Below are 52,819 nucleotides of genomic sequence, written 5' to 3'. Positions count from 1 at the left end.
TTTCACCGTCGAGCCCAAACCCAACAGAACCCAGAACAGCATCCGCACCTCATTGGTGTACACCGGACGTCCCATCGCAACCATCCCTCAATGATCAGGCACGTTGCGATGACTGCTTGAGACCGCCGTATAGCCCGCTATACATTTCTACGCACGGGGGGCGCAGCCGCCCGCAACTCCAGGGCGATGTCGATCAGCTGATCTTCCTGCCCGCCGACCAACTTTCGCTCTCCGGCGCGCACGAGCAGCTCGGCCGCCGACACCTCGTACCTCTCGGCTTGACGTTCGGCGTGACGTAGGAAGCTCGAATAGACCCCGGCGTAGCCCATCATCAGCGCCTGCCTGTCGAGCAGGCACTCCGCGGGCATCACCGGGCGCACGACGTCCTCGGCCGCATCGCAGATCGCGAAGAAATCGATACCCGTTTCGATTCCGAGTTTGTCGCACACACCGACGAACGCCTCGACGGGCGTATTACCCGCTCCCGCACCGAACCTCCTGGCGCTGCCGTCGATCTGCTTCGCTCCCGCCCGCACCGCACAGATCGAATTGGCCACTGCCAGATCGAGATTCTCGTGCCCGTGGAATCCGACCTGAGCGTCGTCACCCAATTCCGCGACCAGCGCGGCGACACGATCGGTCACCTGCTCGAGCACGAGAGCCCCCGCTGAATCGACGACGTAGACGCATTGACAGCCCGCATCGGCCATGATGCGCGCCTGCTTCGCCAGCACTTCGGGTGGCTGTGAATGCGCCATCATCAGGAATCCGACGGTCTCGAGTCCGCGGTCACGCGCGAGACCGAAGTGCTGGACGGCGACGTCGGCCTCCGTGCAATGCGTTGCGACGCGGCAGATCGAGGCACCGTTACCCTGGGCGGCGACGATGTCGTCCTTGACGCCCAGGCCCGGCAGCATGAGGAACGCAATCTTGGCGTTCTCGGCCGTGGCCGCGGCGACCGAAATGAGTTCCTGCTCGGGTGTTTTCGAAAACCCGTAGTTGAACGACGACCCACCGAGCCCGTCGCCGTGCGTCACCTCGATGACGGGAACGCCCGCGCCGTCGAGTGCCGCGACGATGGCGCGCGCATCGTCAGCAGTGAACATGTGCCGCTTGTGGTGAGACCCGTCGCGCAGGGAGGTGTCGGTCACTCGGATCACGAAATCTTCTCCTTCACGACGTTCTTGGCCACTTCTTCGCCGACGCGCGTCGCCGCTGCCGTCATGATGTCGAGGTTGCCCGCGTACGGGGGCAGGAAGTCGCCCGCACCCTCGACCTCGACGAAGATCGTCACTTTCGCGTACCCACCCGAGATGTCCGACGCGTCGTCGAACTGCGGCTCGTTGAGCAGTCGGTACCCGGGCACGTACTCGGCGATGTCGTCGGCCATCCGGTGGATCGATGCGGCGATCGCGTCGGTGTCCGCGTCACCCGGAACGGCGCAGAAGATCGTGTCCCGCATGATCATCGGCGGATCTGCGGGGTTCAGGATGATGATCGCCTTCCCACGCCCGGCCCCGCCGATCAGTTCGATGCCTCGGCTCGTGGTCTTGGTGAACTCGTCGATGTTCGCCCGTGTCCCCGGCCCCGCGGACAGCGACGCCACCGACGCGACGATCTCGGCATACGGCACCTCCACCACCCGCGACACCGCATGCACCATCGGGATCGTCGCCTGCCCACCGCACGTGATCATGTTGACGTTGGGTGCATCGAGATGTTCGTGCAGGTTGACCAGCGGTACCACCGCGGGTCCGACGGCTGCCGGCGTCAGATCGATCGCACGGATGCCCGCCTCGGCGTAGCGCGGCGCAGCATCGCGATGGACGTACGCCGACGTCGCCTCGAACACCAGATCGGGCTTCTCGTCCTGGGCCAACAACCAGTCGATGCCGTCGGAGCTGGTCTCGAGACCCAGGTCGGCGGCGCGTTTCACTCCTTCACTGGACGGATCGATCCCGATCATCCACCGCGGTTCGACGAATTCCGAACGCTGCAGCTTGTACAGCAAGTCCGTACCGATGTTGCCCGAACCGACGATGGCCGCTGTTGCTGTGGGCACGACGAAACCTCCTACCGATCAATCGAATTCGAGTACGACGGCGCCGAGCCCGGCGAAGTTCGCGCGGAATCGATCGCCCGCCCGCACATCGACGGCCCGCGTGCACGATCCGGGCAGCACGATGTCGCCCTTCTTCAGCCGCACACCGAACCTGTCGACCTTGCGGGCCAACCACGACACCGCGGTCACCGGATTGCCCAGCACCGCGTCGCTCCGCCCCTCCGCGACGCGAAGGTCGTTGCGCAGCAGCACCGCATCGATCGCGGTCAGATCGATGTCCGACGGCGCCACCCGCTGCTCGCCGAGCACGAACCCGGCGGACGACGCGTTGTCGGCAATCGTGTCGGGGAGCCCGATCTTCCAGTCCTTGATCCGACTGTCGATCAGCTCCATCGACGGAGCCACGAACTCGGTCGCCTCCAGCACGTCGTCCGTGGTGCACGACGCACCCGGCAGGTCGGCACCCAGCACGAACGCGACTTCCACTTCGACGCGGGGGTAGCAGTACCGCGCGGAATCGACCGGACTGTGCTCGAACACTTCCATGTCCGCGAGCAGGTGGCCGTAGTCGGGCTCGTCGACGCCCATCATCTGCTGCATCGCACGCGACGACAGACCGACCTTGTGCCCCACCACCGCAGCCCCGTCGGCGACGCGTCGTCGAATGTTGATCAGTTGGATCTCGTATGCGTCGACGACGTCGATGTCCGGCTCGTCGCGCGCGATCGGACCGATCGGTGTCCGGTTCGTCTCGGCGGCAGCCAATCTGGCTGCGAGTTCAGTGCGCGTCTGCGTCGACAGCATGCCGCTCCCCCATCGCAACATTGATTCCGGCCCGCCGACCGGAGAAGATGCAGTCCGCGAGCGACAGTCCGCTCACGTACGAGTTCGAACACAGCCCGACGGCCGTGCGGCCCGCGGCGTAGAGACCTGGAATCGCGTCACCCGCGTCGTCTTTCACGACGCCTGTGTCCTCGTCGACGACGAGACCGCCGAGCGTGATCATCGGACACGGATTCATCATTCTGCTCAGAGCTCCGCCCGCCGGGATGCCCGCGTCGTACACCGTGAACGGCGGTGACGCGATGGGCCGTCGAAAATCGTCGTGCTTACCGAACGGATCCGGGGTTTCCGACGCGATCGCCGCATTGTGTCGATCCACCGTCTCGCGCAACCCCTTCGGGTCGATGCCTGCACGACGTGCAACCTGCTCGACGGTACGGCCGCGCACTGCCGTGCTGCGCAATCCCGCGTTCTGGACTCGCTGGAACCACATCGCCTGCCGTGGCAGCCGCTTCGCGGCGTCCTTCGCCAGCTCCGCGTCGACGAGCACCCACCCGCGCCCGCGCCCAGTCGTGACGATCGCATGCCCGAGCGCCGCGCCGTACCGTGACTCGTCGACCACGCGTCGACCTGCGCCGTCGACCAGCAACGAACCGAGGAACGGATCGGGTGGCACGATGAACCTCCACGCCGAGACGTTACCCAATTTCGCAGTGGCCGCACCGATCTCGGTTCCCAATGCGATACCGCTGCCGTCGTCGCCCGCGGTCCCGAGAGCGAGACCGCCGGTGTAGTCCGGCGCGTGCGCTTTCATCATCACGCGATCGGCGACGAACCCGCCGGCACTGAGTACGACGCCGCGGCGCGCCTCGATGCGGACGGTCTCGCTGTACTTCTTCTCGATGTGCGCCAGACGCCGCTCGAGCAGGTAACGAAACTGGGGCACGTAGATTCCAGGCTTCGCGGACAGTGTTCCGAGGATTCGATGCACCCGCCGGATGTACTCCGGCGCGTCGATCAGCGTGCGGCACTCGACACCGCGAACTCGGCCGTCCTCGACGACGAGGTCACACACGCGAGTCTGTGGAAGTAACTGCACGCCCGCATCTTTCGCACTGCGCGCAAGCGGGCCGAACAACATCTTGCCCGACGTCCCCTTGCCCTTCGCACGATGACCACGCGGCGCGGGCGTCGCGACGGCACGAAATCGGCCCGCCGCTTCGCTGCCCGAGTAGTACAGATAGTGGCGATTGCTCGGATAGGACGTCTTGTACGGACACAGCGTCGGTGAGAACGGCACCCCGCGCGCCGACAGCCAGTCGATCGTTGCGGCGCTTCCGTCGCAGAACCGTCGAAGGGTCTCCGGCGTCACCGCGTCACCGATCTCCTCGGCGAGGTATGCGTACATGTCGTCGACTGAATCCTCGACGCCCGCCTCTCGCTGCACGGCGGTGCCGCCGCCCGCGTAGACGACCCCGCCCGAGATGGCGCTCGCACCGCCGCCCGCATACCGATCGACGGCGACGACGTCGGCACCGGCTTCGGCGGCCTCGAGGGCGGCCGCCACACCGGCGGCGCCGTACCCGATGATCACGACGTCGGCGTGCAGATTCCAGGCCACCGACTCACCTCCCGATAATTGGGTCATTCCTGCAGGCTCCACTCCCGGCCTCTGGGTCATTCCTGCAGGCTTGAACTGTAACGTGTTTTCGTTACCACGCCGAGAAGCACGGATTCTTCCTGGCAGAAAGCATGGACTGGCGCGTGTTCGATTCTATAACGTGTTCTACATGATCACCGAGGATTACGACATCGTCGTCGTCGGCAGCGGCGCCGGAGGTATGACGGCCGCACTGACCGCGGCGCACCGCGGACTGAGCGTCGTCGTCGTGGAGAAGGCGTCGCACTTCGGCGGCTCGACGGCTCGTTCCGGCGGAGGCGTGTGGATCCCGGGCAACGAGGCGCTGGAGGCGGACGGCGTCGACGACACTCCGGAAGCCGCGCGGGAGTACCTGCACTCCATCATCGGCGACGTCGTATCCAAGGAACGGATCGACACCTACCTGGAACGCGGGCCGGAGATGCTGAGCTTCGTCCTGAAACATTCCCCACTGAGAATGCAGTGGGTGCCCGGCTATTCGGACTACTACCCGGAGGCGCCGGGCGGCCGGGTCGGCGGGCGTTCGGTCGAACCCACCCCGTTCGACGCGTCGCGCCTGGGCCCGATGATCGAGCAGCTCGAGCCCGACTACGGCAAGGCGCCTCTCAATGTCGTGCTCACCCAGGCCGATTACCGAACGATCAACCTTCTGCGACGCCATCCCAGCGGCATCGCGCGGGTGGGCCGCGTCGGAATGCGGTGGCTTCGAGCCAAACTCACCGGACAGCATCTGCTCGGGCGCGGCCAGGCGTTGGCCGCGGCTCTGCGAGCAGGTCTGCTCGACGCCGGCGTGCCCGTTCTGCTGGACACCGCGATGACCGATCTCGTCGTCGAGGACGGACGGGTGCGCGGAACAGTCTGCGGCGAGCGGACTTTCAAGGCTCGGAAAGGCGTCGTCCTCGCGTCGGGAGGATTCGAACACAACGAGGAGATGCGCACGAAGTACCAGCGTCAACCCATCGGAACCGACTGGACCGTGGGCGCGAAAGCCAACACCGGCGACGGTATCCGTGCAGGGCAAGAACTCGGAGCGGCAACCGATCTGATGGACGACGCATGGTGGGGCCCGTCGATACCCCTCACCGGCGGACCGTGGTTCTGCATCGCCGAACGCACGCTACCGGGCGGCATCATGGTGAACGCATCGGGACGCCGGTTCCTCAACGAGGCCGCCCCGTACGTCGAGGCAGTGCATCGGATGTACGGCGGCGAGTACGGCGTCGGCGACGGGCCGGGCGAGAACATTCCGACGTGGATGATCATCGACCAGCGCTACCGCGACCGCTACATATTCGCCGGACTGCAACCGAAGAAGCGTTTTCCGTCCCGCTGGCTGGAAGCCGGGGTGGTGGTCGAGGGGTCCACCATCACCGAACTCGCGGAGAAAACGGGTCTTCCAGCCGAGAACCTGAACGCAACGATCCAGCGCTTCAACGGTTTCGCGCGCATCGGCGTCGACGAGGACTTCGGACGCGGCGACAGCGGCTACGACAAGTACTACGGGGACCCGACCAACACACCGAACCCGAGCCTCGGCGCGCTCGACAAACCACCGTTCTACGCGGTGAAGATGGTGCCCGGCGATCTCGGCACCAAGGGCGGACTCGTCACCGATGCGGACGCCCGCGTTCTTCGGGACGACGGTAGCGTCATCGACGGGCTGTATGCCGTCGGCAACGCCAGCGCACCGGTCATGGGTCATACCTACGCCGGGCCCGGCGCGACGATCGGGCCTGCGATGACGTTCGCGTACCTCGCGGTCCTCGACATGGCGGGACGGGACATGGCAGGAAGGGATCACCGGTGATCGATCCGTCGGTCGCGATCGGCGCCGAGCTGCCGGCGCAGCACTTCTCGTGGACTGCGCGCGATGTGCAGACCTATCACCTCGCACTCGGTGCGGGCAGTCGACCGACCGACGCCGACGAACTGCACTACCTCGACGACGCCGGGCCGCAGGTGCTTCCGACGTTCGCCACCGTCGCGGCGACCTTCCAGGCGACGGATGCGCCGCGCGTGCAGTTTCCTGGCATCGACATCGACCTGGCGAAGGTGGTGCACGGAACACAGGAGATCACCACGCTCGGCGCGATACCGCCTGCAGGAGAGGCGTGTTCGACCACCCGTATCGCCGAGGTATGGGACAAGGGCAAGGCGGCGGTGATCGTGCAGGAAACAACCACGACCACTCTCGACGGAACCGCTCTGTGGCGTGCACGGTCGTCGATTTTCGCCCGAGGAGAAGGCGGCTTCGGCGGCGAGCGAGGACCGTCGCCGTCGGTTGCCGTGCCGAATCGCGAACCGGATGTCGTGCTCGACGTGCCGACCCTCCCCCAGCAGGCATTGATGTACCGCATGTGCGGGGACCGCAATCCGCTGCACTCCGACCCCGAGTTCGCGCTGGCCGCAGGGTTTCCCGCGCCGATACTGCACGGCCTGTGCACTTATGGCATGGTCTGCAAGGCCGTCACCGACGGCGTACTCGGTGGCGACGCCGGAGCCGTCGAACATTTCGGGGCCAAGTTCGCCGGCGTCGTCTACCCCGGCGAGACGCTGGCGTGCCGTATCTGGGACGACGACGGTCGCTACCTGGCCCGTGTGACCGTCCGTGACCGCGAGGACGCACCCGCCCTGACCGATGTCGTGACGACCACCCGCTGACACCTACCGATCGGACGCCACACCATGCCCGAGCTCACCCGTCGCCAATTCATCGCCGCAGGTGCAGGCGCCGTCGCCCTCACGTCCGTGATGCGCGCGGTACCCGTCGACGCCGCCCCGTCCGGTAGCTCCGACGCGACCCTTCCTGCGCCACCGAACTTTCCTCCCGGCATTCCGCTGTACCAACAGCGGTACCAGAACTGGTCCAAGGAGATCGTGCGCGACGCCGTGTGGACGTGCTCACCGACGACACCGGACGACGTTGTGGCACTCGCCAACTGGGCGCATGCCAACGGGTACCGAATTCGGCCGCGAGGCGCGATGCACGGCTGGACCCCGTTGACGATCGTGAACGGAGAGAACCTCGACCGCATCGTCCTCGTGGACACGACGGTTCATCTGAACGGCGTCACCGTCGACCCGTCGGCCTCGACGGTCACCGCGGGGGCGGGCGCGACGATCGAGGCGATGCTTCAGCAGCTCGAGGACAACGGACTGGGGTGGGTCAGCGTCCCTGCGCCTGGCGTGTTGACCGTCGCAGGAGCGCTGGCCGTCGACGCGCACGGTGCCGCAGTCCCTGCCGACGGTGAAACACATACTCCCGGAACGACGTACGGGTCGCTGAGCAATCTCGTCACCTCGCTGACGGCGGTCGTGTGGGACGGAACCGCGTACGCGCTGCGGACGTTCGACCGGTCGGATCCCGAGATCACACCCCTGCTCACCCATCTCGGGCGCGCCTTCCTGACGTCGGTGACGATGCAGGCCGGAGCCAACACCCGTCTGCGATGCCAGAGCTACACCGACATTCCGTGGCGTGAGATGTTCTCTGCGCCAGCGGCTTCGGGGCGCACCTTCGAAAGCTATCTGAATCGAACCGGACGCGTCGAAGCGATCTGGTACCCGTTCACCGAGAACCCGTGGCTCAAGGTGTGGTCCGTCAGCCCGACGAAGCCGCCCGAGTCGCGAGAAGTGAACGGTCCGTACAACTACCCGTTCTCCGACAACCTGCCGGAGGCTGCATCCGATCTCATTGTGCAGCTGACTGCCGGAAACACCTTCATAGCACCGGCTTTCGGTCAGGTCTACTACGGAACGACGGTGGCGGGCTTGGCCGCAACGGGGTCGTCGGACATGTGGGGCTGGGCGAAAGACCTCCAGTTCTACATCAAACCGAGCACGCTGCTGCTCACCGAGGGTGGCGGCGCCGTCATCACGAGCCGCGGACGCGTCGCACAGGTGATTCACGACTTCGCCGAGTGGTTCCACGAACGCGTCACGTACTACCAATCCATCGGGCAGTACCCGATCAACGGACCCGTCGAGATCCGGTGCTGCGGTATGGACGACCCGGCCGATGTCGTCGTCGACTCTGCGGGCCCGCCGACCATCTCCGCGATGCGTCCGCGTCCGGATCACCCCGAGTGGGACACCGCGGTGTGGCTCAACGTCCTGGGCGTCCCTGGCACGCCGGGTATGTTCGCGTTCTACCGAGAGATGGAACAGTGGATGCGCGCGTACTACACCGGGTGGGCCACCTTCCGCCCCGAGTGGTCCAAGGGATGGGCATTCAGTGCGGAACTGCCGTATCAGGATCGAACCGTTATCGGCACCACCCTGCCGAACACCTACCGCGAGGGCGTCCCGACGTCGGAGAACTGGGATACCGCCCGCGCCACCTTCGACTCGCTCGATCCGCACCGGATCTACAGCAACACCTTCATCGACCAGTTGTTGCCGTAGTGCGTGTGGCAAGGGTGGGCACTTCCCCACCCTTAGGTCTCTTCCGAACTCGGCCGCAGAAGGTGAAATGTCGGACGTGCACCACCAGACCACCTCACGAAGGACTGTTTCCCATGCGCTCCACCATCGCCGCGGTCGTGATCGTCGCGAGTTCGCTCGCTGTCGGGTCGGGCATCGCAGGCGCGACAGAATTCCACTCGACGTCGACGCAGGACGGCAACGCCGTCTACATCACCACCGGCCCGTCCGACCGCTGTCAGTCGTTCGCCGACGACGCCAACCGCGCCCTGTCGTCCGGTGACAGCGCGGGCGCCCGGCAGATCGCCGACTCCGCGCAGGCACAGGACTGCACGCTGATGCTCGTCGTCCCCTAGCACTGCCCCATCCAACACTCGACCGACCGCCACGGCCGGTCGACGGCTACCGCGCGCCGTCGATGCCGGTATCTCCCCGTCGCGACTCCCGATAGGGAAGGATGCACCGGGTGAGATGGTGGTGGTACCCGGCGCTGGGGGCGAGTGCGTGCGTCGGATGCGTCGTTCTCCCCTCCGGCGGCGTATCCGCCAGGCTCTACCTCGCGATCGCCGTGTCCTCCGTGATCGCGACGATCGTCGGCATCCGAGTCAATCGACCGACGTCGGTCAGGGCGTGGTCATCGATCGCGGTCGGGATCGGACTGTGGGCACTCGGTGACGCCACCTACCTCTGGATCTCCGAGACCTCGGGAACGGTTCCTCTGCCGTCGGCGGCGGATCCCGTGTATCTCCTCGGGTACGCGTTCCTCGCGGCCGGACTGTTCTGCCTGGTCCACACGGGATGGAAACGCGGCGAACTGAGCCACGTCGCGAACAGCAGCATCGTCATGATCGCCTTCGGGCTTCTGATGTGGGTCTTCGTCGTCGATTACGACGCCGTCGACGTCTCCACAGCCGCCGGGATCGTCGGGGTCGTCTACCCGGCGATGAGCGTGTTCCTGCTGGGGCTGCTCGTGCATTTCATCGGTGGCATCCAGTGGCGCAGTGCATCGTTCCGATTGTTGACCGCGGCGATCCTCGCGACCATGCTCGGCGATATCGCGTCGAGCGTCGGATCGGTGGCCGGTTCCCGCAACGCAAGCGCGTGGGCCGGAGCCGGATACCTGGCCTTCTACGTTCTCGCGGGCACCGCCGCGCTGCATCCGTCGATGCGCAGTCTCGTCCCGTACGCGCGAACCGCGGGTTCGTCGACGCGTCTCGCCGCGTCCTTCAACGCGCCCGCCGTCGCCGTGTTGACGTTGGCCGCGTTCGTACCGCCGGTCGCCATGGCGCTTCTGCTGTACCGCGGCACACCCATCGTCGAATGGGGTTGGGGCATCGTGCTGTGCGCCTCCCTGCTGGTCTGCCTCGTGTTCGTTCGCGTGGTCGACCTGCTTCGGTTGCTGCACCAACAGACCCAGTCGCTTCGGTCGGTCGCGGAGACCGACACACTGACCGGACTGCTCAATCGCCGTGGCCTGCAGGTATGGATGGACACTCCACGACACACGACGAAGCGTCTCGCGCTGCTGCTTCTCGACATCGATCGGTTCCAGGAAATCAACGACACGTTCGGACCGGAGATCAGCGACGAGGTCCTGTGCGTCGTCGCCGACCGCCTCGTGGGCGCCGTCGGGAGCCGAGGAGCGATCGGACGCGTCGGCGCCGACGAATTCGCCCTTGCCCTGCGCGCCGACGAACGTGAAGCCATGGCGATCGCGGAGTCGATGATCCGATCGCTGACGGAGTCCGTCGCCGTCCGACACACCACGCTGCTCGTCGAAGCGAGTGTCGGAGTCGCGTTCGCACACGACGACCCCAGCAGCGGCGACGCAGGCTCCGACGGGTTGATACAGCGCGCACGTCTCGCAGTGCATTCGGCCAAGACGGTCCAGCCGCGCATCGCCCGGTACGACCCCTCGATGGATCGAGACAACAGCACGCAGCTGCTCTTGCTCAGCGACCTGACCGCTGCGCTCGACGCAGGACACCTCGAGCTGTACTACCAGCCGCAGGTCGACCTGCAGACCATGGTCACGACGGGCGTCGAGGCGCTCCTCCGGTGGAACGACCCCGACCGCGGCGTCATGGAACCTCACCGGTTCCTCCCGATGGCCGAACGCACCGGCCTGATTCGACCGCTCGCCGAATTCGTTCTCACCGAGGCACTTTCGCAGCGGCAGCAGTGGAGCCGGAGCGGTCTCGACGTCACGGTGTCGATCAACCTGTCCACCCGAAATCTGCTCGACGCAGAGCTGATCGACCAGGTCCGTCGAGCTTTGTCCGTCACAGACAGTCGCGGCGAGAACCTGACGATCGAGATCACCGAGACCGTTGCGATGGCAGATCCGCCCGTCGCGATCGAGGCGATGCACGGTCTTCGGGAACTGGGCGTCACCCTCGCGATCGACGACTACGGCACCGGATACAGCTCGCTCGCCTATCTTCAGCGCCTACCGGTACAGCAGTTGAAGATCGACAAGACCTTCGTCCGGGACATCGATTCGACTCTCGCGCATCGCGTCATCGTGCAGTCGACGATCGACCTCGCCCGCACCCTCGGGCTCAGCGTGACGGCGGAGGGCGTCGAGAACCGTGAGACGCTACTCGAACTACGCTCGATGCAGTGCACCACCGCACAGGGATATCACCTGGGACATCCGGTTCCCGGTAACGAGATCCCGGCACGCGTGGCCGCATTGCACGGTGAACTGAAGGAACTGGCGACACGACCATGACCGACTTGTCTTCCCCGTCCCCGATGTCTCTGTACTCGGCCATCGCCTCGCGCCGCGACGTGCGAGCCGAATTCAGCGGAGATCGCATCGACGACGGCGTCCTCCGCCGCATTCTGTCGGCGGCGCATCAGGCTCCCAGTGTCGGCAACACGCAACCATGGGACTTCGTCGTCGTCCGCTCATCCGACACGTTGTCGACGTTCGCGACACACGTGCAGGAACAGAGGTGCGCATTCGCCGACTCGCTCCCTCCGGATCGACGCGCGACGTTCGACCCGATCCGAATCGAAGGCATCGAGACGAGTGGCACCGGCATCGTCGTCACCTACGATCCGTCGCGCGGTGGTCGACATGTACTCGGGCGCGCCACCGTCGACGACACCGGATTGTTCTCGGCGGTGCTCGCCATCGAGAATCTGTGGCTCGCAGCCGTTGCCGAGTCCATCGGCGTCGGCTGGGTGTCGTTCTACGACGAGGCGTTCCTGACCGAGCTGCTCGACATCCCCGATCCCGTGAGGCCGATCGCGTGGTTGTGCGTCGGACCGGTCACCGAGCTTCAGCGCGTCCCCGATCTCGAGCGATTCGGGTGGCGACGCGGTCGGCCGCTCGACGACGCCATACATCACGAGAAGTACCGCGGCGAGGCGCACTGAGTCGGATCGGCGCAGCGTCGCACCGGGTAGTCACCTCCGTCACGGGGCCTCGACCGGGTACAGGTCGTCGACCCGCTGCTCGTCGAGAATCCAGCGGTCGACGTCCTCCAGCGGCTCGGCAGTGAGCTCGGCAGCGAGCTCGGCAGGAGCCGCATGGGTGCGCATGATGGGTTCGGTGCGCGCGGCGGGTTCGGTGCGCGCGGCGGGTTCGGGACGCGCGATCGGTGCCGTGACTCGATCGGCGTCCGGCCGTTGCGAGACAGCAGGTTTCACGGGAAACTGCTCGAATTCGTTCCACGACAACGGTTCCGCCGACTGTTCTACGTCCGTTTCCGGTGTTCGCGACGGAATTCGCACCAGTATTCCGAGCCCGTGCGTCGCCGCCAGCAGACTCACGGGCGCAACGGTCGCGATGGCTGCGGACAGCGCCGGATGCAGGACACCCGCGTGAGAGATGAACGCATGCAGCGCATTTGCGCCGATACTGACCAGCGCCGCGATGACCAGGACCCACCAGAAGAAGCGTCGACCACTGCGTTGCTCCTCGAACTGCGCCAGCGTGATGACCGAGATGGTCGCCTGCAGGATGGTGCCGTCGACCATGACGGGCCACAGCCAGGACAGACTACGCGGCACACCCGCCATGGTGGCCAGATCCCACAGCGCAGCGAAACTCAGGACGAACGACGCGATGCCGATGACCGTGGTGATGACGACCGCACTGACGAGCGTTGCACGTAGGACCTTGTTCATGGGTCGACATCTTGCAGGACCCCACCGACAAGGTCAGGAGTGGAGCCCGCGGAATGACCCGACATACCGGTCGAGGCTCAGGCCGGCGTCGATTCCGTGCGGTAGTAGTCGGCGCGGTCGTGAGCAGACATTCCGCCCCACACGCCGTAGGGTTCGTTGGCCGACAACGCGTGCGACCTGCATTGTGCGAGAACGGGACAGCGTCCGCAGACAGCCTTGGCCTTTTTCTCACGCAGCGCTCGCGCTCGTCCGCGTTCGCCTTCCGGATGGAAGAAGACCGAGGAATCGTAGCCGCGGCACAAGCCGTGAAGTTGCCAATCCCATACGTCGGCACACGGAACCGGAAGTTCGACCGGCCGAGAGGGTGCACCTCTCACCATGGATGTCTCCTCATCACTCGAGCGCCGACTCGAATTCGTGATCAGCCTGCTGCACGGCCAGTGCCGTGAACCAGTTCACTATCTCCGATTCGACATACTTTTCGCAAGACAATCATTCATTTGTAATACGTAAAAACCAGCGCCGCTGCTTCATTCAGCACCGGCCTTGTCGCCGAACCGACTGTCCACTTCGGCGATGATCGTGGCCGCGACATCGGCCGGAGGCGGACCGACGTCGATGACGATTGCCTGCTCGTCGGGCTCGATCGGCTCCAGCGTCGACAATTGCGTGTCGAGAAGCGAACTCGGCATGAAGTGGTCCATGCGCGCATTGAGTCGCCCGCTGATTCGGTCCCGCGATCCGGCAAGGTGCACGAACACCACATTCCCGTTCGAGCCATTTCTCAACACATCTCGGTAACTGCGTTTCAGAGCCGAACACGTGACGATTCCCGGTTCACCCGCGGCGGTGTGCGCCCTGATCCAGTCGGCGATCTTCTCGAGCCACGGCCATCGATCCTCGTCGGTCAATGGAACGCCCGACGCCATCTTCTCGACGTTCGACGCCGGATGCAGATCGTCGCCTTCTTCGAGATCCCACTTCAGAGCGCCCGCGAGAATGCCTGCGACAGTGGACTTTCCCGAGCCGGAGACGCCCATCAGAACCAGAACGGGGTATTCGGAGCTCACGTCAGATCACCACGCTCGACGCCGGCACGCCGCCAGGCCTGCCACCGAGTTCACGCATTCCACCACGCTCCATGTCTTCGGGTTCTGCTCGACGGTTGTACCCAGAAATTTTCGGGCCAACCAGAACTCGCCGTCGTTCGTCTGCCACGAATGCGCCGAGGCCGACGGCGACGATTTTCGCGGTCGGCGAGACGGGCAGGTGAAGTGTCGGCAGGGCGGCGAGCGCGACGCCCCCGAGACGAACGGCTGACGCGGCGGGGTCGCCCGCAGCCTGGGCAGGTGCTGTGAACATGTTCGCTTCCGTATCGAGAGGTGGTGTAGCCCGTGCCTGCACGGTGATGCGGCTCACTATGCCTAATCATATGTCGATTGGCAAGAGCTAGCTCGATTCGTAGTACGAATGCGGCGGATGGGTGGTCCGTGGCACGATCGTCCGGTGGCAACCGAAACGGGGTCGGAGTTTCTGCAGTTGCACGATTCCGTCCTGGAAAAGCTAGGACTGGACATCGTGGGCGGCACCGTGCCCGCGGGCACGAGAATTTCGGCCGACGACGTCGCCGCACGTTTCGAGGTGTCACGCACCGTCGTGCGTGAGGTGGTCCGGGTACTGCAATCCCTCGGCCTGTTGACCGTGCGCCGACGCGTCGGAATCACGGTCCAGAGCTCCGACCATTGGAACTCGCTCGATCCGCTCGTGATCCGCTGGCAGCTCGCCGGGCCCAATCGAGGCGAGCAGTTGTCGATTCTCAGCGAGGTGCGATCGGGCATCGAGCCGCTGGCGGCACGACTGGCCGCCGAGCGAGCGACCCCCGAACAGTGCGGACAGCTGACGGCCGCGGTCATAGGAATGTCGGCCACATCGCGAGCCGCGGATTCCGACGCGTACCTCGCGCACGATTCCGACTTCCACCGCACGTTGCTGGCCGCGTCGGGAAATCCGATGCTGCGGTCGATGTCCGACATCATCGTCGAAGTGCTCGCCGGCCGGACCCGTCACGATCTGATGCCGCATCGAGCCGATCCGGAGGCCGTTCGCTTGCACGGCCTCGTCGCGTCGTCGATTCAGGCGGGCGACGCCGCGGCGGCCGAGGCAGCGATGTTCGAGATCGTGACCGAATCGTCGACCGCGATGCTGGCTAACGATGCTGGGACAGAACAAGACCCGACGTAGGTACACCAGTTCCCGCGGTCACGAGCACGTGGTCGACGTCCGATACCTGATTGACCGACGTGCCGCGAATCTGACGTACTGCCTCCGCGATTCCGTTCATTCCGTGGATGTAGGCCTCGCCCAGCTGCCCGCCGTGCGTGTTGAGCGGCAGTCGCCCGCCGAGTTCGATGGTCCCGTCGGCGACGAAGTCCTTCGCTTCGCCGCGGCCACAGAACCCCAACTCCTCCAACTGCATCAGCACGTAGGGCGTGAAGTGGTCGTAGAGAACCGCGGTCTGAATGTCCGACGGCCCGAGCCCGGACTGCGCCCACAATTGATCTCCGACGAGCCCCATCTCGGGTAGACCTGTCATCGCATCCCGGTAGTAACTGGTCATGATGTACTGATCCGCGCCGCTCCCCTGCGCCGCGGCGGTGACGACCGCTGCCGGATGTGGCAGGTCCCGCGCGCGTTCGACCGACGTCACGACGAGGGCGACACCGCCGTCGGATTCCTGGCAGCAGTCGAGCAGGTGCAACGGTTCGGCGATCCATCGCGAGTTCTGATGGTCGTCCAACGTGATCGGCTTGCCATGGAAGAAAGCAGCAGGGTTGTTCGCTGCGTGTGCGCGGTCGGCAACCGCGACGCGTCCGAAGTCCTCGCTCGTCGCGCCGTAGACGTGCATGTAGCGACGCGCGATCATCGCCACCATCGACGCGGGCGTGCCGAGCCCGTGCGGATACGACCACCCGGCATCGACCCCCGACGACGTCGGGGCCTGCGCGAGATGCGCTGCAACCTGGCCGAAGCGAGCGCCCGACCGTTCGTTGAACGCGCGATACGCGACGACGACGTCCGCGACACCCGTCGCGACGGCCATCGCGGCCTGCTGGATCGTTGCGCACGCGGCACCGCCGCCGTAGTGAATGCGGCTGAAGAACGTCAGATTCGGGATGCCGACGGCCCTCGCGACGGCCGTCTCCGTGTTGGTGTCCATCGTGAACGTCGTCAGGCCGTCGACGTCGTCCGGACTCAATCCCGCGTCGTCCAACGCCGCGGTCACGGCCTCTGCAGCCAGTCGAAGTTCGCTGCGCCCGGAGTTCTTGGAGAAGTCGGTCGCACCGACCCCGACGATCGCGGCTGTGCCGGACAACGCGTTCATGCCAGCCTCACCGTCGCGACGATGTGGTCCCCGAGGGAGTCCTTCCCGACGACGTCGACGGTGACCTCACCGTCCTCGACCTTCGTGACACTCCCGGACAACGTCAGCGTGTCGTACGCATACCAGGGCACACCGAGTTTCAGAGCGATCGAACGCAGCACGACCGACGGACCGGCCCACTCGGTGACGAACCGCTGAACGAGTCCCGTATCGGTGAGGATGTTGACGAAGATGTCCTTCGATCCGCGCGCGACGGCTTTGTCGCGGTCGTGGTGAACGTCCTGAAAGTCCCTCGTGGCCAACGCCGTCGACACGACGAACGTGGGATCCGCCGTGATCTGCAGTTCCGGCAGCACGTCGCCGACCGACGCGATCATCCGACTGCCCGCCAGACCGGTAGCGTGAGATCGTCGTCGATCCGAACGTATTCGACCTGTACTGCCGAACCGATTGCGACATCGGACGGTTCTACTCCCCGCAACTCTCCGAGCATTCGCACCCCTTCCTCGAGTTCGACGAGCGCGACGACGAACGGCAGTGTCCGGCCCGGCACCGCGGGCGCATGATGAACGACGTAGCTGAACACCGTCCCCTTACCGCTCGCAACGACGTAGTCGACGGGTTTGCTCTTGTCCTGCCAGATCGCTGGAATCGGCGGGTGCCGGAGCGAGCCGTCCTGCACCCGTTGTATTCTCAGTTCACCGACCTTCGTTCCCTCCCAGAAGAATTCGGTCTCCTGCGAGGCGACCGGTCGTATTCGATCGACGGGGACCGCCGGCGCGTCGGGAGATGTCGGCGCGAACTTGAGGACCCGAAACACCATGTCCGCGACAGGTTCTTCCCCGACGTACCACGTGTTCAGTACCGTCACGAACCACCCGAGTCCGAGGCCGGTCTTCTTCGGTCCGACGACGGTGTCGAGTCGAGACCGCAGTGAAACCTTCTCTCCCAAGCGGAGATAGCGATGGTAGGTCTGCTCGCAGTTCGTCGCGACGATCGAGGTGAAGCCCGCGTCGTCGAGAATGTCCATGATCCGGCCGAGCGGGTCGTCGCCCGATCGCGGTCGGTGCAACCCGCCCATCGTCCACACCTGCGCCATCGCGGGCGGAGCGACGACGCCGTCGTGACCGACGGCGCGGGCGGCGTCGGCGTCGACGTAGATGGGGTTGGTGTCGCCGATCGCCTCGACCCAGTTCTTGATCATCGGCTGATTGATCGGGTCGCGTCCGTGACGTGGTGACGACTCACCTTCGGCAGCAATCTTTTTCGCGGCCTCCAGAATCTCCTCGCTCATCGGATCACCCGGGGCAATCCGAGGCCCGCGGTCGCGATCAGCTCGCGCATCACTTCGTTGACGCCACCGCCGAACGTGATGACGAGGTTGCGCTTGATCTGTTTGTCCAACCACGTCATGAGGTGCGCGGTGTCGGCGTCCGTCGGATCGCCGTACCGTCCGACCATCTCCGTCGCGAGCCTGCCTACTCGCTGGACACGTTCCGTGGCGAACACCTTCGTGGCCGACGCGTCGGCTATGTCGACGGCGTCGCCGCCGCTGGACGCGACCTGCCAGTTCAGCAGTTCGTTGATGCGAGACGTGGCGTGGATGTCGCCCAGCGCTCGTCGCACGTCGGGTTCGCCCAGCAGATCGTGCGCGTGCGCCCACTCGCGCACCCGTTCGTACAGACCTGCGATGCGACCGGCCGGTCCGAGCATGACCCGTTCGTGGTTCAGCTGCGTCGTGATCAGTCGCCAGCCCTCGTTCTCCTCGCCCACCCTCATGTTCACCGGCACACGAACATTCGAGTAGTACGTGGCGTTGACGTGATGGGCGCCGTCGCACGTGATGATGGGTGTCCACGAATAGCCGGGGTCGGTCGTGTCGACGATCAGCATCGAAATTCCGCGGTGCCGCGAATCCGCAGGCCCGGTGCGCACCGCGAGCCAGATGTAGTCGGCGTCGTGGCCACCGGTGGTGAAGATCTTCTGGCCGTTCACGATGTACTCGTCACCGTTGCGCACCGCCGTCGTGCGCAGCGATGCGAGGTCGGTGCCCGCGTCCGGTTCGGTGTACCCGATCGCGAAGTGCACGTCGCCCGCGAGAATCGCCGTCAGGAACTTGTCCTTCTGGGCGTCGGTTCCGTACTTCTGCAGCGTGGGCCCGACGGTCTGCAGCGTGACCGCGGGTAACGGAACGTCTGCTCGCGCAGCCTCGTTCACGAAGATCGACTGTTCGACCTCACCGAAACCGCGGCCACCGAACTCCTTCGGCCATCCGACTCCGAGCCAGCCGTCGGAACCAAGTTGCTTGACGATGCGGCGGTAGGTCGGACCATGTCGTTCGGTCATCATGGTCTCGGCGTCGGCCTCGCTGACGAGATCGGCGAAGTAGTGCCGCAACTCGGCCTGCAGTTCGGTCTGCTCTTCGGTCAGTTCGACGAACATGCCGCCCCCACGAGGTCGAGTCGATACGACGCTCCGCCGACGAGGCGAGCGAGATCCTGTGCAGCCGAGAAGTATCGGTGCATCGGGTACGTGGCGTCGACGCCTACCCCGCCGTGCAGGTGATGGCACATCTGCATGGCCGTCGGTAGTTCGTTCGCGATCCAGTACGCGAGCACGTCGCTGTCGTCGCCGGGGCTGTTCGTCGACGCCTGCCATGCGACCGACGTCGCCGCGACGTGCAGCGTTCGGGCGGTGACGTAGACATCGGCGATCTCGCCTGCGACCGCTTGGAACGTCGCCAACGGTTTGCCGAACTGACGACGATGCGCGAGGTGGCGCGCGGTGAGGTCCACTGCGCCTGCCGCGAGACCGTCGGCCACGGCGCCGATCGCCGCGAGTGCGCACCGATGCAGCCCCGCAAGATCGTTCGTGACGAATTCACCTGCAGCCCCGTCGAATTCGACAGCGTACTCGGGATCGTCGCCGGACGCGGGAGTGCGCGTCAGCTGGACGCCGTCCGCGGCCGGGTCGACCAGTACGACGCCCGACGACGTCGGGACCAGCATGCGGCTCGCGTGCTCCGCGTACGGAACGGCGATCTTCGTTCCGGTGATGCGGAGGCCGTCGCCGTCGTGTTCGGCTTTCGTCGAGGGCCGCGTCGGGAACGCACTGCCCGGTTCCATCAGTGCGGCTGTCAGGATGCAGCCCGGCGTCACGGTGCGTTCGACGAGACTCGGATCGGCCAGCGTGACGAGCGGAACGATGCCGAATCCGATCGTCGCGAGCTCCGGGCCGACTGCCGCCGCCGCGGCGAGTTCGGTGAGCACGGCCGCCGCGTCGAGCACCCCGAGACCGTCGCCGCCCAGCGATTCCGGGAGCAGCATCGAGAACAGGCCCGCGTCCGCCATCGCGTCGTGGAGATCAGGCTCGCCGCGCGCGAGCAGCGCAGTGACCATCTCGGCCACGGTCGTCTGGGTCTCTTCTCTCGCGAAATCCACGTTCGAGTACCTACCTACCGCCGAAGGAAACTAGTAGAACGTGTTCTATTTTTAACATCGATCGGTGCGGCTGCGCCACCCGTGAAGCGGCACTACCGCGGCAGGCCGAGAATCCGCTCGGCCGCGACGGTCTTCAGAATCTGCGTCGTACCACCCGCGATCGACAGGCAGCGCGTCAGCAACATCTCCTTCGCGAGCGGTCCTTCGACCGCGCCTGCGCGTCCGGCGGCCTCCAGGGCGAACTCGGCCAGGTCCTGCCGGTGCACGACGCCGACGAGTTTGGCGACGCTCGATTCCGGACCCGGGTCCTGACCGCCGAGGCGTCGTAACGCGGTGCGAAGTTCGAGGACCGAGCCGACCTGACCCTCCGCGATGAGGCCGCCCAGCCGGTCGTCGAGCACCGCGTCGTCGGCGTCGTTCGTCGCGGTGATCGCGTCCTCCAGCGCCGAACCGAGGGCAGATCCGCTGCTCATCGCGACCCGCTCGTTGGCGAGCGTCGTCCGAGCGAACCGCCAACCGTCACCCGGCCGCCCGACGAGGCAGTCGTCGGGAACGACGACGTCGTCGAGGAACACCTCGTTGAAGACGGCGTCGCCGGTGATCTCCCGCAACGGCTCGATGCGAATACCGGGCGTGCGCATGTCGACGAGGAAATAGCTGATCCCCTTGTGCTTGGGTGCATCGCGATCGGTGCGGGCCAGGCAGATCGCCCAGTCCGCGTCGCGCGCGAGCGAGGTCCAGATCTTGTGCCCGCGCAACCGCCAGCCGCCGTCGACCTGCGTGGCGGTCGTGCGCAGCGACGCGAGGTCCGATCCCGCCTCCGGTTCGCTGAACAGCTGGCACCACGTGATGTCACCGCGCAACGTCGGCCGCGCGAATCGGTCGATCTGCTCGGCGGTTCCGTGCTCGAGGATCGCCGGCACGGCCCACCACCCGATGACCAGGTCCGGAGCCGACAGACCGGCCGACGCCAGTTCCTCGGCGACGAGCAGCTGCTCGGCTGCTCCCGCATCCCGGCCGTAGGGGCTCGGCCAGTGCGGGGCCGCCAAGCCGGATTCGGCCAGCGCGACGCGTGGATCGTCGGCACGGGAGATCGCGTCGACCTCGGCTCTGATCGCGTCGCGTACCTCGGCCGTGTCGCCGAGATCGACCGCGAGCTGACGTCGCACGCCGGCACGCGACAGCTCGGTCACCCGTCGGTGCCACCACGACGCGCCTCCCAGCAGCTGCCGCAGCGACAGTGCCCGACGCAGGTAGAAGTGCGCGTCGTGCTCCCACGTGAAACCGATTCCGCCCAACACCTGAATGCAATCCTCGGCCGTCGCGACGGCCGCGTCGACACAGACCGCGGCGGCGACGGCGGCAGCAAGAGCGAATTCGGCCCTGTCCGTGTCGGCGGCAACGGCGGCATCCCACGCTGCAGCCCGTGCCTGCTCGACGCGGCACAACATGTCGGCGCACAGATGCTTGATCGCCTGGAAGCTGCCGATCGGGGCGCCGAACTGCTCGCGCGTCTTCGCGTGGTCGACGGCGGTTCGCAGACACCAGCCCGCGACGCCTGCGGCCTCGGCCGCGTACAGCGTCACAGCGAGATCGCGGACGTGATCGACATCGACGTCGCGCACCACCCGAGCCGGCGCCGCGGTGAGCGTCAACCTACCGACCGGCGTGCTGCGGTCGACGCCAACCATCACCTCGATTTTCACGCCGGGGGCGTCCGCGGCGACGAGACACCACCGCTCCCCGGCGTCGGTCGAAGCAAGAACCAGAACGTCGACGCCGTCCGCGAGGCCGGACACGACGTCGAACTGCCCGTCCAGCACGAGCACGCCGTCGTGATCCCGGCTCGTGGCCCTCTCGGGCGGCAGCACGAGCGCACACGGGCCGTCACCCGCTCCGACGATCGCCGACACGGCCGTCGCCACGACGGGTCCCCCGACGAGGCCCGCGCCGATCTCCTCGACCATCGCGGCCAGGTCGACGACGGTACCGCCCGCCCCGCCTGCATCATCGGGCACCGCGACCGAGAACACGCCGAGCTCCTCCAGCCCGCGCCACGAGGTGCGCCACGCTGCCGTTTCGTCGGCGCGTAAAGTAACTGTCGGTGTTGTCCGGGACACCCACGATCGCACCGATTTCTGGGCATCACGCTGGTCCTCGGTCGTGGCAATCGTCACAGTGAAACCCCAGCTCTCGAGATGACTTGGACTGCTAGAACGTGTTCTAATACGCTAGCTGGTCAAGCTCGAGGTACGAAGGAAAACCAAAGATGACCTCATCATCTCGGCCGGGCGTCTCCGAGCCCGCCGACAAGAACGGAGCCCCGGCGTCGACACCGACGCCGCTGCGTTCCGTCGGCGTTCTCAGCGACGACGACCTGAGCTCCGCCGCACAGCGCGAGCGTCGCAAGCGCATTCTCGACGCCACCCTCGCCCTTGCGTCCAAAGGCGGCTACGAGGCCGTCCAGATGCGCGCTGTCGCGGAACGGGCCGACGTCGCCGTCGGAACTCTATATCGCTATTTCCCGTCGAAGGTGCACCTGTTGGTGTCCGCGCTCGCACGGGAATTCGAGAAGATCGACTCCCGTCGCAAACTCCCGCCCGGTCAGACCCCGCAGGAGCGCATGCACCTGATCCTGGGGCAGATCACACGGGCGATGCAGCGTGATCCGCTCCTCACCGAGGCGATGACGCGAGCCTTCATGTTCGCCGACGCGTCCGCCGCCGCCGAGGTCGATCAGGTCGGTCGCCTGATGGACCGGCTGTTCGCGAAGGCGATGAGCGACGGCGAGCCAACGGACTTGCAGCTCAGCATCGCTCGCGTCATCAGCGACGTGTGGCTGTCGAATCTGGTGGCGTGGTTGACGCGTCGATCCTCGGCCACCGACGTCGCGGCACGGCTCGAACTGACCGTCGACCTTCTCCTCGGCAACGGCAGAGCGCTCGACTGACGCCTGGGCGACGCACCATCAGCGGGTGACGTCCGGGTGAGCCGGACTCGCCGCCATCGCCTAGGTTTGAACCCGTGACTGCACAGGATCTGCCGCTGGAACTTCGCCGCGCCCTGATCGGCGTGGCCAGAACGCCACGACTGCTCGTCACCTCGGACTACGACGGGACGATGGCGCCCATCGTGTCCGATCCGGACAAGGCGTTTCCGCACGCCGAGTCCGTCAACGCGATGCGTGGCCTCGCGACGCTCGCCGCCACGACCGCGGCCGTCATCTCCGGCCGCGCGCTGCGTGATCTGGCGACGCTGTCCCGGCTTCCGGCCGAGGTCCACCTCGTCGGAAGTCACGGAAGCGAATTCGACGTCGGCTTCATCCATGCCATCGACGACAAGGCCAAGAACCTGCTCGCGATCATCTCGGAGGAGATGAAGTCGATCGCTGCCCGCTTCCCGGGTGTGAGCGTCGAAACCAAGCCTGCAAGTGCCGCTCTGCACGTGCGCAACGCCGAAGCCGGCGATGCCGAACGAGCCCTCGCCGCGGTCCGCGAGGGCGTCGCGACACGGGAGGGTGTGCAGGTCACCGAAGGCAAGGCCGTCATCGAACTAGCCGTCATCGTCACCGACAAAGGCGCAGCGCTCGACATTCTGCGTCACCAGGAAGCTGCGACGGCGGCGGTCTTCTTCGGCGACGACGTCACCGACGAGAAGGCGTTCGCGCGGCTGCACGGCCCCGACATCGGCGTCAAGGTCGGCACCGGCGACACGGCGGCGGAGTTCCGCATCGAGAACACCGAGCAGGTGTCCCTCGCGCTCGCGTTCCTGCTCGAGCAGCGACGCCAATGGCTTTCGGGTGCCGACGCACCGCGCATCGAGCGTCTGACGATGCTCGCCAGCCCGAACGCCGTCGCACTGGTGACTCCCGACGCGACGATGACGTGGCTCTGTCATCCGGAACCGGATGCGGCAGCGATCTTCGCCCACCTCCTCGGCGGCGACGGCGCGGGCCACTTCAGCATCGGGCCGACGCGAGCCGCACTGCCGCTGAGTCAGCAGTACGTCGACAGCACGATGACGGTACAGACGAAGTGGTCGAGCCTGCAGGTCACCGACTATCTGCCACACGACGTTCCGACCGGCCAGACCGCGTTGACGCGTGTCGTCACCGGCAAGGCGACCGCCGTCGCGACGTTCGCGCCTCGCCCCGAGTTCGGAAAGGTCTGGGTCCGACTCGAACCCGAGACCGACGGTCTCCGCATCCACGGCACCGCCGACGCGATGGTGCTGCGCAGCCCCGGCGTCAAGTGGAACGTCGTCTCCGACGGCGCGCAGCAGACGGCGCATGCCGAGATCGATCCCACCGACGGTCCCGTCGTTCTCGAATTGCGCCTCGGTACAGACGATCTGGGCCCGGCACGCCTGTCCGAGCCCGAGCGCCGTGAGCTGTCCGAGAGCTACTGGCGCGACTGGGTCGGCGGTCTGTCGTTGCCACCGCTCAAGCGCGACCTGATGAAGCGTTCGGCGCTGACGCTCCGCGGGCTCGTGCACGCCGACTCCGGATCGATCATGGCCGCTGCGACGACGTCACTGCCCGAGGAGATCGGCGGCGTCCGCAACTGGGACTACCGCTACTGCTGGCTCCGCGATGCGGCCCTGACCGCGTCGGCGCTCGTGGGCGTCGGGTCGCTGGACGAAGCCGAGAACTACCTGTCCTGGATTCACGGTGTGCTGCAATCGGTTCCGGGCCCCGAGCGTCTGCACCCGCTGTACACGATCTGGGGTCTCGGACTCCCACCGGAGGCCGTCATCGACGAGCTGCCCGGCTACGCAGGATCCCGACCGGTACGCGTCGGCAACGCGGCGAACCAGCAGGTGCAGCTCGACGTCTTCGGCCCGATCGTCGACCTCGTCTCGACGCTGTCCCACGCCCGTCAGGCCCAGGGTTTGCACGGCAAAGAGGCTCTCGCCGAAGAGGATTGGTCACTCGTGCGTGCGATGGTGGAGGCCGTCGAACGCCGGTGGTCCGAACCCGATCACGGCATCTGGGAGATCCGCGGCAACCCACGTCACCACGTGTACTCGAAGGTGATGGGGTGGATGACACTCGACCGGGCACTCATGCTCGCGAATTCCTTCGACCGCGAGATCGAACCCGGCTGGCAGGCGTTGCGCGACGTCATCCGCGCCGAGGTTCTGGACCAGGGCTGGAACGACGAGGTCCAGTCGTTCACCGCCGCCTACGACGGCACCGACCTCGACGCGGCCACGCTGCACATCGGACTGTCCGGACTGATCGACCCATCCGACCCCCGATTCGCCGCGACGGTCACCGCGACCGAGGCCGAACTGCGCAGCGGCTCGACCGTGTACCGGTACCACCACGACGACGGTCTCCCCGGCGGTGAGGGCGGCTTCCACCTCTGCGCGGCCTGGCTCGTCGAGGCGTACCTCCTCATCGGGCAGCGATCGGAGGCGGAGGCGTTGTTCGCTCAACTGGTCAGCGCTGCCGGGCCGACGGGTCTGCTCAGCGAGGAGTACGACCCCGTCGCCGAACGGTCCCTCGGCAATCACCCGCAGGCGTACAGCCACCTCGGGCTGCTGCGGTGTGCGGCGTTGTTGAGTGCCTGAGCTCGCCCTTTCGGCATCGATGGCCCGCGGCATCCTGTAGACGGTTGCCGCGGCGCATCGATGCCGTGGGGATTCTCGCTAGCTCGGCGGCGCGGCGGCCGTCCGCCCCTTGACCAGTTCGGTCGGCAGGATCTCTGTCGCCATGACGCCGGAGTGCGACGTCGAGAGCAGTAGCGTGCCCGCGCGTCGACCCTTCTCCTCGGCGTCCTGCCGCACGGTGGTGACGTTGTCGCGAATCGCGTCCTCGACGCCGTCGAACCCGGTGACCGTGAGCTGTCGCGGCACGTCGATGCCCGACACCTTCGCGAAATTCAGTGCACCGAGCGCGAGGACGTCCGTGGTGCACAGCAGCGCCGTCGTGTCGCGATTCGCCTGAAGTGCTTGCGCCGCAGCCGAATGGCCCGAGCGCTTGTTGTGTTCGAATCGTTCGACGACGGTCAGCGTCCTCGGATCGAGACCTGCTTCCTCCATCGCCTCGTGAACGCCGGCGATGCGCTCGCGCTGCACGTGAAAGTGGCTGTTCTCCAGGCGCTTCGGCGGCACGACGCCGTCGCGGCGGTCGCGTCCGAGCCGCATGCACAGCACGGCGATGTGTTCGTGCCCGAGGGCGATGACCTGTTCGGCGATCAACTTCATCGCGGCACGGTCGTCGATGGCGACGAGGGCGGCCTCGGGGACACCGCGAGGCTGGTCGCAGATGACGATGGGAAGGTGCCGTTCGCGCACGGCCGCGAGGTACGGGTCGTCGTCGGCGACGGAGTAGACGACGAAACTGTCGACGCCGGCCTGCTGGACGACGGCGGCAGCCCCGGTGTCGTCGCGATCGGGACCCGCAGGGATGAGCAGCAGCCCCTGGCCGGCCGCCTCGCACGACTCCGCGAGACCGGCGAGGAACGCCATCGCAGCCGGGTCGCGGAACGAGTAACTGAGCGCTTCGGTGAGCAGCAGGCCGACGGCTCCCGCCTTGCGCGTGCGCAGCGAGCGGGCGACGGGATCCGGTCCCGCGTATCCGCGTCTCTTCGCTGCCATGAGGACGCGTTCGCGCAGCTCAGGCGACAACTGATCGGGCCGGTTGTACGCGTTCGACACCGTGGTGCGGGACACCTTCAACTCGGCGGCGATCGACGCCAACGTAGCGGGGCGACGCGGCTCCCTCGACCTGGACATACGGGGACGTTAGCCGCAAAGGCGGTGGTTGTGAAAATTGACCGATTCGATCCTCGGACCGTCGGTCGCTAGAGTACAACGGAAACGGTTTCCAATTGCGTTTATAAGTAGCCTCGAGGAGCACCCCGTGCGACCGAAATTCCGTAACACCTATGCCGTGCTCGGTCTGACCTGCGCCGCGGCTCTCACGCTCGGCGCCTGCAGCTCCGACGACGCCGAGAGCTCGGGTTCGGCGCCCGCATCGCCGGTCGACGGACCGATCACGATCGTCGCGTCCACCAACGTGTGGGGCAGCGTCGCGCAGTCCGTCGCAGGCGATCTGGCGACCGTCGACTCGATCATTGCCGACCCGTCCGCCGACCCGCACTCGTACGAAGCGAGCGCAGGCGACGCCGCGAAGGTCGCCGAAGCATCGCTCGTCGTCTACAACGGCGGCGGATACGACGAGTTCATCGAGGACATCCTCGGCAGCGAAGGCAAGAACGTCCCGTCGGTGAACGCGTACGACCTGTTGGACAGCGATCATGCGCACGAGGAATCCACGCAGGCGCCCGCCGACGATCACGGCCACGACCACGGCGAGAACAACGAGCACGTCTGGTACGACGCGGAAGTCGCCGCTGCGACCGCGGAATCCATCGCGGAGAAGCTCGGCCAGCTCGACCCGGACAACGCCGCGCAGTACACCGCCAACGCCGAGACGTTCCACGACCAGGTTCACGGCATCACCGACGTCACGTCGAAGATCGCCGCGGACCATCCGGACGCACCCGTCGCGCAGACCGAGCCGATCGCGCACTACCTGATCGAGACGTCCGGGCTCGACGACGTCACCCCGGACGACTTCAAGAACGCCATCGAAGAAGGCAACGACCCGTCACCCGCGTCGATCGCCGAGACGCGTGATCTGTTCGCGTCGAACTCCGTCCGGGCGCTCGTCTACAACGTGCAGACCGTCGACTCGGTCACCGAGGACATTCGCAGGACGGCCGAGGCAGCGGGCGTCCCCGTCGTCGAGGTCACCGAAACGCTCCCCGAGGGCATGACGTACATCGAGTGGCAGACCAAGGCCGCGCAGGATCTCCAGGCTGCGCTGAGCGCATCCTGACTCGGCCGGCTCGGCCGGTTACTGGAAAGCTGTAGAACATGTCTGCTGTAGAACTGCGTGACGCCGGTCTGGCGTTCGGCGAACGCACGCTGTGGCAGAACCTCGACCTCACCGTCGAAAGCGGTGAGTTCGTGGCGATCCTCGGCCCCAACGGGTCGGGCAAGACCTCTCTTCTCAAGGTCCTGCTCGGCCAGAACCACCTGACGCACGGTACGGCCACGATCGCAGGCGAGCCCGTGCGTCACGGGCAATCCGGCGTCGGATACGTCCCTCAGCAACGCAGCATCGACGACGGTCTCCCCCTGCGCGGGCGAGACCTCGTCGGGCTCGGCTGGGACGGCCACCAGTGGGGCGTCGGACTCCGCGGCATGCGCGAGCGCAAACGCATCGTGCAGAACGCGATCGATCAGGTCGATGCAGGCGCGTTCGCAGGTGCACCCGTCGGCACGATGTCCGGCGGCGAGCAGCAACGACTGCGGATCGCGCAGGCGCTCGTCGGCGATCCGACCGTTCTGCTGTGCGACGAGCCCCTGCTCAGCCTCGACCTCGCGAACCAACAACTCGTGTCCGGACTGATCGATCGCCGACGCCGGGAGCACGACACCGCGGTCCTGTTCGTCACCCACGAGATCAATCCGATTCTGCCGCTCGTGGATCGAATCGTGTACATCGTCGACGGCAGGTTCCGCATCGGGACACCCACGGAGGTCATGACCACCGAGGTGCTGTCGGAGTTGTACGGCACCGAGGTCGAGGTACTGCACGTGCGCGGGCGACTCGTCGTCGTCGGTACCGGAGATTCCATCGATGCGCTCGGAACCGCAGGCGCCCACCACCCGCCCACGCCAGAGACACCAGGAACGAACCCGGCATGAACGACAAGGTGACCGACGCCTTCTCCAAGATCTTCGACTTCAGCACCACCGCGAATCTGCTGAGCTACGACTTCGTCCAGAGCGCGCTGATCGCGGCCGCCATCCTCGGTCTGCTCGCGGGTGCGCTCGGGCCGCTGATCGTCAGCAGACAGTGGGCGTTCGCCGTGCACGGGTCGTCGGAGTTGTCGCTGACCGGCGCCTCCGCGGCACTGCTCGTCGGCATCACCGTCGGCCTCGGTGCGATCGTCGGTTCCGTCGTCGCGGCCATCATGTTCGCACTGCTGGGCTCCAAGGCCCGCGATCGCGACTCGGTCATCGGCGTCATCATGTCCTTCGGACTCGGCCTGTCGGTGCTGTTCATCTGGCTGTATCCGGGTCGGACCGGGACGAGTTTCTCGCTGCTGATCGGCCAGATCGTCGGCGTCGGGCAGAGCGGTCTGCAGCTGCTGCTGATCTGCGCTGCCGTCGTCCTCGTCGTCTTGGCCATCGTCTACCGACCGTTGCTCTTCGCCAGCACCGATCCCGAGGTCGCTCTCGCTCGTGGCGTCCCGGTTCGCGGCTTGGCTGTCGTCTTCGCCGTGCTGGTCGGCGTCGCCTGCGCTCTCGGTGTGCAGATCGTCGGAGCGCTGCTCGTGCTGTCACTGCTGATCACGCCTGCCGCAGCCGCCGCCCGCGTCACCGCCAGCCCGCTCAAGGCGACGCTGCTGTCGATCGCGTTCGCGGAGACCGCAGCTGTCGGCGGCATTCTGCTGTCCCTCGCCCCCGGGGTCCCGGTCTCGACCTTCGTCACCACCATCTCGTTCGTGATCTACCTGGTCTGCCGGGCCATCGGGTCGCGTCGCAAAGCGAATTCGGGGCGGGTTCTGTCGGCCTGATCTCCCCTGTCGTGACCGAATGTCACGTTCGGTCACTCAGAGTGACCGAAGGCCGCCCTCGCTGGTATCCCGCGCCCAGGCTTGCCGTCGCGACCCCCGATCATCGCTTCCGACCTAGACTTGTCCACGATGCCTTCCATCGACTTGAACTCGGACCTCGGCGAGAGCTTCGGCACCTGGAAACTCGGCGACGACGATGCCGTGCTGTCCGTCGTCACCAGCGCCAACGTCGCCTGTGGCTTCCACGCGGGCGATCCCCGCACAATTCTCGATACATGCCGCGCGGCCACCGAGAACGCCGTGCGTATCGGGGCTCAGGTCGGCTATCGAGATCTGGCCGGATTCGGCCGCCGCTTCATCGACATGGACCCGTCGGATCTCACCGCGGACATTCTCTATCAGATGGGCGCGCTCGACGGCCTCGCGCAGGCGTCGGGTTCGGCGATCGCCTACGTCAAGCCGCACGGTGCGCTGTACAACGCGATCGTGACGCACCGTGAGCAAGCGCGTGCCGTCGTCGACGCCGTGAGGTCCTACGACCCGACGCTGCCCGTCCTCGGCCTACCGGGTTCCGTTTTTCTCGACGAGGCCCGTGCCGTCGGATTGCGCACGGTGACCGAGGCATTCGCCGACCGCGCGTACACGCCATCGGGCGAACTCGTGTCCCGTCGGAACGACGGTGCCGTGCTCACGGATCCGGCAGAAGTAGCACGACGCGTACTGCGGATGGTTCAGGAAGGCGTCGTCGAGGCGGTCGACGGATCGACCGTGGCCGTCGACGCCGAATCGATCTGTGTGCACGGTGATTCACCCGGCGCCGTCGAGATGGCCGTTGCCATCCAGAAGATCCTGTCCGACAACGACATCGACATCTCCGCCTTCGTCTGATGATCGAGCACGATTGCGGGGACAGGGCCCTTCTCGTCGAGTTCGAGAACCTCGCCGAGACGATGGCGTGGCATCGGGCCTTGGCCGCGAGCGCAATCGACGACGTCGAAGACCTGGTCCCGGCGGCGCGAACGATTCTGGTGCGACACACAGGAAACCGAGATCGCGTCGTCTCATGGGTTCGCAGCACCGAGCCCGCCGACGTCGACGCCATGTCCGATGCCGAACCGGTAGTCGTTCCCGTCACCTACGACGGCGAGGATCTGGGCGACGTCGCCGACGCCACGGGAATGTCTGCGCATGAAGTGATTTCGGCTCATACCGAGCAGACTTGGACCGTCGCGTTCGGCGGTTTCGCACCTGGATTCGGATATCTCGTCGGCACGACCGACCGCCTGCACGTGCCCCGAAGAACAACCCCGCGTACGACGGTTCCCGCCGGGTCCGTCGGCCTGGCCGGTGAATTCTCCGGAATCTATCCGCGCAGCTCCCCTGGCGGTTGGCAACTGATCGGCAGAACCGACGCGGTTCTGTGGGACCCACAGCGCAATCCACCGGCCCTTCTGCAGCCCGGGGTGACCGTCCGGTTCGAGGCGCGATGACGTCGATCGAGATTCTCGAACCCGGACCGTTGTGCACGATCCAGGATCGAGGTCGGGTCGGATACTCGTCGATCGGCGTGGGACGGTCAGGGGCAGCCGACGTTCGTGCGCACGATGCAGCAAATCGTCTGGTGGGCAACGCCGTCGATGCCGCGACACTCGAAGTGACCATGGGCGGATTCCGTGCGCGTGTACACGGTCACGCGTCGATCGCCGTCACGGGCGCCGAGGGCCCCATCACCGTGAACGGCACACCTGACGCTCTCTACACGACGCTCGATCTCGGCGATGGCGACGAATTGGCCGTCAGCACACCGACGTTCGGGCTACGAACGTACATCGCGGTACGTGGCGGATTCGATGTGGAGCCCGTGTTGGGATCGAGGTCGACCGACACGATGTCGGGGCTCGGGCCGTCGCCTCTTCGATCGGGCGACGTCGTCGCAGTCGGATGCGACGTGTCGGATTGGCCTGCAATCGATTTCGCCCCGCCTCCAGAACGTGCGAAGGCAGTCGTCTCGGTCATCCTCGGCCCGCGCGCCGACTGGTTCACCGACCTCGCGGTGAACCTGCTCTATCAGCAACACTGGTCCGTCACGTCGGACTCGAATCGCGTCGGCATACGGCTCGACGGCGATCGACCTCTGGAAAGAGCGATTGCAGGCGAATTGCCCAGCGAGGGCATGGTTCCCGGTGCGCTGCAGGTCCCTCCCGACGGCAAGCCGGTGCTGTTTCTCGCCGACCATCCGGTGACCGGAGGCTATCCCGTCATCGGTGTCGTCGCGTCCGAGGACCTGCCCGTCCTCGGACAGCTCAGGCCTGGCGACAGCCTGCGTTTCCGTCCGCGTCCGTGGGCGCCTGCGGCACCCGTGCGCGGATAGTTCGACCCTGGTGCAACCAACCACGCACGGGCGCGTCAGCGCCTACGCTGCCGCGCGATGTCCGCGAGCACGACGCCCGCAGCCACCGATGCGTTGAGGGACTCGACCGGCCCTGCCATCGGGATGGACAGGATGTGATCGCAGTTCTCGCGGACGAGGCGAGACAGGCCCTTCCCCTCCGAGCCGACGACGATCGCGACGGGACCGGTGCCGTCGAACGCGTCGAGCGACGTGTCGCCGCCCGCGTCGAGACCGACGATCGTGATTCCCTTGGTCTGCCAATCCTTCAGCGTGCGAGTCAGGTTCGTGGCCCGCGCGACGGGAAGCCGCGCTGCCGCGCCGGCACTGGTACGCCACGCGACCGCCGAGACGCTCGCGCTACGACGCTGCGGAATGACGACGCCGTGCCCACCGAACGCAGCAACGGACCGAACGACGGCACCGAGGTTGCGCGGGTCGGTGATGTTGTCGAGCGCGACGAGCAATGCAGGCTCCTGATGCGCACGTGCCGCACCGACGAGGTCGTCCGGATGCGCGTACCGGTACGGCGGCACCTGCAGCGCGAGACCCTGGTGCAGGCCGTTGGCGCTCAGTTTGTCGAGATCGCTGCGCGGGACCTCGAGGATCGAGATGCCCGCGTCGGCCGCGCGCTGGACGCTCTCCTTGAGTCGGTCGTCGCTGTCGGTGCCGGTGGCGACCCACAGCGCCGTCGCGGGAACGCCCGCACGCAAGCATTCGACGACGGGGTTGCGTCCGAGTACGACCTCGGGACCGTCGTCGTTCTTCCGGTTCGCGACGCGGCCCCCGCCCTGCCTGCCCTGGGACTGCGCAGCCTTCTCGGCGAGCTTGGCCCGACGCGCCGCGGGATGCTTCGTCCGTGCCTCGGCAGGAGGCGTCGCACCGCGTCCTTCGAGACCACGACGGCGGTTACCGCCGGAGCCGGCGACCTGCCCCTTCTTCGTGCCCGCTTTGCGAATTGCGCCGCGCCTACTGGAATTGCCTGCCATCACTGCCCTGCTTCGTCGGTACTGCTGGTTGCCCCGACGGACCATTCGGGCCCGTTGGGGGTGTCTGTCACATCGATCCCCGCCTTCGCGAGGCGATCTCTGATCGCATCCGCGGTGGACCAGTCCTTGTCGACCTTCGCCTGTGCTCGGCGCTGGAGTTCTGCGTCCACGAGAACGCCGAGGGCTCCGACGACGGCATCGCTGTCGCGAGTGCCGCTGTCCCAGTGCGGATCGAGCGGATCGACGCCGAGGATCGAGAGCATCGCCCTGACTTTCGACGCCTGCTCGACGGCCCCCTGCAGGTCGCCGCTCTCCAGAGCGCTGTTGCCCGCCTTGACCGTCGCATGGACGGCGGCGAGAGCCTTGGGCACTCCGAGATCGTCGTTCAACGCGTCGGCGAAATCGTCGGTCCACGTTCCCAGCGGAACGTCGCCCGCACGTTCGACGGTACGTTTCACGAAACCTTCGATACCCCGGTACGTCACGGCTGCCGTCTGCAGCGCGTTGTCGGAGTACTCGAGCATCGACCGGTAGTGCGCGCTGCCGAGGTAGTACCGAAGTTCTTGCGGCCGAACGCTTTTCAGCACGTTCGGAACCGACAGCACGTTTCCGAGCGACTTGGACATCTTCTCGCCGCCCATCGTCACCCAGCCGTTGTGCAGCCAGTAGCGGCTGAAGCCGTCGCCGGCGGCCTTGCTCTGCGCCCGCTCGTTCTCGTGGTGCGGGAACACCAGATCCAGACCACCGCAGTGGATGTCGAAGTCGGAACCGAGATAGGCCTCGCACATCGCGGAGCATTCGAGGTGCCACCCGGGACGCCCGCGTCCCCACGGCGTCGGCCACGACGGCTCACCCGGCTTCGCGGCCTTCCACAGCGTGAAGTCCCTCGGGTCGCGCTTGCCCGCGGCCGCGCTCTCGCCCTGATGGACGTCGTCGAGCTTGTGACCGGACAGAGCGCCGTAGTCCGGGAAGCTGACGACGTCGAAGTAGACGTCGCCCTCGGCGGCGTAGGCGTGGCCGGACTCGATCAGCCGCTCGATCAGCTCGACCATCTGCGTGATGTGCCCGGTTGCGCGCGGCTCGGCCGACGGCGGCAGCACACCCAGCTTGTCGTAGGCCCAGGTGAACGACCGCTCGTACGTCGCGGCCCACTCCCACCACGGGCGGCCTGCGTCGCGAGCCTTGTTCAGAATCTTGTCGTCGATGTCGGTGACGTTGCGGACGAAGGCGACGTCGTAATCGTGCGCGAGCAACCACCGCCGCAGCACGTCGAACGCGACTCCACTGCGCACGTGCCCGATATGCGGTTCCCCCTGAACCGTTGCCCCACACAGATACACCGACGCATGGCCAGGGACCAAGGGGGTGAATTCCCGCAGGGCCCTCGTCTCGGTGTCGTACAGGTGAAGGGTCACGACCAGCAATGCTACCGGTGCATTTACTTCGTCATGACAAGTGCGGTCGCGACCGCCGCGATTCCCTCGCCACGACCGGTCAATCCCAATCCGTCGGTCGTCGTCGCCGAGACCGACACGGGAGCTCCGAGCACCGCGGACAGCGTCTCCTGGGCCTCGAGACGACGCGGGCCGATCTTCGGACGGTTTCCGATGATCTGCACTGCCGCGTTCCCGATCGTGAATCCGGCCTCGGTGAGCAGTCGACGTACCTCGGTCAGCATGGTTGCACCGCTGACGCCGTCCCACTCCGGCCGTCCGGTACCGAAGACCGAACCGAGATCGCCCAACCCGGCCGCGGACAGCAACGCGTCGCACAACGCATGCGACGCGACGTCACCGTCGGAATGGCCGTCGAGCCCGTCGCCGTCCTCGAACAGCACACCGGCGAGCCAGCAGGGCCGACCCGGCGAAATGGGATGGACGTCGGTCCCGATACCGACCCTCATGAACGCTCCTGCCCCACCAGCGCCTCGGCCAGCAGCAGATCGTGTGGAGTGGTGACCTTGAATGCCAGCGGGTCACCGACGATGGTGTGGACGGTTTCGCCGAGTCGTTCGACGAGACCGGCGTCGTCCGTCGCGGAGTCGCCTGCCTCGGCGTACGCGCGGGCCAGAAGTTCGGCGTCGAAACCCTGCGGTGTCTGAATTGCGCGAAGCCCGCTTCGATCCGGCGTGCCGACGACGGCACCCATGATGTCGACCGTCTTGACGGTGTCGGCAACCGGAATTGCCGGTACGACGGCGGCTCGTCCGGCACGCACCTCTGCGACGACGCGCGAGACGAGCGACGACGGCGTCAACGCTCGGGCCGCGTCGTGCACGAGAACGATGTCCGCGTCACCGGCCGCGGCCAAGCCGCATCGGACGGAATCCGTCCGTTCGCCTGCACCGGCGACGACCGTGATCTCGTCGATGGAACCCAGTAAGTCACCGGTCCGCTCGACCAGTTCCTCGGGAACCATGACGACGATGCGATCGACGGAACCCGATTCGACGAGGCCTTCGACCGAGCGCTCGAGGAGGGTCTTGCCCCCGACGGTCACGAACGCTTTGGGCTCTCCCAGACCGAGCCGAAGACCTCGGCCCGCCGCCGGAACGAGCGCGACGACGGGACCTGTGTTGGAACGAGCCACCTAAGCAGCTGTCACTCAGGAAGCCGCAGCGAGAACTTCGTCGAGAATCGTGTCGGCCTTGGCCTCGTCGGTTCCCTCGGCGAGAGCGAGCTCGCCGACCAGAATCTGACGCGCCTTGGCGAGCATGCGCTTCTCACCTGCGGAGAGACCACGATCCTGCTCACGACGCCACAGGTCACGAACGACCTCGGCAACCTTGTTGACGTCACCGGAGGCGAGCTTCTCGAGATTTGCCTTGTACCGGCGCGACCAGTTGGTCGGCTCTTCCGTGTGCGGAGCACGCAGAACCTGGAACACCTTGTCCAAGCCCTCCTGCCCGACGACGTCCCGGACGCCGACGTACTCGGCGTTGTCTGCAGGAACTCGAACGGTGAGATCGCCCTGAGCGACTTTGAGAACTAGGTACTCTTTCGGTTCACCCTTGATGGTGCGGGTTTCTATCGCTTCGATCAGCGCCGCTCCGTGATGGGGGTAAACGACGGTGTCTCCGACCTTGAAAATCATCTGTCCCGTGCCCCTTTCGATTTTCCGAGTTTACCACGCACCCAGATCAACGGCGCAGGTCAGGGGCACAGCGCGAACGTCGCAGGGGTTGACAGGACGGCCGGAACGTGTATCCGACACCCCCGCAATGGGTTCGGAAATACACGGTGTCGACGCAACAGCGACGAAACGAAACACGGGTGAACACGCCGGTCCCCGCCGGATCCGTCGACGCGATCGAAGCCCCAGCGAAGAACCTTCGGACGATGACTACTACTCTGCCTAGTGGACCTGACGTACCGGCTGGCCCGGACCGGCACAACTGGAGGACGACCCGTGACTGCGATCCAAGCTGCGACTGCGCACCGTAAGACCCGCCGACTGGTGGCGACGGCAGCCATTGCCGCCGGTGCCGCACTGACGCTGAGCGCCTGTGGCGCGGGCCAGATCTCCCAGACGGCGGATCAGGTCGCTGCCGTCAACGGCAACTCCGCCGACGTCGGAAACATCTCGGTGCGCAACGTACACGTCGTCTACCCGCAGTCCGAGGAGTACTCGATCGAGCCAGGCGGCAAGGTCGAGCTCGGCTTCATCGCCGTCAACAACAGCCCGAACAACTCCGACAAGCTGACCCGCATCGCGACGACGGCCGCGTCCTCGATCACCCTCGGCGAGGAGCCGGGCGGCACCGAGATCGAACCGCTCACCGCGCTCGGTGCAGGCGCTCCGGCCGACACGCAGCTCGACGACCCGCTGATCCCGCTGCAGCAGATCGTCGTCGAGCTCAACGGCATCGGTGAGGACGTGCGTCCCGGACTGACCGTCCCCGTCACGTTCACGTTCGAGAACGCAGGCGACGTCGAGGTTCTCGTTCCCGTCGACGCAGGCCCCGTCCTTCCGCGCAACGTCTCCGACAAGTCGCCCGTCGAGGCGGAGGCACACGGCGAGGCCGAGAGCGCCGAGCAGAGCGTCGTCGAGACCGAGGTCGAAGAAGGCGCTGACGGCAACAACTGACAGTTCCTGTCGGTAGCCGCGTCTAACGTTCTCGATCGTGGCCAAGCTCAAGACGAATTACCGCTGTTCGGCCTGCCAGCACACGGTTGCCAAGTGGGTGGGTCGCTGCCCGGAGTGCGGTAGCTGGGGTTCGATGGACGAAGCCCCGATCCTCGCGCCCGTCGCCAGTCGGCCGGGTGCGTCGGGCCTCGGGGCGGGCAACACCCGGTCGGCGACGGCCGCGATGGTGCCCACCCTTCCCGCCACCGCACTCACGCAGGTCAGCAGTACCACCTCCCAGGCCAACTCCACCGGCATCGACGAGTTCGACCGCGTGCTCGGCGGCGGCCTCGTTCCCGGCTCCGTCGTGCTCCTCGCAGGCGAGCCGGGAGTCGGCAAATCCACCCTTCTGCTCGAGGTCGTGCACCGGTGGGCTCGCACCGGCGAGGACCGTCGCGCGCTGTACGTCACGGGTGAGGAGTCCGCAGGCCAGGTGCGCCTTCGCGCCGATCGCACCGGCGCCGTCCACGAGCGAGTCTTCCTCGCCGCCGAGTCCGACCTGGCGACGGTCTTCGGCCACGTCGAGCAGGTCAAGCCGAGCCTGCTGATCGTCGACTCCGTGCAGACCATGCTGGCAGCCGACGTGGACGGTGTCATCGGCGGTGTCACACAGGTCAAGGCCATCACCAGCGCGCTCACCTCGCTCGCCAAGACGACAGGCGTCGCCGTCCTGCTCATCGGACACGTCACCAAGGACGGTGCGGTCGCCGGTCCGCGGGCGCTCGAACATCTCGTCGACGTCGTCCTGCACTTCGAAGGCGACAAGCATTCGACGCTACGGATGATTCGCGGCATCAAGAACCGCTTCGGCGCCTCGGACGAGGTCGGCTGTTTCGAATTGCGCGACACCGGCATTCACGGCATATCCGATCCGTCCGGGCTGTTTCTCCACCACCGCACCGAAGCCGTTCCCGGCACAGCTGTCACGGTCACGATGGACGGCAAGCGTCCCCTCCTCGCCGAACTGCAGGCACTCGTCGTCGACACCCAGATGCCGTCGCCGCGCCGCGCCGTCAGCGGCCTCGAATCCGCTCGCGTGGCCATGATCCTCGCCGTCCTCGAACGTCGTTGCGGGATCAAGATGTCCAAGAGCGAGGTGTACGCCGCGACCGTCGGCGGCATGAAGACCACCGAGCCGGCAGCCGATCTCGCGCTCGCGGCAGCACTCGCGTCGGCCGTCACCGACAGGCCGCTGCCGTCGGGAGTCGTCATCCTGGGCGAGGTCGGACTCGCGGGAGAGGTCCGTCGCGTGTCGGGGCTGGGTCGTCGGCTCGCCGAAGCGTCGCGGCTCGGTTTCACCCGAGCCATCACGCCGGAACACGACGACACGGTGCCCGCCGGAATGAAGGTCCACGCCGTCACCAATCTCGGTGAAGCATTGAACTCGGTAACAATGCGGGCCGTATGACCCCGGCGGCGTACCCTCTACCTGCGAGACTGTGACACAACACGAGGGGATGAACATGGACGTATCCGCGCGCGACACCACGTCATCTCCGGCACTCCGGGACACCATTGCACGTCTCGCGCCCGGCACGGCTCTGCGCGACGGCCTGGAGCGCATCCTGCGCGGCCGCACGGGCGGTCTCATCGTGCTGGGCTACGACGACGAGGTCGAGGCCATCTGCGACGGCGGATTCGAGCTGGATGTCGAGTTCTCACCGACGCGGCTGCGTGAGCTGTCGAAGATGGACGGCGCGGTCGTCCTGTCCACCGACGGCCGACGGATCGTCCGGTCCAATGTGCAACTTGTTCCCGATCACAAGATCGCGACGGTCGAATCCGGCACCCGGCATCGGGCCGCCGAGCGGACCGCGATGCAGACCGGCTATCCGGTCGTCTCGGTCAGCCAGTCGATGAGCATCGTCAGTGTCTACGTCGCCGGCATACGCCACGTGGTCGAGGGTTCGGCCACGATCCTCTCCCGGGCCAATCAGGCCGTCGCGACGCTCGAACGGTACAAGGCGCGCCTCGACGAGAACACGCGTCAGCTGTCCGTCGTCGAGATCGAGGACTTCGTGACGCTACGTGACGCTCTGACCGTCGCGCAGAGGCTGGAGATGGTGCGGCGCGTGTCCGTCGAGATCGAGCAGAACGTCCTCGAACTCGGTACGGACGGTAGGCAATTGGCTCTGCAACTCGAAGAACTCCTCGGCGACAACGATGCCGATCGGCAGCTGATCGTCCGCGACTATCTCGCCGGTGCGGAACCGTCCGACACGGTCGCCGTCGAGAAGGCACTCGCTGCCCTCGACAAACTGACCGACGTGGACCTACTGGATCTGACGACGCTCGCGCGGGCGTTCGGCTACCCGGGCACGATCGAGGCACTCGATACCCCGATGAACCCGCGCGGCTACCGGGTGCTGACGCGTGTGCCCCGGCTGCAGTTCGGCCAGATCCACCGGCTCGTCGGCTCGTTCGGAACGCTGCAGGGTCTGCTCGCCGCGACCGCAGCCGACCTGCAATCGGTCGACGGCATCGGCGGGCTGTGGGCCCGTCATATACGAGAAGGCCTCTCGCGTCTCGCGGAGGCCTCCATCGCCGGACCGTACGACTAGCTAACTTCTCAGGTCATGTTGAACGGCTCGGGCGAGCTGCGAAGCTCGCCGAGCTGAGCGATCACCTTGTACGAGCCGACGCCCACCGGGATGCGCTCCTCGCCGCATCCGGGCACCGAGTTCGTGCCCGACCACTTGACCGTGAAGCCTGCCTGCTCGCCCGGCTTGAACGTCCGCAGGTCGGACTGTGCGTCGGGGAAGCAGTCGGTGTTGGACCAGATGCGCTGATCGTCGAGCGTGTAGACGAGGGCCTGCTGCAGGCCTGCGCCGACGTCGCGCTGGCATTCCGTCGAGCTGATGTTCGTGATGACGACCGTGAACCCGGGCTCTTCTCCGACGCGGTACGACGGCTTGTCGGGCGTCGCCTTGATGGCCAGGCTCTGATCCGAGCACTGGTTCGCGGGAGCAGGCGCGCCTGCAGGAGCGGCCGCGGACGAGCTGGTGCTTCCGTTGCCGGCCGCCGTGTTGCCGGAACCGTTCCCCGAACCACTGCCCGAGGAGCCGCTGCCCGAACCGCCGGACCCGCCGCCCGACGAGGCCGGTTGAGACGGCGTCGCCGATGCACTCGGCGTCGTGGGCGCCGGTGTCGTCGCGACGACACCGGCGGGCTCGGCTTGCGGAGGCTCGTCGTTACCACCGCCGAGAGACGAGATGAACCACACGATCAAACCGAGCACCACGACGGCTGCGCCGATGGCGAGAGCTCGGCGACGCCAATAGATTTCGGGAGGCAAAGGCCCGGTCGGTTGCAACACAGAACAACCGTAAACGCCAGCAGCTACCTATCCCTGAAGCACACGCGGCGTGTCGCGAAGCCGATGCGCCTGGACGCTAGGGCTGCTCGCCGATGTCGCCGATGACCGCCCGCAACTGCGCCTTGCCCTCCGACAACTGGTAGGTGAGACCGACGATCGCGACCTGTCCCGACTCGACCTTCTCCGCGATGATGCGTGAGCGCTCCATCAGCAGTTTGCCGGTCTCCTCGACGTGGCGACGCTCGAACTCGTCGGCAGCATTCTGACCGTCGCGACGAGCCGACAGCACCGACGGAGTGACTCGCTCGACGACGTCGCGGATGTAGCCTCCCGGTGTGTCTCCGGACTCGAGCGCGTCGACCGTCGCCCGGACCGCACCGCAGCTGTCGTGGCCGAGCACGACGATCAGCGGGACGCCGAGGACCGCGACGCCGTATTCGATGGAACCGAGGACGGCGGAGTCGATGACATGACCTGCCGTACGCACGACGAACATGTCGCCGAGGCCCTGGTCGAAGATGATCTCCGCGGCGACGCGGGAGTCGGCGCAGCCGAACAGCACGGCACCCGGGTGCTGACCTTCCGTCAGACGGGTCCGATCGTCGATTCCCTGACTGGGGTGCAACGACTCGCCGTCGACGAAGCGCTGGTTACCCTCCTTGAGAGACTTCCATGCTGAAACTGGATTGGTAGCAGGCATGGACCCCATTGTGCCCCGGCCCACTGTTACCGGCGAGTCGGGTCCGCTGCAGAAAGGTGCGCAGAGCAGGTGCCGATCGATACGGACGCATTGCTCGGATGGTTCGACACCGAGGAACGCGATCTTCCCTGGCGCCGTCCCGGCGTCACGGCCTGGCAGATCCTGATGAGCGAGATCATGCTGCAGCAGACGCCGGTGTCCCGCGTCGCGCCGATCTGGGCGGAGTGGGTGCAGCGGTGGCCGGTGCCGTCGAAGATGGCGGCGTCGAGCCAGGCCGAGGTGCTGCGCGCATGGGGCAAGCTCGGGTACCCGCGTCGCGCACTGCGATTGCACGAGTGCGCGGGCGTACTCGCCGCGGAGCACGGTGACGTCGTTCCCGACGACGTCGACACACTCCTGAGCCTCCCCGGAATCGGCGCCTACACCGCGCGCGCCGTGGCCTGTTTCGCCTACGGACAGCGAGTTCCCGTCGTGGACACCAATGTTCGACGCGTCGTCGCGCGGGCGGCTCATGGCGCCGCCGAGCCGGGCAATCCGTCGACCACGCGCGATCTGGCCGACGTCGAGGCCATACTGCCGATCGAGCGAACGAGGGCTGCACGCTGTTCGGCCGCGTTGATGGAACTCGGAGCATTGATCTGCACGGCGAAGAACCCGGCATGCCTGTTGTGCCCGCTCCCGGAGTGCTCGTGGATCGAAGCAGGTCGACCCGCCTACACCGGACCGCCGAAGAAAGTGCAGAAGTTCGCGGGCACCGACCGTCAGGTGCGCGGCAAGCTGATGGCGGTGCTCCGCGAGAGCGACGGCCCCGTCGAACGCGCCGAACTCGACGTCGTCTGGCTCAGCGATCCGGGCCAGCGGGACCGAGCACTGGACTCGCTGCTCGTCGACGGGTTGGTCGAGCAGACCGAAACGGGCCTGTTCGCTCTCGCCGGCGAGGGGTAGTGCGCGTCAGCGCAGAAAGTCCACGAGTAGCGAGTTGACGACCTCCGGGCGTTCCAGGTAGCCGAAATGCCCTGCGTCCGAGACCTCTTCGTATCGCGCGCCCGGAATGGACTGCGCCACTTCACGGCTCAGATGCACGGGGATGAGACGGTCGTCGGCGAACCCGACGACCATGGTCTTCGCGGAAATCTTGCGGTACGCCGTCAGCCGCTCCGACCCGGCGCGCATCTCCAACCCGATCTGCGCCCGCTTGCCCGCGCTCGGCGCACCTCCCGAGTACTCGAGCACGGCGAGCCAGTCACCGATCGCGGTGTCGTCCCGCAACGTCGCGGGCGAGAAGTTGTTCATCGCGGTGATCGCAGCACGATAGCTGTCGGGCAACGTGATTCCGGCGTCGTACAGATCTCGCTCACCGCGAGACAGCGCCTTCTGCATCGCCGACGCCCGGCCGTACGTTGCCATCATGACGGCGTGCGACACGAGGTCCGGGCGCGCAAGAGCGAGTTCCTGCGTGACGCGTGCGCCCATCGACGTCCCGACGACGCGTGCGCGCATTCCGCCGAGGTGCTCGATCAACGCGGCGGTGTCGGCCACGAGGTCGTCGAGTACGAACCCGCCGCCGCATTCCGACGACGGTGCGATTCCGCGGTTGTCGAACGTGACGACGGTGTACCCGGCTGCCGTCAGAGCGGGCACCTGATGCGTCTTCCACACCCGGCCCGGGCTTCCGGATCCCATGACCAGCACGACGAGGGGCCCACTGCCCGCGACGTCGTAGTTGATTTCGATACCGTTCAGTCTCGCCGTCGACATTCGCGTCACTGTAGTCGGCGCAGGAACTCCTCCACCGCCTGCCGGTAGACCGTCGGTTGCTCGTCGTGGACGAGGTGCGCCGCTCCCGCGACGCACACGTAGGTCGACATGGGGTTCCGGCGATGCATTTCCGTCATCTGACCCGCAGGTGTGATCCCGAACTCACCCTCGATCAGCAGACTGGGCGCACGGACGGCATCCCACTCGTCCCAGAAGTGCCGCGTGCCCCACTCGTGCGAGATCTTCTCGAACGTCGACACGTCACCGTGCAGATGGTAGCCGTCGTCCCGGCGCAGAAAGGAGTCCCGAAAGTATTGTCCCGCAACGTCTCCGAAGTACCGGTCGACGGCATCCGCGTCGGGGAACGGTTGCGGCCACCGACGGATCATCGCCGCCCACGCGTCGGCGGTTCGGCCGCGGAAGTCCGGCGCGATGTCCTCGACGACCACGCCCGACACGAGATCGGGGCGGGCGGCTGCGAGACACACTCCGTGCAGTGACCCCATCGAATGACCGATCAGCACCGTCGATCCGAGGTGCCGGACATGCTCGATCAGATCCTCGACGAACGCCTCCGTGGTGAGGTCCGACGGCGGCGGCCTGCGATGACCCGGTGCGTCGTAGGTGTAGACGTGCCCGAACTCTCGCAACCACGGAACCTGACGACGCCACGTGCCCGCACTGCCCATCAGTCCGTGCAGCAGCAGAAGCGGTCGCCCCGTCCCACCCTCGTCGTACAGCACCATTGGAACTGTAATAGGGCGAGTAGCCTTCGAGCATGGCAGTCGTGAAGATCAACGCAATCGAGGTCCCCGAAGGCGCAGGCGCCGAGCTGGAGAAGCGCTTCGCCGCCCGAGCCGGAGCCGTCGAGAATTCTCCGGGATTCCTCGGATTCCAGCTCCTGCGCCCGGTCAAGGGCGAGAACCGCTACTTCGTCGTGACGCAGTGGGAGACCGAAGAGGCCTTCCAGGAGTGGGCGTCGGGACCGTCACGGGCGGCACATGCAGGCGAGCGGGCCAAACCGGTGTCCAGCGGTGCGTCACTGCTCGAGTTCGAGGTCGTGCTCGACGTCGCCGCCAAGAGCTGACGGCCTCACAGCGCAAGATCGTGTTCGGCACGTGAGGACGGCGTGCCGAACACCGAAAACCCGGACGTATCGGCGTTCTTCGCGGCGTACATCGCCGCGTCGGCTTTCCTGAGCAGGTCGTCGGCGTCGGCCTGGAACCCGTCGTCGACAGCGATGCCGATACTCGCCGAGACGGTGACGACGTATCCCTCGATCTCGACCGGGTCAGCGAGTTCGGCGAGTATCCGCTTCGCTACTCCGACGGCATCCGACCCGCGATGCAACACGACGAACTCGTCGCCGCCGAATCTCGACACGGTGTCGTCGGGACCCACTGCGCCGGCCAGAGTTTCGGCCGCGATTCTCAAGATGTCGTCCCCGACAGCATGCCCCAACGTGTCGTTGATCGTCTTGAAGTTGTCCAGATCTATCACGAGAAGTGCTATCGGATAAGGGTTTCCGTTCTCGGCGATGTCACGGATCCGTTGCCCGACGAGCACACGGTTGGGCAACCCCGTCAGCGGATCGTGCAGGGTCCGGCGTCGCAGTTCGCTCTCGAGGTCATGCCGACGAACGGCCGCCGACACCACACCGGCGACGGTTTGCACGAATGCGAGTTCGCCGTCGTCGAAACCCCTGCGCTCGGCGCTGTACACCGCGAGGACACCCCACGGCTCCCCCATCCCGTCGATCACGACGGCAGCCCCGCTGCGCACGCCTCGGTCTCGCATGAATTCCGTCGGAAAGCGGAACTCCGCGTCGCGGTCGACGCACACGACGGGCTCGTCGGACACCAGCGCTGCCGCGGCATGAGACATGCGGGACAGAGGAATCGGACCGGGAGCACGGCCCGGGCCCGAATAGGCGACGGCCATCAGTTCCGTTCTGCTCGGAAACCCGGGTTCGAAGATGACGGCGCACTTCATACCCATCAACGACAGGGCCGCGTCGGTTGCGGTCTGCATGACGTGGGCTGGGCTGGCCGTCAACGCGATTCGACTCAGATTCGCGACCGCCCGCTGTTCCCTGGCGTGCGCGTCGGCCGCGACGGCGACCTCGACGAGGCGCCGTTCGTGATCGAAACGACCACGTAGGTCGCGGAACGCCAAGGCCACCATCGCGACGGAAGCGTGCCGTCCCGTCACCACGTACGCGGACACCCACGTCGGTATCGCCTCTCCGGTGCGGAGGTGCGTGAGTTCGACATCGCCCGTCCACACACCACCCGCGAGCGCACGTGCCACCGGGCCCGTACGCGCGTACACCGAGCCGAACACCCATTCGGCGGTCCGCACCGCCTCGGCCGTGTCCCGCGCACCGATCAACTCGATCGCCGCCGAATTCAGGTACGCGACATCACCGTCCGACCCCCGCAGACACATCGCGTCGGGGGATCGGTCGGCCGTGGCGGCGAACTCCGCCACCCACTCCTCGACAACCGGATCCACTGTCCTGCACTCCCACTGACCAGCACTCGAATCCCCCGATGCTTCGTGGTGCGCCCTCATCGTCCTACGCCCGTACGGCGTCACTCGCTACTGTCGTTGGGGCACCGGCCCTACGGCTTCCGACGAGGCGTCGTCGTCACGGTCCACGTCGAGTCCGGACGAGACCCTGCCTTCGACGCGCTCGACGAGCGCCTGCAGTTCCTCGGCGGGAACAGGGCGTCCGATGTGGTAGCCCTGCGCGCCGTCGCATCCGAGAACGCGAAGACGATCCAGAGTTGCCTTGTCCTCCACGCCTTCTGCGACGACGTTCATTCCGAGGCTGCGTCCGAGTTCGATCGTCGAACGCACGATGGATGCATTGGTGGGTTGACTGTTCATCGCGGTGACGAACGACCTGTCGATCTTGAGTGTCTGCACCGGAAGGGATCTGAGGTAGGCCAGCGAGCTGTATCCGGTGCCGTAGTCGTCGATCGCGATCGACGATCCGATGTCCCTCAGTGACACGAGCGCGTCGACCGAGCGACGCGGATCGGTCATCGCAGACGTCTCCGTCACCTCGAATTCGACTGCGGACGACGGCACGTCGTGCCGCTCGAGCGCCGACGCAACTTGATCGACGAGCGTCGGGTCGATCAGGTTGCGCACGGACAGGTTGATCGAGATACCGATGCGAAAACCTTTGCTGCGCAATGCTCCACAGCAAGCCAGCGCGTCTTCCAGAACGTACGCGGTGATCGCGGGCAGCATACCGGTGCGCTCGGCGTCGGCAAGGAACGAACCGGGCCCGATCAGTCCTTCCCGAGGATGCTGCCACCGCAACAGTGCCTCGACGCCGACGACACGGCCGGTCAGCAGATCCAGGCAGGGCTGGAAGAACACGCGCAATTGGCGTTGCAGAACGGCAGTTTCGAGTTCGCCGAGCAACCGCATCTGCTCGCGGCGATCGCAGTCCATCGCCGGGGCGTAGATCGACAGGCGCATGTGGCCCGCCTTCGCCGCGGTCAGCGCGACGTGCGCGTGTTGCAGGAGTGCGTCGGCGTCGGCGCCGGGCAGCGTCGAGGACTGCACGACGCCGACCGTCGCTTCCAACGCGACATTGATGTCGTGCACGAACATCGTCCTGCTCACACATCGTTGGAAGTGCTCGGCACATTCGGCGGCCGGCATCGGCATTCGCTGCGTCGGTACCGCGACGACGAACTGGTCTCCGCCGAGCCGTCCGACAACGGCGTCCGTCACCGCGGCGGAGACGAGTCGTTGCCCGATTTCGCGCAGAACGGTGTCTCCCACCGGATATCCGAACGTCTCGTTGATCTGGGCGAAGCGATCGATATCGACGATCAGCACCAGAATTCCCTGGTCTGCCGCCTCGTCCACCGCGCGGTCGAGCAGTTCACCGATACGCCGACGGTTCGGCAGACCGGTGGTGGAGTCCGACATCGCCGCGGTGGTCAGTTCCGACGCCTGGCGTCTCATCACCGACAGGAAACAGGCCATTCGAGCTCCGACGAGCGCGACCACGACCATCGAACACCCCGCGACGATCCAGCCCCACTCGGACACCGGAGCGCCCCGTGCGAGTTCTACGCCCATCACGACGGGCGCCATCAGGCTCGCCGCGCACAACCCGAGGAGTCGCGTTCGGTCGGCGAACACGTGCTTTTCCACCCCGACGGACGACGACACCCGACGCGACGGGTGGAGCGAGTACGCGGCCAACAGCACGTAGCCGAGGAGCGAGGCTGCGGTAGCAGGATCGACGGTCAGACCGTTCCAGAACGTATATGTCGATGCGTTGTACGCGAGCGGATTCGACAGGGCGATCGCGCAGAACGCGACCGTCAACAGCACGAACGGAGTGGTTCGCGCGCGTTTGGACAGCAGAAGGATCAAGGCCGTGGCGACGAGCAGGCCGTCCGCGATCGGGTACAGGACAACGGGCCAGTTCGACGCCAACCGATCCGGCAGTTCTCCGGCCGGCCCGTGCCCGACCAGGAAGACCCAGGAGATCAGGCCGAGTCCGGTAGCCACGATCGACGCCTCGAGAACGTCCTCGACCTTGACGACGCGGCCGTCGGCGTCGCGCAAACAAAGAACTGCGCCGACGAACGCCGCATGACCGACCAGATACAGGACGTCCGCCACCGACACCACCGGTGCCGCGCGCCCCTCGACATCCCCGAACTCGACGACGGCGTCGCCGACAACGCAGGCCAGCAGACCGATCAGCAGCAGGACCCACGTTGCCCGGTCGTCGCGGCGACGCGCATATCCACCGCGGACGAATGCCACGACGGCAACGAGGGCGACTACGGCATGGAGAACCGCACGCCAGACATCGTCGGCGAGCAGGATGTACCCGGCCACGCAGGCGAGCCCCGCAGCCAGGAACCTCGACCAGACCATCGTCTCGGGCCGTTCCTTCCTGGTCCCCCAACCGTCGAATCCTTGTATTCAGCGTCGAAACCAGTCGTTCCATCGGTATTCGTACCCGAAACCGCACCGGATTGGTTCGTCTTTTAAGGATTACAGACTAGGGGAAGGATGTAACGCTCGGCTACTGGAGACCAGGCGGTATCGCCGCCAACTGCCCGTTCACCTGTTCCCGGGTCAGGATTCGAGCGCGGCGTCCAGAGTGATCTCGACGCCCATGAGTGCCTTGCTGACCGGGCACGTCTCCTTGGCCGATTGCGCAGCCTTCGCGAAACCTTCGTCGTCGAGGCCGTCGACCTCACCGCGGACCGTCAGCTTGATACCCGTGAGTTTGAATCCGGGATCGTCCGGGCCGAGCGAGACGTCGGCCTTGACCTCGAGACTCTGGGGTGTGCCTCCCGCTTCCGCGATCAGCGCCGACAGCTGCATTGCGTAGCAGGACGAGTGCGCGGCAGCGATCAACTCCTCCGGGCTCGTCGTGCCGTCGGCGTCCTCGGCGGCACGCTTGGGAAAGGACACGTCGAACGTCGCTGCGCCCGAACTCGTCAGCTCGACCTGACCCGATCCGGCTTCGAGGGTTCCGTTCCATGCGGTGCGCGAAGTACGTGTGGGCATTGCGTTCCGATTCCTCTCGTCACGGGCCGCCCGTCCAGCGGCCCTGGTGTGCAGGTTGCCCGGATCGGCTGTTGCCTAACCGGACCTCTCCGCGGACTCCGCTCGCTGCGCGTCGTGCGAATGATAGTGCGCGAGAAGGACTCTTTCGGCGTCACGCTTGGGGAATGCGAAGAACACCAGAACTGCACCCACCAGAACCACGAGAATGGCTGCGGCGTAGGCATTCTGGTCACCGTCGAGGAACGCTTGCCTCGCGGCAGAGATGATCTGATCGGCATACTGCGGGTAACTCTCGGAGAGATCGGCGGCCGAGGAGAACGATTTCGTCAGGACCGCCTGGGTCTGCTCGCTGACCGCGCTCGCGTTTGGGGAGCTCGCGATCTGCGAGGACACCGACGCCGCATAGCCTGCCGTCAGCAGCGCTCCGAGGGTGGATTGCATGATGGCACCACCCAGGTCGCGTTGGAGATCTGCAGTGCCGGAAGCCATTCCGGCACGATGCACCGGAACCGAGCCCGTCAGCGACCGCGACGCCGGTGTGCCGGCGAACCCGACGCCGACGCCGAGCATGATGTAGCTGATCGCGACGACCCAGTAGGCGATGTTCTCCTTCCAGGTCGCCCATGCGACGACGAGCCCGGCGACGATGAACACGTATCCGAGCAGCAGCGTGAACCTCGACCCGTGGGACTCGACGAGCTTGGCCGACTGTGGTGCGACGACGACCATCGCCAGCGCGGCGGGAAGCGTCGACGCGCCAGCAGCGAGGGTCGAGTATCCGAGCACGTTCTGCAGAAACTGCTGTCCGACGAAGATGACACCCATCAACGATCCGAACACGATGATGCCCGCCAACGCCGCCACCCAGAACGTGCGACGTCGGGCGACGCCCAGGTCGTACAACGGAGATTCGACCCGTCGCTGCCGGACGACGAACGCGGCCCCCGCCGCCAGCGCGATGACGCCGAGACCGATGGACAACGTCCCCATGCCCTGGACCGGCGCGAAGTTGATACCGAGAACCAGGGCCGCGATGAACATCACCGACACCATGCCGCCGAGATGGTCCACCGCGTCGGTCGTCTCGTTGACGTGCGCGGGCACGAGCACCACTGCGAGGATCAAGGCCAGCAACGCGAGTGGCAGCGTCACCAGGAACACCGAACCCCAATGGAACTTCTCGAGCAGCGCGCCCGACATCAGCGGTCCCAGCGCGGACAGTGCGCCGCCGAGCGCCGACCACAACGCGATCGCCTTGGTTCGTGCCGGTCCCGACCACAACGCCGTGATCAGGGCCAACGTCGTCGGGTACGCGAGCCCCGCGGACAGACCACCGAGCAATCGGGCACCGAACAGCACCTCGACGTTCGGCGCGAATCCCGCGACCACACATGCCGGAATCGACAGCGTCATTCCCAGCACGAGCAGTAGCTTGCGTCCGTACCGATCTCCGATCGCACCGAGGTACAACACCGACGCGGCCAGACCGAGCGAGTACGCGACGGCGACGAGGTTCAGCTGGGTCTGACTCGCGTCGAAATCTCGACCGATCTCGGGCAGAGCGACGTTGGCGACGGCCAGGTTCAGGTTCGCCACTGCGGCGACGAGGATCAGAACGAACAACACCAGCCCGGCCCGGGCCGGTACCGAGCCCTTCTCGACAGAAGTCACACGCGACAGTAAAGCTCAGTGGGGGCGTTCGTGCCTCACCTTTGTCGTGCGAACTGTGTGCTCGCTCGCGGTCGTTCCGCATCGATGGACCCTCGCAGCCGTCTGTCGGCTGCCGCGTGACATCGATGCCGCAGGAGAGCGAGACAACGAAGCGGGCCACGCCGAACAGATGGCGTGGCCCGCTTCGTTGGAACTACCTGGTTACTCGCTGTCGCTGTCTCCCGCGGCCTTGGCCAGGTCGACGGGCAGCTCGTCCGGAACGCTGATCGGCTTCTTCTCACCGCGGAACGTGAACTTGGCGTCCTCGCCCTGGCCTTCGCCGTCCCAGTTCTCGACGTCGACCAGAACGATCTGGCCGGCCTCGATCTCGCCGAAGAGAATCTTCTCCGACAGCTGGTCCTCGATCTCGCGCTGGATGGTGCGACGCAGCGGCCGCGCACCCAGGACGGGGTCGAAGCCGCGCTTCGCGAGCAGGGACTTCGCCTTCTCGGTGACCTCGATGGACATGTCCTTGTTCCGCAACGCACCCTCCACGCGGTTCAGCATGAGGTCGACCATCTGGATGATCTCGTCCTGCGTGAGCTGGTGGAACACGACGATGTCGTCGATACGGTTGAGGAACTCGGGGCGGAAGTGCTTCTTCAGCTCGTCGTTGACCTTGAGCTTCATGCGCTCGTAGTTCGAGCCTTGGCCCTCACCCGAGGAGAAGCCGAGGCCGACGGCCTTCGAGATGTCCGACGTACCGAGGTTCGACGTGAAGATCAGCACGGTGTTCTTGAAGTCGACCGTACGACCCTGACCGTCGGTGAGGCGGCCGTCTTCCAGCACCTGCAGGAGCGTGTTGTAGATCTCCTGGTGTGCCTTCTCGATCTCGTCGAACAGGACGACGGAGAACGGCTTGCGACGGACCTTCTCGGTGAGCTGGCCGCCCTCTTCGTAACCGACGTATCCGGGAGGAGCACCGAAGAGCCGCGACGCGGTGAAGCGGTCGTGGAACTCGCCCATGTCGATCTGGATGAGTGCGTCGTCCTCGCCGAACAGGAAGTTCGCGAGAGCCTTCGACAGCTCGGTCTTACCGACACCGGACGGGCCGGCGAAGATGAACGAGCCCGACGGGCGCTTCGGATCCTTCAGGCCTGCACGCGTACGACGGATCGCCTTCGAGACGGCCTTGACGGCGTCTTCCTGGCCGATGATCCGCTTGTGCAGCTCCTCCTCCATGCGGAGCAGACGCGTGGTCTCCTCCTCGGTGAGCTTGAAGACAGGGATGCCGGTCCAGTTTCCGAGGACCTCGGCGATCTGCTCGTCGTCGACCTCGGCGATGACGTCCAGGTCACCGGAGCGCCACTGCTTCTCACGCTCGGTGCGCTGGTGAACCAGCTGCTTCTCCTTGTCGCGCAGGTTCGCAGCCTTCTCGAAATCCTGTGCGTCGATCGCGGATTCCTTCTCGCGACGAGCGTCGGCGATCTTGTCGTCGAACTCGCGTAGGTCCGGCGGCGCGGTCATCCGGCGGATGCGCATGCGCGCGCCCGCCTCGTCGATGAGGTCGATGGCCTTGTCCGGCAGGAAGCGGTCGTTGATGTAGCGATCGGCCAGCGTCGCGGCCGCGACGAGAGCACCGTCGGTGATCGAGACGCGGTGGTGAGCCTCGTAGCGATCGCGCAGACCCTTGAGGATCTCGATGGTGTGCTCGACGGTCGGCTCACCGACCTGGACGGGCTGGAAACGACGCTCGAGAGCCGCGTCCTTCTCGATGTACTTGCGGTACTCGTCGAGGGTCGTGGCACCGATGGTCTGCAGCTCACCACGAGCGAGCTTCGGCTTGAGGATCGACGCCGCGTCGATGGCGCCCTCGGCCGCACCTGCACCCACGAGAGTGTGCAGCTCGTCGATGAACAGGATGATGTCGCCGCGAGTGTTGATCTCCTTGAGGACCTTCTTCAGGCGCTCTTCGAAGTCACCGCGGTAGCGGCTGCCTGCAACCAGCGACCCGAGGTCGAGGGTGTAGAGCTGTTTGTCCTTCAGCGTCTCGGGAACCTCGCCGTTGACGATGGCCTGCGCGAGGCCTTCGACGACGGCGGTCTTACCGACGCCGGGCTCGCCGATGAGAACAGGGTTGTTCTTGGTACGGCGGCTCAGGACCTGCATGACGCGCTCGATTTCCTTCGCGCGACCGATGACGGGGTCGAGTTTGCCTTCCAGGGCAGCCTGGGTCAGGTTACGTCCGAACTGGTCGAGAACCAGCGACGTCGACGGGGTGCCCGCCTCGCCACGGCTGCCGCCGGACTCCGACGGCTCCTTGCCCTGGTACCCCGACAGCAGCTGGATGACCTGCTGGCGAACACGGTTCAGGTCGGCTCCGAGCTTGACCAGAACCTGAGCCGCGACGCCTTCGCCTTCGCGGATCAGACCCAGCAGGATGTGCTCGGTGCCGATGTAGTTGTGGCCGAGCTGCAGCGCTTCACGCAGGCTGAGCTCCAGAACTTTCTTGGCGCGCGGGGTGAAGGGAATATGACCGGACGGAGCCTGCTGGCCCTGACCGATGATCTCTTCGACCTGGCTGCGGACTCCTTCAAGGGAGATACCCAGCGACTCCAGAGACTTGGCCGCCACGCCCTCACCCTCGTGGATGAGACCGAGCAGGATGTGCTCCGTGCCGATGTAGTTGTGGTTGAGCATCCGGGCTTCTTCTTGAGCCAGGACGACAACACGCCGCGCGCGATCGGTGAACCTCTCGAACATCGCTCTCCCTCACTTCTCGGTGGGTGGTAGCACTCACCCACCAGGTCTTTCCAGCACCACGTTTTCGGTAACTCGGGGT

The 52,819-nt window shown here is 66.2% G+C and carries 49 protein-coding genes; 20 read left to right on the top strand and 29 right to left on the bottom strand.

Annotated elements, in window-relative coordinates:
- Window positions 1-137: 137 nt before the first annotated feature.
- The 4 genes from dmpG to DK926_RS20925 are packed head-to-tail and all read right to left on the bottom strand — an operon-like array spanning window position 138 to window position 4,493.
- Complete coding sequence (gene dmpG / locus DK926_RS20940) at window positions 138-1,160, bottom strand: 4-hydroxy-2-oxovalerate aldolase (RefSeq protein WP_114331993.1); 1,023 nt, start codon at window positions 1,158-1,160, stop codon at window positions 138-140.
- Window positions 1,157-2,062, bottom strand: coding sequence for an acetaldehyde dehydrogenase (acetylating) (locus tag DK926_RS20935; protein WP_114331992.1), 906 nt, complete (start codon window positions 2,060-2,062; stop codon window positions 1,157-1,159). The genes dmpG and DK926_RS20935 overlap by 4 nt, the downstream gene beginning before the upstream one ends.
- An 18-nt stretch (window positions 2,063-2,080) precedes the next feature.
- On the bottom strand, window positions 2,081-2,866 hold the full coding sequence (locus DK926_RS20930) for a 2-keto-4-pentenoate hydratase (RefSeq protein WP_114331991.1): 786 nt from the start codon (window positions 2,864-2,866) through the stop codon (window positions 2,081-2,083).
- A complete protein-coding gene (locus tag DK926_RS20925) occupies window positions 2,841-4,493 on the bottom strand; it encodes an FAD-binding protein (protein ID WP_114332012.1) in 1,653 nt (550 codons plus the stop codon). Before DK926_RS20925 ends, DK926_RS20930 begins: the two co-directional genes overlap by 26 nt.
- Before the next feature lie 142 nt (window positions 4,494-4,635).
- On the opposite strand from DK926_RS20925, the gene kstD reads away from it, so the two are divergent.
- The 6 genes from kstD (at window position 4,636) to bluB (ending at window position 12,314) form a co-directional block, all read left to right on the top strand.
- A complete protein-coding gene (kstD, locus tag DK926_RS20920; protein ID WP_114332011.1) occupies window positions 4,636-6,312 on the top strand; it encodes a 3-oxosteroid 1-dehydrogenase in 1,677 nt (558 codons plus the stop codon).
- A complete protein-coding gene (locus tag DK926_RS20915; protein WP_114331990.1) occupies window positions 6,309-7,166 on the top strand; it encodes a MaoC/PaaZ C-terminal domain-containing protein in 858 nt (285 codons plus the stop codon). Before kstD ends, DK926_RS20915 begins: the two co-directional genes overlap by 4 nt.
- Before the next feature lie 24 nt (window positions 7,167-7,190).
- Complete coding sequence (locus DK926_RS20910; RefSeq protein ID WP_114331989.1) at window positions 7,191-8,909, top strand: cholesterol oxidase substrate-binding domain-containing protein; 1,719 nt, start codon at window positions 7,191-7,193, stop codon at window positions 8,907-8,909.
- Between the two features lie 113 nt (window positions 8,910-9,022).
- Window positions 9,023-9,283, top strand: coding sequence for a hypothetical protein (locus tag DK926_RS20905; RefSeq protein WP_114331988.1), 261 nt, complete (start codon window positions 9,023-9,025; stop codon window positions 9,281-9,283).
- 110 nt (window positions 9,284-9,393) lie between these two features.
- Window positions 9,394-11,661 carry a bifunctional diguanylate cyclase/phosphodiesterase gene (locus DK926_RS20900; RefSeq protein ID WP_114331987.1) on the top strand — a complete coding sequence of 756 codons (2,268 nt, stop codon included), beginning with the start codon at window positions 9,394-9,396 and terminating at the stop codon, window positions 11,659-11,661.
- On the top strand, window positions 11,658-12,314 hold the full coding sequence (bluB, locus tag DK926_RS20895) for a 5,6-dimethylbenzimidazole synthase (protein WP_114331986.1): 657 nt from the start codon (window positions 11,658-11,660) through the stop codon (window positions 12,312-12,314). Before DK926_RS20900 ends, bluB begins: the two co-directional genes overlap by 4 nt.
- Before the next feature lie 39 nt (window positions 12,315-12,353).
- Here the strand turns inward: bluB and DK926_RS20890 are convergent, their stop codons facing one another.
- The 4 genes from DK926_RS20890 to DK926_RS27110 form a co-directional block, all read right to left on the bottom strand.
- Window positions 12,354-13,067: a DUF2637 domain-containing protein gene (locus DK926_RS20890; RefSeq protein WP_114331985.1), complete on the bottom strand. Its 714-nt coding sequence runs from the start codon at window positions 13,065-13,067 to the stop codon at window positions 12,354-12,356.
- Window positions 13,068-13,144: 77 nt separating this feature from the next.
- Complete coding sequence (locus DK926_RS20885) at window positions 13,145-13,447, bottom strand: WhiB family transcriptional regulator (RefSeq protein WP_068423077.1); 303 nt, start codon at window positions 13,445-13,447, stop codon at window positions 13,145-13,147.
- Between the two features lie 150 nt (window positions 13,448-13,597).
- Window positions 13,598-14,107, bottom strand: a complete 510-nt coding sequence (locus tag DK926_RS20880; protein WP_114332010.1) for a gluconokinase — start codon at window positions 14,105-14,107, stop codon at window positions 13,598-13,600.
- A 31-nt stretch (window positions 14,108-14,138) separates the two neighbouring features.
- Entirely contained in the window at window positions 14,139-14,429 is a 291-nt protein-coding gene (locus DK926_RS27110) for a hypothetical protein (protein WP_243636930.1), read from the bottom strand.
- Between the two features lie 144 nt (window positions 14,430-14,573).
- Between DK926_RS27110 and DK926_RS20870 the strand changes: the two genes are divergently transcribed.
- The gene (locus DK926_RS20870) at window positions 14,574-15,308 is read left to right on the top strand and encodes an FCD domain-containing protein (protein WP_243636929.1); all 735 of its coding nucleotides are present in this window, start codon (window positions 14,574-14,576) and stop codon (window positions 15,306-15,308) included.
- Here the strand turns inward: DK926_RS20870 and DK926_RS20865 are convergent.
- The 6 genes from DK926_RS20865 to DK926_RS20840 all read right to left on the bottom strand — a co-directional run bounded on the left by DK926_RS20865 (window position 15,274) and on the right by DK926_RS20840 (window position 22,066).
- Entirely contained in the window at window positions 15,274-16,449 is a 1,176-nt protein-coding gene (locus DK926_RS20865) for a lipid-transfer protein (protein WP_114331982.1), read from the bottom strand. The two genes, DK926_RS20870 and DK926_RS20865, sit on opposite strands and share 35 nt — an antisense overlap.
- Window positions 16,446-16,826: a MaoC family dehydratase gene (locus DK926_RS20860; RefSeq protein ID WP_068423095.1), complete on the bottom strand. Its 381-nt coding sequence runs from the start codon at window positions 16,824-16,826 to the stop codon at window positions 16,446-16,448. Before DK926_RS20860 ends, DK926_RS20865 begins: the two co-directional genes overlap by 4 nt.
- Entirely contained in the window at window positions 16,823-17,743 is a 921-nt protein-coding gene (locus DK926_RS20855) for a MaoC family dehydratase N-terminal domain-containing protein (protein WP_114331981.1), read from the bottom strand. Before DK926_RS20855 ends, DK926_RS20860 begins: the two co-directional genes overlap by 4 nt.
- The gene (locus tag DK926_RS20850; protein ID WP_114331980.1) at window positions 17,740-18,891 is read right to left on the bottom strand and encodes an acyl-CoA dehydrogenase family protein; all 1,152 of its coding nucleotides are present in this window, start codon (window positions 18,889-18,891) and stop codon (window positions 17,740-17,742) included. Before DK926_RS20850 ends, DK926_RS20855 begins: the two co-directional genes overlap by 4 nt.
- Window positions 18,876-19,889: an acyl-CoA dehydrogenase family protein gene (locus DK926_RS20845; RefSeq protein ID WP_114331979.1), complete on the bottom strand. Its 1,014-nt coding sequence runs from the start codon at window positions 19,887-19,889 to the stop codon at window positions 18,876-18,878. The genes DK926_RS20850 and DK926_RS20845 overlap by 16 nt, the downstream gene beginning before the upstream one ends.
- A 92-nt stretch (window positions 19,890-19,981) precedes the next feature.
- Window positions 19,982-22,066, bottom strand: coding sequence for an acyl-CoA dehydrogenase (locus DK926_RS20840; protein ID WP_114331978.1), 2,085 nt, complete (start codon window positions 22,064-22,066; stop codon window positions 19,982-19,984).
- A gap of 92 nt (window positions 22,067-22,158) precedes the next feature.
- Between DK926_RS20840 and kstR the strand changes: the two genes are divergently transcribed.
- Together kstR and otsB are read left to right on the top strand one after the other, a co-directional pair.
- Window positions 22,159-22,839 carry a cholesterol catabolism transcriptional regulator KstR gene (gene kstR, locus DK926_RS20835; protein ID WP_068423112.1) on the top strand — a complete coding sequence of 227 codons (681 nt, stop codon included), beginning with the start codon at window positions 22,159-22,161 and terminating at the stop codon, window positions 22,837-22,839.
- 74 nt (window positions 22,840-22,913) lie between these two features.
- Entirely contained in the window at window positions 22,914-25,463 is a 2,550-nt protein-coding gene (gene otsB, locus DK926_RS20830) for a trehalose-phosphatase (RefSeq protein ID WP_114331977.1), read from the top strand.
- Window positions 25,464-25,541: 78 nt separating this feature from the next.
- Here otsB and DK926_RS20825 read toward each other — a convergent pair whose 3' ends face one another.
- The gene (locus tag DK926_RS20825) at window positions 25,542-26,630 is read right to left on the bottom strand and encodes a LacI family DNA-binding transcriptional regulator (RefSeq protein WP_165839639.1); all 1,089 of its coding nucleotides are present in this window, start codon (window positions 26,628-26,630) and stop codon (window positions 25,542-25,544) included.
- A 127-nt stretch (window positions 26,631-26,757) separates the two neighbouring features.
- Between DK926_RS20825 and DK926_RS20820 the strand changes: the two genes are divergently transcribed.
- The 6 genes from DK926_RS20820 to DK926_RS20795 all read left to right on the top strand — a co-directional run bounded on the left by DK926_RS20820 (window position 26,758) and on the right by DK926_RS20795 (window position 31,859).
- Window positions 26,758-27,738: a zinc ABC transporter substrate-binding protein gene (locus DK926_RS20820; RefSeq protein ID WP_068423121.1), complete on the top strand. Its 981-nt coding sequence runs from the start codon at window positions 26,758-26,760 to the stop codon at window positions 27,736-27,738.
- A 38-nt stretch (window positions 27,739-27,776) separates the two neighbouring features.
- Window positions 27,777-28,613 (top strand): metal ABC transporter ATP-binding protein, encoded by an 837-nt coding sequence (locus DK926_RS20815; RefSeq protein WP_114331975.1) that lies wholly within the window; start codon window positions 27,777-27,779, stop codon window positions 28,611-28,613.
- Window positions 28,610-29,488: a metal ABC transporter permease gene (locus DK926_RS20810; RefSeq protein WP_068423126.1), complete on the top strand. Its 879-nt coding sequence runs from the start codon at window positions 28,610-28,612 to the stop codon at window positions 29,486-29,488. The genes DK926_RS20815 and DK926_RS20810 overlap by 4 nt, the downstream gene beginning before the upstream one ends.
- A gap of 129 nt (window positions 29,489-29,617) precedes the next feature.
- The gene (locus DK926_RS20805) at window positions 29,618-30,376 is read left to right on the top strand and encodes a 5-oxoprolinase subunit PxpA (protein ID WP_114331974.1); all 759 of its coding nucleotides are present in this window, start codon (window positions 29,618-29,620) and stop codon (window positions 30,374-30,376) included.
- Window positions 30,376-30,978, top strand: coding sequence for a 5-oxoprolinase subunit PxpB (gene pxpB / locus DK926_RS20800; RefSeq protein WP_114331973.1), 603 nt, complete (start codon window positions 30,376-30,378; stop codon window positions 30,976-30,978). The genes DK926_RS20805 and pxpB overlap by 1 nt, the downstream gene beginning before the upstream one ends.
- Window positions 30,975-31,859, top strand: coding sequence for a biotin-dependent carboxyltransferase family protein (locus DK926_RS20795; RefSeq protein WP_114331972.1), 885 nt, complete (start codon window positions 30,975-30,977; stop codon window positions 31,857-31,859). The genes pxpB and DK926_RS20795 overlap by 4 nt, the downstream gene beginning before the upstream one ends.
- Before the next feature lie 35 nt (window positions 31,860-31,894).
- On the opposite strand, the gene rlmB is transcribed toward DK926_RS20795, so the two are convergent.
- Genes rlmB through carD form a run of 5 tightly spaced genes read right to left on the bottom strand, consistent with a single transcriptional unit; the run spans window position 31,895 to window position 35,959 of the window.
- Window positions 31,895-32,866 (bottom strand): 23S rRNA (guanosine(2251)-2'-O)-methyltransferase RlmB, encoded by a 972-nt coding sequence (gene rlmB / locus DK926_RS20790; protein WP_114331971.1) that lies wholly within the window; start codon window positions 32,864-32,866, stop codon window positions 31,895-31,897.
- Window positions 32,866-34,281 (bottom strand): cysteine--tRNA ligase, encoded by a 1,416-nt coding sequence (cysS, locus tag DK926_RS20785; RefSeq protein ID WP_068423301.1) that lies wholly within the window; start codon window positions 34,279-34,281, stop codon window positions 32,866-32,868. The genes rlmB and cysS overlap by 1 nt, the downstream gene beginning before the upstream one ends.
- A 23-nt stretch (window positions 34,282-34,304) precedes the next feature.
- Window positions 34,305-34,769 carry a 2-C-methyl-D-erythritol 2,4-cyclodiphosphate synthase gene (gene ispF, locus DK926_RS20780; RefSeq protein WP_068423138.1) on the bottom strand — a complete coding sequence of 155 codons (465 nt, stop codon included), beginning with the start codon at window positions 34,767-34,769 and terminating at the stop codon, window positions 34,305-34,307.
- A complete protein-coding gene (gene ispD, locus DK926_RS20775; RefSeq protein ID WP_114331970.1) occupies window positions 34,766-35,455 on the bottom strand; it encodes a 2-C-methyl-D-erythritol 4-phosphate cytidylyltransferase in 690 nt (229 codons plus the stop codon). The genes ispF and ispD overlap by 4 nt, the downstream gene beginning before the upstream one ends.
- A 15-nt stretch (window positions 35,456-35,470) precedes the next feature.
- Entirely contained in the window at window positions 35,471-35,959 is a 489-nt protein-coding gene (gene carD, locus DK926_RS20770; RefSeq protein ID WP_068423143.1) for an RNA polymerase-binding transcription factor CarD, read from the bottom strand.
- Window positions 35,960-36,274: 315 nt separating this feature from the next.
- On the opposite strand from carD, the gene DK926_RS20765 reads away from it, so the two are divergent.
- The 3 genes from DK926_RS20765 to disA are packed head-to-tail and all read left to right on the top strand — an operon-like array spanning window position 36,275 to window position 39,552.
- Window positions 36,275-36,952: a hypothetical protein gene (locus DK926_RS20765; RefSeq protein ID WP_114332008.1), complete on the top strand. Its 678-nt coding sequence runs from the start codon at window positions 36,275-36,277 to the stop codon at window positions 36,950-36,952.
- Between the two features lie 37 nt (window positions 36,953-36,989).
- Window positions 36,990-38,399: a DNA repair protein RadA gene (gene radA, locus DK926_RS20760; protein ID WP_114331969.1), complete on the top strand. Its 1,410-nt coding sequence runs from the start codon at window positions 36,990-36,992 to the stop codon at window positions 38,397-38,399.
- 55 nt (window positions 38,400-38,454) lie between these two features.
- Window positions 38,455-39,552, top strand: coding sequence for a DNA integrity scanning diadenylate cyclase DisA (gene disA, locus DK926_RS20755; protein WP_114332007.1), 1,098 nt, complete (start codon window positions 38,455-38,457; stop codon window positions 39,550-39,552).
- 8 nt (window positions 39,553-39,560) lie between these two features.
- Here disA and DK926_RS20750 read toward each other — a convergent pair whose 3' ends face one another.
- The gene (locus tag DK926_RS20750) at window positions 39,561-40,307 is read right to left on the bottom strand and encodes a hypothetical protein (RefSeq protein WP_114331968.1); all 747 of its coding nucleotides are present in this window, start codon (window positions 40,305-40,307) and stop codon (window positions 39,561-39,563) included.
- A 76-nt stretch (window positions 40,308-40,383) separates the two neighbouring features.
- Complete coding sequence (locus tag DK926_RS20745; RefSeq protein WP_068423306.1) at window positions 40,384-41,007, bottom strand: carbonic anhydrase; 624 nt, start codon at window positions 41,005-41,007, stop codon at window positions 40,384-40,386.
- Between the two features lie 69 nt (window positions 41,008-41,076).
- Here DK926_RS20745 and DK926_RS20740 point away from each other — a divergent pair, with 69 nt between their 5' ends.
- Entirely contained in the window at window positions 41,077-41,952 is an 876-nt protein-coding gene (locus DK926_RS20740; protein ID WP_114331967.1) for an A/G-specific adenine glycosylase, read from the top strand.
- A gap of 6 nt (window positions 41,953-41,958) precedes the next feature.
- Here the strand turns inward: DK926_RS20740 and DK926_RS20735 are convergent, their stop codons facing one another.
- Window positions 41,959-42,765, bottom strand: a complete 807-nt coding sequence (locus DK926_RS20735; protein WP_114331966.1) for an alpha/beta hydrolase — start codon at window positions 42,763-42,765, stop codon at window positions 41,959-41,961.
- A 5-nt stretch (window positions 42,766-42,770) separates the two neighbouring features.
- Window positions 42,771-43,508: an alpha/beta hydrolase gene (locus DK926_RS20730; protein ID WP_114332006.1), complete on the bottom strand. Its 738-nt coding sequence runs from the start codon at window positions 43,506-43,508 to the stop codon at window positions 42,771-42,773.
- 35 nt (window positions 43,509-43,543) lie between these two features.
- Between DK926_RS20730 and mhuD the strand changes: the two genes are divergently transcribed.
- A complete protein-coding gene (gene mhuD / locus DK926_RS20725) occupies window positions 43,544-43,852 on the top strand; it encodes a mycobilin-forming heme oxygenase MhuD (protein WP_068423160.1) in 309 nt (102 codons plus the stop codon).
- 5 nt (window positions 43,853-43,857) lie between these two features.
- On the opposite strand, the gene DK926_RS20720 is transcribed toward mhuD, so the two are convergent.
- The 5 genes from DK926_RS20720 to DK926_RS20700 form a co-directional block, all read right to left on the bottom strand.
- Window positions 43,858-45,279, bottom strand: coding sequence for a diguanylate cyclase (locus DK926_RS20720; RefSeq protein ID WP_243636928.1), 1,422 nt, complete (start codon window positions 45,277-45,279; stop codon window positions 43,858-43,860).
- An 87-nt stretch (window positions 45,280-45,366) separates the two neighbouring features.
- The gene (locus DK926_RS20715) at window positions 45,367-47,685 is read right to left on the bottom strand and encodes a bifunctional diguanylate cyclase/phosphodiesterase (RefSeq protein ID WP_114331965.1); all 2,319 of its coding nucleotides are present in this window, start codon (window positions 47,683-47,685) and stop codon (window positions 45,367-45,369) included.
- Between the two features lie 204 nt (window positions 47,686-47,889).
- Entirely contained in the window at window positions 47,890-48,327 is a 438-nt protein-coding gene (locus DK926_RS20710) for an OsmC family protein (protein ID WP_114331964.1), read from the bottom strand.
- Window positions 48,328-48,402: 75 nt separating this feature from the next.
- Window positions 48,403-49,998: an MFS transporter gene (locus tag DK926_RS20705; RefSeq protein WP_114331963.1), complete on the bottom strand. Its 1,596-nt coding sequence runs from the start codon at window positions 49,996-49,998 to the stop codon at window positions 48,403-48,405.
- 201 nt (window positions 49,999-50,199) lie between these two features.
- Window positions 50,200-52,740, bottom strand: coding sequence for an ATP-dependent Clp protease ATP-binding subunit (locus DK926_RS20700; protein ID WP_068423176.1), 2,541 nt, complete (start codon window positions 52,738-52,740; stop codon window positions 50,200-50,202).
- Between the last annotated feature and the right edge of the window lie 79 nt (window positions 52,741-52,819).

Origin of the sequence: Rhodococcus sp. Eu-32 (assembly GCF_003336925.1) — a bacterium.
Taxonomy (GTDB): Bacteria; Actinomycetota; Actinomycetes; order Mycobacteriales; family Mycobacteriaceae; genus Rhodococcoides; species Rhodococcoides kyotonensis_B.
The sequence above is the reverse complement of the archived record's forward strand: the minus strand, read 5'-3'. Positions and strand labels throughout refer to the sequence as shown.

What these genes read in the sequence shown, in the direction of transcription:
- DK926_RS20905 (WP_114331988.1), top strand. Translation starts at nt 9,023, where the DNA reads ATGCGCTCCACCATCGCCGCGGTCGTGATCGTCGCGAGTTCGCTCGCT.
- DK926_RS20910 (WP_114331989.1), top strand. Translation starts at nt 7,191, where the DNA reads ATGCCCGAGCTCACCCGTCGCCAATTCATCGCCGCAGGTGCAGGCGCC.
- DK926_RS20735 (WP_114331966.1), bottom strand. Translation starts at nt 42,765, where the DNA reads ATGTCGACGGCGAGACTGAACGGTATCGAAATCAACTACGACGTCGCG.
- DK926_RS20715 (WP_114331965.1), bottom strand. Translation starts at nt 47,685, where the DNA reads ATGGTCTGGTCGAGGTTCCTGGCTGCGGGGCTCGCCTGCGTGGCCGGG.
- DK926_RS20805 (WP_114331974.1), top strand. Translation starts at nt 29,618, where the DNA reads ATGCCTTCCATCGACTTGAACTCGGACCTCGGCGAGAGCTTCGGCACC.
- rlmB (WP_114331971.1), bottom strand. Translation starts at nt 32,866, where the DNA reads ATGGCAGGCAATTCCAGTAGGCGCGGCGCAATTCGCAAAGCGGGCACG.
- DK926_RS20860 (WP_068423095.1), bottom strand. Translation starts at nt 16,826, where the DNA reads ATGATCGCGTCGGTCGGCGACGTGCTGCCGGAACTGCAGATCACGGCG.
- kstR (WP_068423112.1), top strand. Translation starts at nt 22,159, where the DNA reads ATGACCTCATCATCTCGGCCGGGCGTCTCCGAGCCCGCCGACAAGAAC.
- bluB (WP_114331986.1), top strand. Translation starts at nt 11,658, where the DNA reads ATGACCGACTTGTCTTCCCCGTCCCCGATGTCTCTGTACTCGGCCATC.
- DK926_RS20745 (WP_068423306.1), bottom strand. Translation starts at nt 41,007, where the DNA reads ATGCCTGCTACCAATCCAGTTTCAGCATGGAAGTCTCTCAAGGAGGGT.
- DK926_RS20825 (WP_165839639.1), bottom strand. Translation starts at nt 26,630, where the DNA reads ATGTCCAGGTCGAGGGAGCCGCGTCGCCCCGCTACGTTGGCGTCGATC.
- DK926_RS20810 (WP_068423126.1), top strand. Translation starts at nt 28,610, where the DNA reads ATGAACGACAAGGTGACCGACGCCTTCTCCAAGATCTTCGACTTCAGC.
- ispF (WP_068423138.1), bottom strand. Translation starts at nt 34,769, where the DNA reads ATGAGGGTCGGTATCGGGACCGACGTCCATCCCATTTCGCCGGGTCGG.
- carD (WP_068423143.1), bottom strand. Translation starts at nt 35,959, where the DNA reads ATGATTTTCAAGGTCGGAGACACCGTCGTTTACCCCCATCACGGAGCG.
- DK926_RS20795 (WP_114331972.1), top strand. Translation starts at nt 30,975, where the DNA reads ATGACGTCGATCGAGATTCTCGAACCCGGACCGTTGTGCACGATCCAG.
- DK926_RS27110 (WP_243636930.1), bottom strand. Translation starts at nt 14,429, where the DNA reads ATGTTCACAGCACCTGCCCAGGCTGCGGGCGACCCCGCCGCGTCAGCC.
- DK926_RS20850 (WP_114331980.1), bottom strand. Translation starts at nt 18,891, where the DNA reads ATGTTCGTCGAACTGACCGAAGAGCAGACCGAACTGCAGGCCGAGTTG.
- DK926_RS20700 (WP_068423176.1), bottom strand. Translation starts at nt 52,740, where the DNA reads ATGTTCGAGAGGTTCACCGATCGCGCGCGGCGTGTTGTCGTCCTGGCT.
- kstD (WP_114332011.1), top strand. Translation starts at nt 4,636, where the DNA reads ATGATCACCGAGGATTACGACATCGTCGTCGTCGGCAGCGGCGCCGGA.
- mhuD (WP_068423160.1), top strand. Translation starts at nt 43,544, where the DNA reads ATGGCAGTCGTGAAGATCAACGCAATCGAGGTCCCCGAAGGCGCAGGC.
- DK926_RS20930 (WP_114331991.1), bottom strand. Translation starts at nt 2,866, where the DNA reads ATGCTGTCGACGCAGACGCGCACTGAACTCGCAGCCAGATTGGCTGCC.
- DK926_RS20865 (WP_114331982.1), bottom strand. Translation starts at nt 16,449, where the DNA reads ATGAACGCGTTGTCCGGCACAGCCGCGATCGTCGGGGTCGGTGCGACC.
- disA (WP_114332007.1), top strand. Translation starts at nt 38,455, where the DNA reads ATGGACGTATCCGCGCGCGACACCACGTCATCTCCGGCACTCCGGGAC.
- DK926_RS20855 (WP_114331981.1), bottom strand. Translation starts at nt 17,743, where the DNA reads ATGAGCGAGGAGATTCTGGAGGCCGCGAAAAAGATTGCTGCCGAAGGT.
- DK926_RS20880 (WP_114332010.1), bottom strand. Translation starts at nt 14,107, where the DNA reads ATGGGCGTCTCCGGCTCGGGAAAGTCCACTGTCGCAGGCATTCTCGCG.
- DK926_RS20710 (WP_114331964.1), bottom strand. Translation starts at nt 48,327, where the DNA reads ATGCCCACACGTACTTCGCGCACCGCATGGAACGGAACCCTCGAAGCC.
- DK926_RS20890 (WP_114331985.1), bottom strand. Translation starts at nt 13,067, where the DNA reads ATGAACAAGGTCCTACGTGCAACGCTCGTCAGTGCGGTCGTCATCACC.
- pxpB (WP_114331973.1), top strand. Translation starts at nt 30,376, where the DNA reads ATGATCGAGCACGATTGCGGGGACAGGGCCCTTCTCGTCGAGTTCGAG.
- DK926_RS20885 (WP_068423077.1), bottom strand. Translation starts at nt 13,447, where the DNA reads ATGGTGAGAGGTGCACCCTCTCGGCCGGTCGAACTTCCGGTTCCGTGT.
- DK926_RS20925 (WP_114332012.1), bottom strand. Translation starts at nt 4,493, where the DNA reads ATGACCCAATTATCGGGAGGTGAGTCGGTGGCCTGGAATCTGCACGCC.
- DK926_RS20815 (WP_114331975.1), top strand. Translation starts at nt 27,777, where the DNA reads ATGTCTGCTGTAGAACTGCGTGACGCCGGTCTGGCGTTCGGCGAACGC.